The organism is Streptomyces sp. NPDC059002, from assembly GCF_042740435.1.
Classification (GTDB): domain Bacteria; phylum Actinomycetota; class Actinomycetes; order Streptomycetales; family Streptomycetaceae; genus Streptomyces.
The window spans coordinates 1-57,671 of record NZ_JBHYJI010000044.1; the positions used below are offsets into that span (position 1 = coordinate 1).

Annotated in this window: 45 protein-coding genes (1 of these 45 running past the window's edge); 20 read left to right on the top strand and 25 right to left on the bottom strand. The window is 69.4% G+C overall.

Features of this window, described 5'->3' with window-relative positions; genetic code table 11:
- Positions 1 to 216 precede the first annotated feature (216 nt).
- The 3 genes from ACFWZ2_RS30765 to thyX form a co-directional block, all read right to left on the bottom strand.
- Positions 217 to 1,902: a ribonuclease J gene (locus ACFWZ2_RS30765; RefSeq protein WP_384551198.1), complete on the bottom strand. Its 1,686-nt coding sequence runs from the start codon at positions 1,900 to 1,902 to the stop codon at positions 217 to 219.
- A 148-nt stretch (positions 1,903 to 2,050) separates the two neighbouring features.
- On the bottom strand, positions 2,051 to 2,950 hold the full coding sequence (gene dapA, locus ACFWZ2_RS30770; protein WP_384551200.1) for a 4-hydroxy-tetrahydrodipicolinate synthase: 900 nt from the start codon (positions 2,948 to 2,950) through the stop codon (positions 2,051 to 2,053).
- Positions 2,951 to 3,140: 190 nt separating this feature from the next.
- Positions 3,141 to 3,881 (bottom strand): FAD-dependent thymidylate synthase, encoded by a 741-nt coding sequence (thyX, locus tag ACFWZ2_RS30775; protein ID WP_384551201.1) that lies wholly within the window; start codon positions 3,879 to 3,881, stop codon positions 3,141 to 3,143.
- Positions 3,882 to 4,081: 200 nt separating this feature from the next.
- On the opposite strand from thyX, the gene ACFWZ2_RS30780 reads away from it, so the two are divergent.
- Positions 4,082 to 4,321: a hypothetical protein gene (locus ACFWZ2_RS30780; protein WP_384551203.1), complete on the top strand. Its 240-nt coding sequence runs from the start codon at positions 4,082 to 4,084 to the stop codon at positions 4,319 to 4,321.
- Between the two features lie 145 nt (positions 4,322 to 4,466).
- A complete protein-coding gene (locus ACFWZ2_RS30785; protein ID WP_384551205.1) occupies positions 4,467 to 5,027 on the top strand; it encodes a PH domain-containing protein in 561 nt (186 codons plus the stop codon).
- Between the two features lie 39 nt (positions 5,028 to 5,066).
- Here the strand turns inward: ACFWZ2_RS30785 and ACFWZ2_RS30790 are convergent, their stop codons facing one another.
- The 6 genes from ACFWZ2_RS30790 to eccD form a co-directional block, all read right to left on the bottom strand.
- Positions 5,067 to 5,519: a hypothetical protein gene (locus ACFWZ2_RS30790; protein WP_384551206.1), complete on the bottom strand. Its 453-nt coding sequence runs from the start codon at positions 5,517 to 5,519 to the stop codon at positions 5,067 to 5,069.
- A 19-nt stretch (positions 5,520 to 5,538) separates the two neighbouring features.
- A complete protein-coding gene (gene dapB, locus ACFWZ2_RS30795; RefSeq protein WP_384551207.1) occupies positions 5,539 to 6,291 on the bottom strand; it encodes a 4-hydroxy-tetrahydrodipicolinate reductase in 753 nt (250 codons plus the stop codon).
- A 37-nt stretch (positions 6,292 to 6,328) separates the two neighbouring features.
- The gene (locus tag ACFWZ2_RS30800) at positions 6,329 to 7,708 is read right to left on the bottom strand and encodes a M16 family metallopeptidase (protein ID WP_384551208.1); all 1,380 of its coding nucleotides are present in this window, start codon (positions 7,706 to 7,708) and stop codon (positions 6,329 to 6,331) included.
- The gene (locus tag ACFWZ2_RS30805; protein ID WP_384551210.1) at positions 7,705 to 9,921 is read right to left on the bottom strand and encodes a polyribonucleotide nucleotidyltransferase; all 2,217 of its coding nucleotides are present in this window, start codon (positions 9,919 to 9,921) and stop codon (positions 7,705 to 7,707) included. The genes ACFWZ2_RS30800 and ACFWZ2_RS30805 overlap by 4 nt, the downstream gene beginning before the upstream one ends.
- Before the next feature lie 361 nt (positions 9,922 to 10,282).
- Positions 10,283 to 10,570 (bottom strand): 30S ribosomal protein S15, encoded by a 288-nt coding sequence (gene rpsO / locus ACFWZ2_RS30810; protein WP_055568703.1) that lies wholly within the window; start codon positions 10,568 to 10,570, stop codon positions 10,283 to 10,285.
- A 201-nt stretch (positions 10,571 to 10,771) separates the two neighbouring features.
- Positions 10,772 to 12,241: a type VII secretion integral membrane protein EccD gene (gene eccD / locus ACFWZ2_RS30815; protein ID WP_384551211.1), complete on the bottom strand. Its 1,470-nt coding sequence runs from the start codon at positions 12,239 to 12,241 to the stop codon at positions 10,772 to 10,774.
- A 162-nt stretch (positions 12,242 to 12,403) separates the two neighbouring features.
- Here eccD and eccCa point away from each other — a divergent pair, with 162 nt between their 5' ends.
- On the top strand, positions 12,404 to 16,360 hold the full coding sequence (gene eccCa, locus ACFWZ2_RS30820; protein WP_384551294.1) for a type VII secretion protein EccCa: 3,957 nt from the start codon (positions 12,404 to 12,406) through the stop codon (positions 16,358 to 16,360).
- A 38-nt stretch (positions 16,361 to 16,398) separates the two neighbouring features.
- The gene (locus ACFWZ2_RS30825; protein ID WP_384551212.1) at positions 16,399 to 16,926 is read left to right on the top strand and encodes a hypothetical protein; all 528 of its coding nucleotides are present in this window, start codon (positions 16,399 to 16,401) and stop codon (positions 16,924 to 16,926) included.
- Positions 16,927 to 17,000: 74 nt separating this feature from the next.
- Here ACFWZ2_RS30825 and ACFWZ2_RS30830 read toward each other — a convergent pair whose 3' ends face one another.
- Complete coding sequence (locus ACFWZ2_RS30830) at positions 17,001 to 17,303, bottom strand: hypothetical protein (protein WP_384551214.1); 303 nt, start codon at positions 17,301 to 17,303, stop codon at positions 17,001 to 17,003.
- A 1,236-nt stretch (positions 17,304 to 18,539) separates the two neighbouring features.
- On the opposite strand from ACFWZ2_RS30830, the gene mycP (ACFWZ2_RS30835) reads away from it, so the two are divergent.
- The 4 genes from mycP (ACFWZ2_RS30835) (at position 18,540) to ACFWZ2_RS30850 (ending at position 23,645) form a co-directional block, all read left to right on the top strand.
- Positions 18,540 to 19,928, top strand: a complete 1,389-nt coding sequence (gene mycP, locus ACFWZ2_RS30835) for a type VII secretion-associated serine protease mycosin (protein WP_384551216.1) — start codon at positions 18,540 to 18,542, stop codon at positions 19,926 to 19,928.
- A gap of 60 nt (positions 19,929 to 19,988) precedes the next feature.
- Positions 19,989 to 20,444 carry a hypothetical protein gene (locus ACFWZ2_RS30840; protein ID WP_384551218.1) on the top strand — a complete coding sequence of 152 codons (456 nt, stop codon included), beginning with the start codon at positions 19,989 to 19,991 and terminating at the stop codon, positions 20,442 to 20,444.
- A gap of 36 nt (positions 20,445 to 20,480) precedes the next feature.
- Complete coding sequence (locus ACFWZ2_RS30845; protein WP_384551220.1) at positions 20,481 to 22,577, top strand: hypothetical protein; 2,097 nt, start codon at positions 20,481 to 20,483, stop codon at positions 22,575 to 22,577.
- A 753-nt stretch (positions 22,578 to 23,330) separates the two neighbouring features.
- Positions 23,331 to 23,645: a DUF397 domain-containing protein gene (locus ACFWZ2_RS30850; RefSeq protein WP_384551222.1), complete on the top strand. Its 315-nt coding sequence runs from the start codon at positions 23,331 to 23,333 to the stop codon at positions 23,643 to 23,645.
- Positions 23,646 to 23,760: 115 nt separating this feature from the next.
- Here ACFWZ2_RS30850 and ACFWZ2_RS30855 read toward each other — a convergent pair whose 3' ends face one another.
- From ACFWZ2_RS30855 to eccB, 4 genes are all read right to left on the bottom strand, one after another.
- Complete coding sequence (locus tag ACFWZ2_RS30855; protein ID WP_384551224.1) at positions 23,761 to 24,069, bottom strand: WXG100 family type VII secretion target; 309 nt, start codon at positions 24,067 to 24,069, stop codon at positions 23,761 to 23,763.
- Between the two features lie 32 nt (positions 24,070 to 24,101).
- A complete protein-coding gene (locus tag ACFWZ2_RS30860; protein ID WP_384551226.1) occupies positions 24,102 to 24,434 on the bottom strand; it encodes a WXG100 family type VII secretion target in 333 nt (110 codons plus the stop codon).
- Positions 24,435 to 24,715: 281 nt separating this feature from the next.
- Positions 24,716 to 26,065, bottom strand: coding sequence for a type VII secretion-associated serine protease mycosin (gene mycP / locus ACFWZ2_RS30865; protein ID WP_384551228.1), 1,350 nt, complete (start codon positions 26,063 to 26,065; stop codon positions 24,716 to 24,718).
- Positions 26,066 to 26,088: 23 nt separating this feature from the next.
- Entirely contained in the window at positions 26,089 to 27,618 is a 1,530-nt protein-coding gene (gene eccB, locus ACFWZ2_RS30870; protein ID WP_384551230.1) for a type VII secretion protein EccB, read from the bottom strand.
- A 174-nt stretch (positions 27,619 to 27,792) separates the two neighbouring features.
- Between eccB and eccE the strand changes: the two genes are divergently transcribed.
- The 9 genes from eccE to ACFWZ2_RS30915 all read left to right on the top strand — a co-directional run bounded on the left by eccE (position 27,793) and on the right by ACFWZ2_RS30915 (position 41,239).
- Positions 27,793 to 29,133: a type VII secretion protein EccE gene (gene eccE, locus ACFWZ2_RS30875; RefSeq protein WP_384551232.1), complete on the top strand. Its 1,341-nt coding sequence runs from the start codon at positions 27,793 to 27,795 to the stop codon at positions 29,131 to 29,133.
- Complete coding sequence (locus tag ACFWZ2_RS30880; RefSeq protein WP_384551234.1) at positions 29,130 to 29,900, top strand: hypothetical protein; 771 nt, start codon at positions 29,130 to 29,132, stop codon at positions 29,898 to 29,900. The genes eccE and ACFWZ2_RS30880 overlap by 4 nt, the downstream gene beginning before the upstream one ends.
- A gap of 295 nt (positions 29,901 to 30,195) precedes the next feature.
- On the top strand, positions 30,196 to 33,549 hold the full coding sequence (locus ACFWZ2_RS30885) for an SCO5717 family growth-regulating ATPase (protein WP_384551236.1): 3,354 nt from the start codon (positions 30,196 to 30,198) through the stop codon (positions 33,547 to 33,549).
- Between the two features lie 483 nt (positions 33,550 to 34,032).
- Entirely contained in the window at positions 34,033 to 35,958 is a 1,926-nt protein-coding gene (locus ACFWZ2_RS30890) for an ABC transporter substrate-binding protein (RefSeq protein ID WP_384551238.1), read from the top strand.
- A 3-nt stretch (positions 35,959 to 35,961) separates the two neighbouring features.
- On the top strand, positions 35,962 to 37,056 hold the full coding sequence (locus ACFWZ2_RS30895; protein ID WP_384551240.1) for an ABC transporter permease: 1,095 nt from the start codon (positions 35,962 to 35,964) through the stop codon (positions 37,054 to 37,056).
- Positions 37,053 to 37,988 carry an ABC transporter permease gene (locus tag ACFWZ2_RS30900; RefSeq protein ID WP_384551242.1) on the top strand — a complete coding sequence of 312 codons (936 nt, stop codon included), beginning with the start codon at positions 37,053 to 37,055 and terminating at the stop codon, positions 37,986 to 37,988. Before ACFWZ2_RS30895 ends, ACFWZ2_RS30900 begins: the two co-directional genes overlap by 4 nt.
- Complete coding sequence (locus ACFWZ2_RS30905; protein WP_384551244.1) at positions 37,985 to 39,040, top strand: ABC transporter ATP-binding protein; 1,056 nt, start codon at positions 37,985 to 37,987, stop codon at positions 39,038 to 39,040. Before ACFWZ2_RS30900 ends, ACFWZ2_RS30905 begins: the two co-directional genes overlap by 4 nt.
- Before the next feature lie 29 nt (positions 39,041 to 39,069).
- Complete coding sequence (locus ACFWZ2_RS30910) at positions 39,070 to 40,077, top strand: oligopeptide/dipeptide ABC transporter ATP-binding protein (RefSeq protein WP_384551246.1); 1,008 nt, start codon at positions 39,070 to 39,072, stop codon at positions 40,075 to 40,077.
- A gap of 196 nt (positions 40,078 to 40,273) precedes the next feature.
- Positions 40,274 to 41,239, top strand: coding sequence for an ArsR/SmtB family transcription factor (locus ACFWZ2_RS30915; protein WP_384551296.1), 966 nt, complete (start codon positions 40,274 to 40,276; stop codon positions 41,237 to 41,239).
- Between the two features lie 31 nt (positions 41,240 to 41,270).
- Here the strand turns inward: ACFWZ2_RS30915 and ACFWZ2_RS30920 are convergent, their stop codons facing one another.
- The 9 genes from ACFWZ2_RS30920 to rimP all read right to left on the bottom strand — a co-directional run bounded on the left by ACFWZ2_RS30920 (position 41,271) and on the right by rimP (position 53,208).
- Positions 41,271 to 42,224 (bottom strand): bifunctional riboflavin kinase/FAD synthetase, encoded by a 954-nt coding sequence (locus ACFWZ2_RS30920; RefSeq protein WP_384551248.1) that lies wholly within the window; start codon positions 42,222 to 42,224, stop codon positions 41,271 to 41,273.
- A 143-nt stretch (positions 42,225 to 42,367) separates the two neighbouring features.
- Positions 42,368 to 45,928, bottom strand: coding sequence for a trypsin-like peptidase domain-containing protein (locus ACFWZ2_RS30925; RefSeq protein WP_384551249.1), 3,561 nt, complete (start codon positions 45,926 to 45,928; stop codon positions 42,368 to 42,370).
- A 258-nt stretch (positions 45,929 to 46,186) separates the two neighbouring features.
- A complete protein-coding gene (truB, locus tag ACFWZ2_RS30930) occupies positions 46,187 to 47,092 on the bottom strand; it encodes a tRNA pseudouridine(55) synthase TruB (RefSeq protein WP_384551251.1) in 906 nt (301 codons plus the stop codon).
- Positions 47,089 to 47,541: a 30S ribosome-binding factor RbfA gene (gene rbfA / locus ACFWZ2_RS30935; RefSeq protein WP_384551253.1), complete on the bottom strand. Its 453-nt coding sequence runs from the start codon at positions 47,539 to 47,541 to the stop codon at positions 47,089 to 47,091. Before rbfA ends, truB begins: the two co-directional genes overlap by 4 nt.
- A gap of 61 nt (positions 47,542 to 47,602) precedes the next feature.
- Positions 47,603 to 47,896 carry a DUF503 domain-containing protein gene (locus ACFWZ2_RS30940; protein WP_384551255.1) on the bottom strand — a complete coding sequence of 98 codons (294 nt, stop codon included), beginning with the start codon at positions 47,894 to 47,896 and terminating at the stop codon, positions 47,603 to 47,605.
- A gap of 150 nt (positions 47,897 to 48,046) precedes the next feature.
- The gene (gene infB / locus ACFWZ2_RS30945; RefSeq protein ID WP_384551257.1) at positions 48,047 to 51,136 is read right to left on the bottom strand and encodes a translation initiation factor IF-2; all 3,090 of its coding nucleotides are present in this window, start codon (positions 51,134 to 51,136) and stop codon (positions 48,047 to 48,049) included.
- A gap of 158 nt (positions 51,137 to 51,294) precedes the next feature.
- Entirely contained in the window at positions 51,295 to 51,573 is a 279-nt protein-coding gene (locus ACFWZ2_RS30950) for a YlxR family protein (RefSeq protein WP_384551259.1), read from the bottom strand.
- A 133-nt stretch (positions 51,574 to 51,706) separates the two neighbouring features.
- Positions 51,707 to 52,696: a transcription termination factor NusA gene (nusA, locus tag ACFWZ2_RS30955; protein ID WP_384551261.1), complete on the bottom strand. Its 990-nt coding sequence runs from the start codon at positions 52,694 to 52,696 to the stop codon at positions 51,707 to 51,709.
- Positions 52,697 to 52,698: 2 nt separating this feature from the next.
- Positions 52,699 to 53,208 (bottom strand): ribosome maturation factor RimP, encoded by a 510-nt coding sequence (gene rimP, locus ACFWZ2_RS30960; protein WP_384551263.1) that lies wholly within the window; start codon positions 53,206 to 53,208, stop codon positions 52,699 to 52,701.
- Positions 53,209 to 53,467: 259 nt separating this feature from the next.
- On the opposite strand from rimP, the gene ACFWZ2_RS30965 reads away from it, so the two are divergent.
- The 3 genes from ACFWZ2_RS30965 to ACFWZ2_RS30975 are packed head-to-tail and all read left to right on the top strand — an operon-like array spanning position 53,468 to position 55,425.
- On the top strand, positions 53,468 to 54,013 hold the full coding sequence (locus ACFWZ2_RS30965; protein ID WP_384551264.1) for a hypothetical protein: 546 nt from the start codon (positions 53,468 to 53,470) through the stop codon (positions 54,011 to 54,013).
- Positions 54,010 to 54,489 (top strand): ferritin-like domain-containing protein, encoded by a 480-nt coding sequence (locus ACFWZ2_RS30970; RefSeq protein WP_384551265.1) that lies wholly within the window; start codon positions 54,010 to 54,012, stop codon positions 54,487 to 54,489. The genes ACFWZ2_RS30965 and ACFWZ2_RS30970 overlap by 4 nt, the downstream gene beginning before the upstream one ends.
- A gap of 36 nt (positions 54,490 to 54,525) precedes the next feature.
- A complete protein-coding gene (locus tag ACFWZ2_RS30975; RefSeq protein ID WP_384551267.1) occupies positions 54,526 to 55,425 on the top strand; it encodes an aminoglycoside phosphotransferase family protein in 900 nt (299 codons plus the stop codon).
- Between the two features lie 68 nt (positions 55,426 to 55,493).
- Here ACFWZ2_RS30975 and ACFWZ2_RS30980 read toward each other — a convergent pair whose 3' ends face one another.
- Positions 55,494 to 57,188, bottom strand: coding sequence for a proline--tRNA ligase (locus ACFWZ2_RS30980; protein WP_384551269.1), 1,695 nt, complete (start codon positions 57,186 to 57,188; stop codon positions 55,494 to 55,496).
- A 113-nt stretch (positions 57,189 to 57,301) separates the two neighbouring features.
- On the bottom strand, positions 57,302 to 57,671 hold the 3' portion of the coding sequence (locus ACFWZ2_RS30985) for a GNAT family N-acetyltransferase (RefSeq protein ID WP_384551271.1). Its footprint extends 173 nt past the window's final position; only the last 370 of its 543 coding nucleotides appear in the window; the start codon falls outside the window, past its right edge; its stop codon occupies positions 57,302 to 57,304.

The window sequence follows — 57,671 nt, forward strand, 5'->3', positions numbered from 1 at the left end:
CGGTTCCCGCGCCAGCCTCTCGGCTTTCGCGTTTCCCTTTCCGGCGGTTCCGACTTTATCAGAGATTCTGAGTCGGAATTCCCGCCCCGTTCGGGTCGGTCCCTGGCACATGAGTGCTCGGGGCTTCCCTCGCTGGCGGAGCCGTAAACCTAACGGAGCGGGGCGCCCCGATGCAAATCGAGGCGCCCCGCTCCGGAGCTCACGCAGTCGCGAGGGTCAGACCTCGACGACCACGGGCAAGATCATCGGACGTCGGCGGTAGTTGTCCGAGACCCATTTGCCCAGCGTGCGGCGGATGAGCTGCTGCAGCTGGTGCGGTTCCACGACGCCGTCCTGGGCCGACTTCTCCAGGACTTCCTGGATCCGCGGGACCACCGCGTTGAACGTCGAGTCCTCGATGCCGGAGCCGCGGGCCTGGATGTGGGGGCCACCGGTGATCTTGCCGGTGCTGGAGTCCACCACCACGAAGACCGAGATGATGCCCTCGTCACCGAGGATCTTGCGGTCCTTCAGTGCGGGCTCGCCGACGTCGCCCACGGAGAGGCCGTCCACATAGACGTATCCCGCCTGGACCTTGCCCACGATCTTCGCCTTGCCCTCGACGAGGTCGACGACGACGCCGTCCTCGGCGATCACGATGCGGTCGTGCGGGACGCCGGTGAGGGCGCCGAGCTCGGCGTTGGCGCGCAGGTGGCGCCATTCGCCGTGGACCGGCATCAGGTTCTTGGGCTTGCAGATGTTGTAGAAGTACAGGAGCTCGCCCGCGGACGCGTGGCCCGAGACGTGCACCTTCGCGTTGCCCTTGTGGACGACGTTCGCTCCCCAGCGGGTCAGGCCGTTGATCACGCGGTAGACCGCGTTCTCGTTGCCGGGGATGAGGGACGACGCCAGGATCACCGTGTCGCCCTGGACGATGCGGATCTGGTGGTCGCGGTTGGCCATGCGGGAGAGCGCGGCCATGGGCTCGCCCTGGGAGCCCGTGCAGACCAGGACGACCTCGTTGTCGGGGAGGTCGTCGAGCGTCTTGACGTCGACGACCAGGCCCGGGGGTACGCGGAGGTAGCCGAGGTCGCGTGCGATGCCCATGTTGCGGACCATCGAGCGGCCGACGAAGGCGACCCTGCGGCCGTACTCATGTGCGGCGTCCAGGATCTGCTGGATGCGGTGCACATGGCTGGCGAAGCTCGCGACGATGATCCGCTTCTGCGCGCCGGCGAAGACGCCGCGGATCACGTTCGAGATGTCGCGCTCCGGCGGGACGAAGCCCGGGACCTCGGCGTTCGTCGAGTCGGAGAGAAGGAGGTCGATGCCCTCCTCGCTCAGCCGCGCGAACGCGTGCAGGTCGGTGAGGCGGCCGTCCATCGGCAGCTGGTCCATCTTGAAGTCACCGGTGGCGACGACCATGCCCGCGGGGGTGCGGACGGCGACGGCCAGGGCGTCGGGGATGGAGTGGTTGACCGCGACGAACTCGCAGTCGAACGGGCCGAGGTGCTCGCGGTCGCCCTCGGCGACCTCCAGCGTGTACGGCCGGATGCGGTGCTCCTGGAGCTTCGCCTCGATCAGGGCGAGGGTCAGCTTGGAGCCGATCAGCGGGATGTCCGGCTTCTCGCGCAGGAGGTAGGGGACACCGCCGATGTGGTCCTCGTGGCCGTGCGTGAGCACGATGCCCTCGATGTCGTCGAGGCGGTCCCTGATGGACGTGAAGTCCGGCAGGATCAGGTCGATTCCGGGCTGCTCCTCCTCAGGGAAGAGCACTCCGCAGTCGACGATCAGCAGGCGACCGTTGTACTCGAAGACGGTCATGTTGCGGCCGATCTCGCCGAGGCCGCCGAGCGGGGTGACCCGCAGGCCGCCCTTCGGGAGCTTCGGCGGAGCGCCGAGTTCAGGATGCGGATGACTCAAAAGACTCTCCTCACCACGCGCGCCACGTACCTCCGGGGCACGTGGCGCGTATGACGTTCGTGCAGTAGCAGTTGTTGTGTGGGTGCGGGCGGCCGACAGCTCGTGTCGGGCCCGCGGTGTTGCGCTTATTCAGTTGTGAAGTCTGTGGTTACAGCTGTACCCCGCCGGCGGCGAGATCGATCTTGAGCTGGGCCGTCTCCTCGGGGGACAGCTCGACCAGCGGAAGGCGGAGGGGACCGGCGGGGCGGCCCTGGAGGGCGAGCGCCGCCTTGGTCGTGATCACACCCTGCGTACGGAACATCCCGGTGAAGACCGGGAGCAGCTTCTGGTGGATCTCCGTGGCCTTCTGCACGTCGCCCGTGAGGTGCGCTTCGAGCATGGCGCGCAGTTCCGGCGTGACGACGTGGCCGACGACGGAGACGAAGCCGCACGCGCCGACGGAGAGGAGCGGGAGGTTCAGCATGTCGTCGCCGGAGTACCAGGCGAGGCCCGAGCGGGCGATGGCCCAGCTGGCGCGGCCGAGGTCGCCCTTGGCGTCCTTGTTGGCGACGATCCGGGGGTGCTCGGCGAGGCGGACGATCGTCTCGGTGTTGATCGGTACGCCGCTGCGGCCCGGGATGTCGTAGAGCATGACCGGCAGTTCGGTGCTGTCCGCGATCGCGGTGAAGTGCCGGAACAGGCCCTCCTGCGGGGGCTTGTTGTAGTACGGCGTGACGGTGAGCAGGCCGTGCGCGCCGGCCTGTTCGGCGGCGCGGGCGAGTTCGATGCTGTGCCGGGTGTCGTTCGTGCCGACGCCCGCGACGACATGGGCGCGGTCTCCGACGGCGTCCACTACGGCTCGTACGAGATCGTTTTTCTCCGCGTCACTGACGGTCGGGGACTCACCGGTGGTGCCGTTGATGACCAGGCCGTCATTGCCTGCGTCCACCAGGTGGGCGGCGAGCTGCTGCGCGCCGTCGAGGTCGAGTGCGCCATCCGCCTTGAAGGGCGTGACCATGGCGGTGAGGACCCTCCCGAAGGGGGTCTGCGGAGTGGAGGTCGGAGCCATGGGTAACACGCTACTCGCTGCTCAGTGCGTGGTCCCCCCTCGGGGGATGTGAGCGGACCTGACAAGTGTGGAGCCCGGCACTGCCTGCTCGGGGGTTCAAGCAGTGCCGGGTCCGTTTGATCAGGCTAGATGAACTTCTCGAAATGCCGCAATACGGACACTTCACTCGGCCCACCCGTACATCAGTGCCTTACGGCGCCACGCGTCCGTTCTTGTTGAAGGCCGCGTACGTGAGCGGCATCAGTTCGGCCCAGTGCTGCTCCATCTTCTCGCCGACCATCTCGATCTCCCGCTGCGGGAAGGACGGGACCGTGGCGAGCTCGTGCTGCGTGCGCAGGCCGAGGAAGTGCATCAGCGAACGGGCGTTGCACGTCGCGTACATGGAGGAGTACAGACCCACCGGGAGGACCGCGCGGGCGACCTCGCGGGCGACGCCGGCTGCGAGCATCTCCTGGTACGACTCGTACGCCTGGCGGTACGAGTCCTCCATGACGCGGCCCGTCAGCTCCTGCTGGGCCTGGGTGCCCTCGACGAACTCGTACTTGCCGGGGCGGCCCTGCTGGACCAGCTTGCGGGACTCACCGGGGACGTAGAAGACCGGCTGCAGCTCCCTGTAGCGACCCGACTCTTCGTTGTACGACCAGCCGACGCGGTGGCGCATGAACTCGCGGAAGACGAAGATCGGGGCGCTGATGAAGAACGTCATCGAGTTGTGCTCGAAGGGGCTGCCGTGGCGGTCCCGCATCAAGTAGTTGATCAGGCCCTTGGAGCGCTCCGGGTCCTTCTGGAGCTCTTCCAGGGACTGCTCGCCCGCGGTGGAGACTCGGGCGGCCCACAGGACGTCGGAGTCGGTGGCGGCATGCTTCACCAGCTCGACGGTGACCTCGCTGCGGAAGCTGGGCTTGAGGTCTTCGGTGGGGGTCTCGGTCACTGGCGGGGATCCTTCCGTATGCATCACTCGGGCGGCGCCCACTCTATGGCCCGCCACTGACAATCGGCCGTTCGGTGACCCGGTACGACATTCTTCGACTAATTTGCCGAAACAGGGCACCTTTTGGGCGTTTCGAGCGTCTCTCTAGACAACAGAGTCCACAGAGCTCCGTTCGAGACCCGTGAGGAGAAGCGCGCCCCATGTTCCGTCGGCGAGAGCCCGTCCCGTTCGCCTTCATCGCCGAAGCCGACAAGTTCCGCAGCAACGTCACTCCCCCACCCCGCGAGCGCGCCTCGGCCAGTCAGATCCTGGGGCGCACCCTGATGGGACTGACCGTGGTGGCCGGTCTCGTGGGATCCCTGCTCTTCGGGATGCCCGCGATGTCCGCCGACCAGTCCCCCGCGAAGACACAGCAGTCCGAAGCCTCCGACGGGCGCTGACCAGCGCCTGACCGGCTCCGCCCCGCCTCGGTGGCACCAATGGCGGGGGAGGTACCCCCTTGGCCCCCCAAGGGTGGTAGCAGGGGACACGGCTCGATAGCCTCACCGGGCACAGCCCATGCGTGGATTGAGTGAGGATCAGCCCGTGCCCCTGCCCTTCCTGACCGCGGACCGCGCTTTCGACGAGACGGCGGACGACGCCGCCCTGCCCTTCGACGACCGTGATCACTGGCGGCGGCCCTACCGGCCGGGCCCCTGGCGGGTGGGCGCCGCGGCACTCCTGCTGCTGCTCGCCTCGTACGTCCTCGTCGCCGCCGTGATCATCGCGTTCGCCGATTCGCTCGCGGGTGCCGCGATCTGTGCCGGGCTTGCCGCCCTCATCATCGCGGGCGCCCTGCGGCTGCTGCGCATGGGCACCTGGGTGAGCGCGCAGGGCCTGCGCAGGGTCGGCTTCCTGACGACACAGACAGTTCCGTGGGCCCAGGTCGCGACCGTGCGGACGGCGCAGCAGCCGGTGCGCTGGCTGGGGCTGCCGCGGACGGTGCAGGGGCAGGCGCTGGTCCTCGTACGACGTGATCAGCAGGCCGATGGGCAGCAGCCGTTGCTGACCGACCGGAACGCCGACTTCCTGGCCCGGCACGAGGCCTTCGACCGGGCGGCCGATTCCATCGAGGTGTGGGCCGACGAGTACGGGCGCACCGCCTAGGCGCCGCCCGCCGCACCCGTCGGCGTCCGCACGGACGAACTACGCGCTGATCGCCCTGCCTTCGTGCAGGGCGATCGCGCGTTGCATGGCCTTGCGCGCGCGGGGGGTGTCCCGGGCGTCGTGGTAGGCGACGGCCAGCCGGAACCAACAGCGCCAGTCGTCCGGGGAGTCCTCCGTCTCGGCCTTGCGCCGGGCGAAGACCTCGTCGGCCGAGTCGCGGTCGATGCGGCCGCCGGGCGTGCGCTTCAACTCGTCGACGGGGAGGCCGCCTTCGGCCTCCAGCTCCGCGGCCAGGCTGTTGGCGCGCCGGACGAACTGGGTGTTCTTCCAGAGGAACCAGACGCCGATGACCGGCAGGATGAGCACCGCGACGCCGAAGGTGACGGTGAGCGCGGTGCCGTGCTGTATCAGGAGCACGCCGCGGCTGCCGACCAGGACGAAGTAGACGACCAGGACGGCAGCCGTGACGGCGTAGGTGATCTTTGCGCGCATGGAGTCTTCGTTTCCCGGGTCAGCCGAGGTCCAGGAAGTGTTCCAGGCCGAAGGTCAGGCCCGGCGTGCCCACCACGCGGCGCACGCCGAGCAGGATGCCCGGCATGAAGCTGCTGTGGTGCAGCGAGTCGTGGCGCACCGTCAGGGTCTCGCCCTCGCCGCCGAGCAGGACCTCCTGGTGGGCGAGGAGGCCGCGCAGGCGCACCGAGTGCACCGGAACGCCGTCGACGTCCGCGCCGCGGGCGCCGTCCAGGGCCGTCGACGTGGCGTCGGGCTGCGGGGCGCTGCCCGCCTCCCTGCGCGCCTCGGCGATGAGCTGGGCGGTGCGCGTGGCGGTGCCGCTGGGGGCGTCGGCCTTGTTCGGGTGGTGCAGCTCGACGACCTCGACGGACTCGAAGTACGGCGCGGCGATCTGCGCGAACTTCATCGTCAGGACCGCCCCGATGGAGAAGTTCGGGGCGATGAGCACGCCCGTCCCAGGGGACGCGGCCAGCGATGTGCGCAGCTGCGCGAGGCGGTCCTCGGTCCAGCCCGTCGTACCGACGACGGCATGGATGCCGTGCCGTACGCAGAAGTCGAGGTTGCCCATCACCGAGTCGGGGTGGGTCAGTTCGACCACGGCCTGGGCGCCGGACTCCACCAGCGTGTCCAGGCTGTCGCCCCGGCCGAGTGCCGCGACCAGTTCCATGTCGTCGGCGGCCCCGACGGCCTTGACCGCCTCGGAGCCGATGCGGCCCTTGGCACCGATGACCGCCACGCGCAGCTTGCTCATGTCCTTCATTCCTTAGGGGAGTTGGTCCCTCGCGGGACTACGCGACCGCTTCGTGCAGACGGGCCGCCTGCTTGTCCTTGAGCGGGCCGATGGCCGAGAGGGACGGGCGGCGGCCGAGCACGTCGCGGGCCACTTCGCGCACCTCGTCGGGGGTGACCGCCGAGATCTTGGCCAGCATCTCGTCGACCGACATGTGCTCGCCCCAGCAGAGCTCGCTCTTGCCGATGCGGTTCATCAGTGCGCCGGTGTCCTCGAGGCCGAGGACGGTGGAGCCCGCGAGCTGGCCGATGGCGCGGCCGATCTCGTCGTCCGAAAGGCCGTGCTGCGCGACCTGGTCGAGCTCGTCGCGGCAGATCTTCAGGACGTCGTGCACCTGGCTCGGGCGGCAGCCCGCGTACACCCCGAAGAGACCGGTGTCGGCGAAGCCCGAGGTGTACGAGTACACGCTGTAGGCCAGGCCGCGCTTCTCCCGCACCTCCTGGAAGAGGCGGGACGACATGCCGCCGCCCAGGGCGGTGTTCAGGACGCCGAGGGCCCAGCGGCGGTCGTCGGTGCGCGCCAGGCCCGGCATGCCGAGGATGACGTGCGCCTGCTCGGTCTTGCGGTTGATGACCTCGACGCGGCCCGAGGTGCGCAGGGCGCGGGAGCCCTGGCGCGGGATCATCGGGGTCGCGTCGGTGCGCTGGAGGGCGCCGGCCTTCTCGAAGGCGGCGCGGACCTGGCGTACGACCTTGTTGTGATCCACGTTGCCCGCGGCGGCGACGACCAGGTGCGTGGGGTCGTAGTGCTTGCGGTAGAAGCGGCGGATGCGGTCGGCGGTCAGGGCGTTGATCGTGTCGACCGTGCCGAGGACGGGGCGGCCGAGGGGGGTGTCGCCGAGCATCGTGTGCGCGAACAGGTCGTGCACGCAGTCGCCCGGGTCGTCCTCGGTCATGGCGATCTCTTCGAGGATGACGCCGCGCTCGGCGTCGACGTCCTCCTGGAGGATCAGGGAGCCCGTCAGCATGTCGCAGACGACGTCGATGGCGAGCGGCAGGTCGGTGTCGAGCACGCGCGCGTAGTAGCACGTGTACTCCTTCGCCGTGAAGGCGTTCATCTCGCCGCCGACCGCGTCGATCGCGGACGAGATGTCGAGGGCGCTGCGCTTGCTGGTGCCCTTGAAGAGGAGGTGCTCGAGGTAGTGCGTGGCGCCGTTCAGGGACGGGGTCTCGTCCCTGGAGCCGACGTTCGCCCAGATGCCGAAGGTCGCCGAGCGTACGGAGGGCAGGGTCTCCGTGACGACGCGGAGGCCGCCGGGGAGGGTGGTCCTGCGCACCGTGCCGATGCCGTTCTCGCCCTTGATGAGGGTTTGGGTACGGGCGACGGCCCGCGCCTCCGAGGAGGTGCGGGCCGTCGTCGTGGTGCTACGCGACGTCACTTGTCGGTGTCGTCCTTCTTGTCGTCGCCCTCTTCACCCTCGATGACGGGGATGAGGGAGAGCTTGCCGCGGGAGTCGATCTCGGCGATCTCGACCTGGACCTTCTGGCCCACACCGAGCACGTCCTCGACGTTCTCCACGCGCTTGCCGCCGGCGAGCTTGCGGATCTGCGAGATGTGCAGCAGACCGTCCTTGCCCGGGAGCAGGGAGACGAACGCGCCGAAGGTCGTCGTCTTCACGACGGTGCCCAGGTAGCGCTCGCCGACCTCCGGCATGGTCGGGTTGGCGATGCCGTTGATCGTGGCGCGGGCGGCCTCGGCGGCCGGGCCGTCGGCGGCACCGATGTAGATGGTGCCGTCGTCCTCGATCGTGATGTCGGCGCCGGTGTCCTCCTGGATCTGGTTGATCATCTTGCCCTTGGGGCCGATGACCTCACCGATCTTGTCCACCGGGATCTTGACGGTGATGATGCGCGGCGCGTTCGGGGACATCTCGTCCGGAACGTCGATGGCCTCGTTCATCACGTCGAGGATGTGCAGACGCGCGTCGCGGGCCTGCTTCAGCGCGGCGGCCAGGACCGAGGCGGGGATGCCGTCGAGCTTGGTGTCGAGCTGCAGCGCGGTCACGAACTGCTTCGTACCGGCGACCTTGAAGTCCATGTCACCGAACGCGTCCTCCGCACCGAGGATGTCGGTGAGGGTGACGTAGTGCGTCTCGCCGTCGATCTCCTGCGAGATCAGACCCATGGCGATACCGGCGACGGCGGCCTTCAGCGGCACACCGGCGTTCAGCAGCGACATGGTGGAGGCGCAGACCGAGCCCATGGACGTCGAGCCGTTGGAGCCGAGGGCCTCGGACACCTGACGGATCGCGTACGGGAACTCCTCGCGCGTCGGCAGGACCGGCACGAGGGCGCGCTCGGCGAGGGCGCCGTGGCCGATCTCGCGGCGCTTCGGGGAGCCGACGCGGCCGGTCTCGCCGGTGGAGTACGGCGGGAAGTTGTAGTTGTGCATGTAGCGCTTGCGCGTCACCGGGGAAAGGGTGTCGAGCTGCTGCTCCATGCGGAGCATGTTGAGGGTGGTGACGCCCAGGATCTGGGTCTCGCCACGCTCGAACAGCGCCGAGCCGTGCACGCGCGGGATGGCCTCGACCTCGGCGGCCAGGGTGCGGATGTCGGTGACACCGCGGCCGTCGATGCGCTTCTTCTCCTTGATGACGCGCTCACGGACCAGGGTCTTGGTCAGCGAGCGGTACGCGGCGGAGATCTCCTTCTCGCGGCCCTCGAACTCCGGCAGGAGCTTCTCGCCGGCCAGCGCCTTGACGCGGTCCAGCTCGGTCTCGCGCTCCTGCTTGCCGGCGATGGTGAGCGCCTGGGCGAGCTCGGTCTTGACCGCGGCGGTCAGGGCCGCGAGCACGTCGTCCTCGTAGTCGAGGAAGATCGGGAACTCGCCGGTGGGCTTGGCGGCCTTGGCAGCGAGGTCCGCCTGGGCCTTGCAGAGGACCTTGATGAAGGGCTTCGCGGCCTCGAGACCGGCGGCCACGATCTCCTCGGTCGGCGCCTCGGCGCCGCCCTTGACGAGCTCGATGGTCTTCTCGGTGGCCTCGGCCTCGACCATCATGATCGCGACGTCGCCGTCCTCCAGGACGCGACCGGCGACCACCATGTCGAAGACGGCGTCCTCGAGCTCGGTGTGCGTCGGGAAGGCGACCCACTGACCCTTGATGAGCGCCACGCGCGTGCCGCCGATCGGGCCCGAGAAGGGCAGGCCGGCCAGCTGCGTGGAGCAGGAGGCGGCGTTGATCGCGACCACGTCGTACAGGTGGTCGGGGTTGAGGGCCATGATCGTCTCGACGACCTGGATCTCGTTGCGCAGGCCCTTCTTGAAGGAAGGACGCAGCGGGCGGTCGATCAGGCGGCAGGTCAGGATCGCGTCCTCGGAGGGGCGGCCCTCACGGCGGAAGAACGAACCGGGGATCTTGCCGGCGGCGTACTGCCGCTCCTCGACGTCCACCGTGAGCGGGAAGAAGTCGAGCTGGTCCTTGGGCTTCTTGGACGCGGTGGTGGCCGAGAGGACCATCGTGTCGTCGTCCAGGTAGGCCACGGCGGAACCGGCGGCCTGACGGGCCAGGCGGCCCGTCTCGAAGCGGATGGTGCGGGTGCCGAAGGTGCCGTTGTCGATGACGGCCTCGGCGTAGTGGGTCTCGTTCTCCACTAGCGTTTTCTCCGTTACTTGTCGTCTTTCGTCCCCGGGCCCGTGTGGCGGGGGGACGGGGCGGAGAAGCGCGCCTTGGGTGCGGGCCGGTCTTCGATCGAAGCACCCGGGGTCTTACGTCTGCGCATCCCGGGGGCCACTACCGAGGACCGGCGGCGGCTAGGGCGCCTCTCCTCGTCATTCGTTCATTTGTTCGCATGGTCCGGACGGTCCGATTCCGTCCGGTCCGCTACCGCGTGTGCGGTATTGCGCAGTGCGTTGTGCGACCAGACTACAAAGCGTCGGTGACACTGCGCACGTACAGCAAAGGGAGCGGCCCCCTTCGAGTGCTTCGAGTGGGAACCGCTCCCTTCACGCCGTCTTACTTGGCGCCCGCCGCACCGCGGCGGATGCCCAGGCGCTCAACCAGGGCACGGAAGCGCTGGATGTCCTTCTTGGCCAGGTACTGCAGCAGGCGGCGACGCTGACCGACCAGGATCAGCAGACCACGACGGGAGTGGTGGTCGTGCTTGTGCGTCTTGAGGTGCTCGGTCAGGTCGGAGATCCGACGCGAGAGCAGCGCGACCTGCACCTCGGGGGAGCCGGTGTCGCCCTCCTTCTGGCCGAACTCGGTCATGATCTGCTTCTTCGTAGCGGCGTCGAGCGACACGCGTACTCCTCGTGATGTCTTCGAGTGCCTCCGAGTGCCCCTGGTCTACATCTCAGGGGAGCTTCCGTGACTCGGGAGGCCAGATGAAGCCGCCGGGTGCGGGTCCGGATCCCTGGGGATTCGGAGGGTGCACATACAGGCGGTCGTTTCACAGGGTACCAGTCGGCTTGTGGGGGGTTTGCCCGGGGTGAAACCGCCTCCTCAGCTGGTCAGCGAGCGAGCCGCGTCGTAAACGTCCAGTACAGCGAGGCACAGCGGCACCAGACTGAGCAGTACAGCCGATTCCGTGAGGTCCAGGAAGCGGCCCCAGAAGGGGGAGAGCCCCTTCTTCGGAATGATCAATGAGATGGCCGTCAACAGAGCACATCCCGCGGCGATGGCGGCCGTGAGCCACACAGCGCGCAGGTCCAGGGGGCCGCGATCGTCATGGAGGAGCAGCTCCTTCATGGCATCGCCCGGCGGGTTCAGCGCCAGGCCGATGATCAGCAGGGCAATGGCGGCGATGCCTGCCCCGAGCGCGCAGACGACCTGTGAGGTGTAGCGGAAGAGCCTGGCACGCATCAGGGTCGCCAGGCCCGCGGCGAGGGCCAGGAGCTGTCCCCAGGCGTTCCCCGAAAAGCCGAGTACGGCAGCCGACACCACGACGACAGCGGCTGAGCCGCCGACCAGACCGAGCAGCAGCTCATGGCCGCGCCGGGCCTGGGCCGCGATCCGGGCCGCGTCGAGGGGGCCGGGGTCGACGGTCGCGTTCAGGTCGGCGTCGAAGTCTTCCTGCACCGCACTCCGCGGCGAGGCGTAGCCGATGGGCAGCCGGGCGAACCGGGACGACAGGCCCGGGAGGAACGCGACGAGGGCGACGGTCACCGGCGCACTGACCGCGGCCGCCTCGGCCGCCGTGGCCTCGGTGATGACGGCGGCGAAGGCGGCCAGCGTGCCCGCCGCGGCGAAGAACGTGGCAGCCACGAAGGGGGCGTCACTGCCGGGAGAGAGAACCACGAGCAGGACCGACGCCACGAGCACCGTGACGCAGCCGAGCAGCAATTGCAGTCGGCCCGGCCCCTGCCCGGCATCCGGACCGACGATCCCTGATCCCGCGATGAGCAGGAGGGGGAGAGAAGCGAGGCCCATGGCCGCCCCGGCGGCCCGGTCGTCGTAGACACGCGCGCGTGCACCCGCGAAAGCGAGGAGGAGCAGGCCCATACCGCCCGCGACGACTCCGGGGAGGCTGTGCATGTCGTGCTTCACGGGGTCGGCGAACCACAGCACGAGGGCCATCAGGAGGAGGAGCAGCACACCTCCCACCAGGCCGGCACCACGCAGCAGGGCGTCTCGCCACAGCCTGCGGTCCCGGACGACAGCGGTGGCGACCGCGTCCGCCACGTCGTCGAACACCGCAGGAGGCAACGACATGGCGAAGGGCCGCAGGCTGAGCACCTCGCCATCGAGGATCCGCTGCGCCGCGAGCGAGCGGGCGGCATCCAGGACGGTGCCGTCCTGGCGTACGAGGTTGTAGCCGGTCGGAGCGCCGACCTCCTGGGTCTGGCGGGTCAGCCGGAGCACCTCTGGGTAGATGTCCGCCACGGCGATGTCCTCGGGCAGAGCAACGTCGACGCGACTGTCGGGCGCGACGACGGTGACCCTGCAGAAACCGGTCGCTGCGGGCGAACTCACCTTGAATGACCCCCTGATTCACGGTTGCGCACGATGCGCGCGTCACCCTATCGCTACGCCCTGTCAGCACCTGCACGTAGGATCACCCCGTGCGGAGGGAGACCGCCACCGACGCGGCAGCGGCAGGCAACTGCACGCCCATATAGGGGGATTGATGTTCCGGTGAGCCAGATCGTCATCAAGCGCCCGCCGCGCGCACTGCCGCCCGAAGTACCCACGGATGAGCTGCAATTGGCGGCTCCTCCTGAACTGCCGCGCGGGCAGCAGGAGGGCGTGCTGATGCAGGTCCTGCCGACGCTCGGCATGGGCTCGTCGGTGGTCTTCTTCTTCGCGTCGCCCAACGCCCACCCCTTCATGCGGATCATGGGTGTGGTGATGCTGGTGTCGACGGTCGCCATGGTCGTCGCCCAGGTCGTCAGGTACCGCCGGGGTACGCAAGGGCAAATGGCGGACGTACGGCGCGACTACCTCAAGTACCTTGCCCAGACACGTCGTACGGTGCGCCGGACGGCTCTCCAGCAGCGCGACACCCAGTTCTATCTGCACCCCTCCCCCGAGCAGCTCTGGTCCGTGGTTGCGGAGGGCAGCCGGGTGTGGGAACGACGCGTCGGTGACCGGGACTTCGGGCAGGTGCGCGTGGGCCTCGGCCCCCAACAGCTGTCCACTCCCCTCGTGGCACCCGAGACGGCCCCCGTGGACGAGCTGGAGCCATTGGCCGCGGGTGCCATGCAGCGGTTCCTCGCCGTGCACAGCTCGATCGAGGGACTCCCCGTCGCCGTCTCTCTGCGCGCCTTCTACCACCTCACCGTGTCCGGAGAGACGGAGTCCGCGCAGGCCACCGCTCGCGCACTGGTGGCTCAACTGGCCACGCTGCACGGCCCCGAGGACCTCATGGTCGCCGTGGTCGCGGCCCCGGGGGCGGTGGCGCGGTGGGACTGGACGAAGTGGCTGCCCCACTGCCAGGTGCCGGGGAAGCTCGACGGAGCGGGCTCACGACGGCTGTTCGGGGATGACCTGGGCGAGCTGGAGCAGCTCCTCGCCGACCGGATCGACGGCCGACCGCGCTTCAGCCGCGAGGGGCAGCCCGTACTGGACCAGCCCCATCTCGTGGTGATCCTCGACGGCGGCATGGTGCCGCCGACCTCCGCCTTCGCCGCAGCGGAGGGCCTGCAGGGCGTAACGATCATCGAGGTGGTTGCCGGTGAACTCGACGAGCCGCGTGGCGGTCTCTCCGTAGTGGCGCACCCCGGAAAGCTGCGCTTGGAGGCGAACGGCGGTGTCTCGTACGAGGGCGTTCCCGACGCGTTGCCCTTGCCGGCCGCCGAAGCGCTCGCACGCCAGCTCGCGCCGCTGCGGATGGGCGGTGGCGACGACGACGAACCACTGCTCGCCAACCTTGACTTCACCGACCTGCTGAGCCTGGGTGACGCGGGTTCCGTCGACGTCACGCGCACATGGCGGCCTCGTTCGACTGCGGAACGGCTGCGTGTTCCGATCGGTGTGGGTGAGGACGGCCAGCCGGTCATGCTGGACCTCAAGGAGGCGGCTCAGGAGGGCATGGGGCCGCACGGCCTGTGCGTGGGCGCCACAGGCTCAGGCAAGTCCGAGCTTCTGCGCACCCTGGTCCTGGGCCTGGCCGTGACCCACTCGTCGGAAACCTTGAACTTCGTCCTCGCCGACTTCAAGGGTGGGGCGACCTTCGCGGGCATGGCGGACATGCCGCACGTCGCGGCGGTGATCACCAACCTCTCCGACGACCTCACGCTCGTGGACCGCATGGGCGACGCGATCCGCGGCGAACTGCAGCGCCGCCAGGAGCTGCTGCGGTCGGCGGGCAACTACGCGAACATGCACGACTACGAGAAGGCGAGGGCCGCGGGCGCGCCGCTGGCCCCCTTGGCTTCGCTCATCCTGGTGATCGATGAGTTCAGTGAACTACTCACCGCCAAGCCCGACTTCATCGACATGTTCATTCAGATCGGCCGCATCGGCCGCTCACTCGGTGTGCATCTGTTGCTCGCCTCGCAGCGCCTCGAGGAAGGCAAGCTGCGCGGTCTCGACACCTATCTGTCGTACCGGATCGGGCTCCGCACGTTCTCGGCGTCGGAATCCCGGACGGCACTGGGCGTGCCGGACGCGTATCACCTTCCGTCCGTCCCGGGCTCCGGCTACTTGAAGTTCGGCACGGACGAGATGACGCGCTTCAAGGCCGCGTACGTCTCCGGGGTGTACCGCACCGGTGTCCCTGACCCCAGTGCCAGCCAGTTGCCCATCGAGCACCGCCCCACCCTGTTCACGGCTTCACCTGTGGCGGCCACATTCGCGGTACCGGATGCCGGTCGACCGCGGCCTTCCCGCTCCGGGGAGGACGCTCTGGCCGACACAGTCCTGGACGTCATCGTCCGCCGCCTCGAGGGACAGGGAGTGCCCGCACACCAGGTGTGGCTGCCGCCACTGGACGAAGCCCCCACGCTGGACCAACTCCTTCCGCAGCTCGTGGTGTCGGCCGAGCGAGGTCTGCACGCGGGCGACTACACGCGCTCCGGGGGCCTGGTCGTCCCCTTGGGGCTGGTCGACAAACCCTTCGAGCAGAAGCGGGAAGTGCTGTACGGCGACTTCTCGGGTGCCGCTGGCAACATGGTGGTCGTCGGTGGTCCGCAATCGGGAAAGTCGACCCTCCTGCGCACACTGATCACGTCGTTCGCCCTGACCCACACCGCCCACGAAGTGCAGTTCTACTGCCTGGACTTCGGCGGTGGGGGCCTGGCCTCCGTGGCCGATCTGCCTCACGTGGGCGGGGTGGCCTCCCGCCTCGATCCGGAACGGGTACGACGTGCGGTGGCGGAGGTGGCCGGCGTACTGAACCGCCGCGAGGCCTACTTCCGCGCCAACGGCATCGACTCGATCACCACGTACCGGCGCCAGCGTGCCGAGGGCCGTCTTCCAGGTGAGGCCTGGGGTGACGTCTTCCTGGTCATCGACGGCTGGGGAAGCTTCAAGAACGACTACGACATGCTCGAGGGCGTCGTCAACGACATCGCCGGCCGCGGCCTCGGATACGGCATCCACGTCGTCGTATCCGCTTCTCGCTACATGGAGGTACGGGCAGCGCTCAAGGATCAGATGCTCGGCCGCCTGGAGCTCCGGCTCGGCGACGTCATGGACTCCGAGTTCGACCGCAAGGTCGCGATGAACGTCCCCGCGGGGGTTCCGGGTCGCGGCCAAGTGCCGGAGAAGCTGCACTTCATGACGGCACTGCCGCGGGTCGACTCGTCGCCCGACCCGGCGAGCCTCTCCGACGGCACCGGCCAGTTGGTCGACACGGTGAAGAGCAGCTGGCAGGGGCCTGCGGCCCCGACAGTCCGCCTGCTGCCCCGCAATCTGCCGGCCGACCAGCTCCCGAAGGGGTTCGAGTTCCCGCAGCAGGGCGTCGCGATCGGCATCGACGAGACGAACCTGGAACCGGTCTTCGTCGATTTCGAGACAGATCCGTTCTTCCTGGTCTTCGGTGAGAGTGAATCCGGCAAGACGAATGTGCTGCGCCTCATCGCGAAACAGATCGCTGAGCGATACACACCCGCCCAGGCACGCATCGTGGTCGGCGACTACCGACGCACCATGCTGGAAGCGGTGTCGGAGGAACACCTGCTGGAGTACGCCCCGATGGCGTCGGCGATGAACGTACACATGAATGCCATCGGTACGTTCATGGAGAAGCGAGCCCCAAAGCCCGACATCACACCGCAGCAGTTGCGTGATCGAAGCTGGTGGAACGGCCCGCAGCTGTTCGTCATCATCGACGACTACGAACTGGTGGCCACCAGCTCAGGAAATCCGCTGGACGTGCTGGTCGAACACCTGCCCTTCGCGCGCGACGTGGGGGTCAAGTTCATCATCGCGCGGAGTTCCGCGGGCGCCTCCCGCTCGATGTACGAGTCCTTCATGCAGCGGGTGCGGGAACTCGGGGCCCAGGGTGTGCTGTTGTCGGGCGATCCGAGTGAGGGCGACATCCTTGGAAATGTCCGCGCACGCCCCATGCCTCCGGGGCGCGGCATGTTCGTGTCGCGAAAGCGCGGGACGGCTCTCATTCAAGTGGGGCGGCTGACGGACCACTACTAGAGTGCGCGATGGTGACTTGACTGAACGGGGAGGCTGGCGTGGCGAGTTCGGGCGGGGGCAAGGACAACACAGGGGCGCCGGGTACGGGGACGCCGGACACGGACAAGTCGTTCGACAACCTTTACGGCGTAAACCCGCAAATGGCACTGGATATCCAGGCCAGCGCGATGAAGGGCTTCAAGAAGCGCGTCGACAACCTGCTCATCGAGCTCGACGGTTCAGCAGCTGCGCCGAGCAAGGTCGGTGCCGATCGCCTGTCGCGTGAACAACTGGGCTCGGCGGACTTCAAAGAGGCCCAGTACCTGTACGACTCCTACGCGATCGTGCACGACGAGCTGGAGAAGCTCTCGAAGGCACTCGGTACCCAGATCGAAGGCCTCGGGCTAGCCGTCCATGCGTCGCAAGTGGGCTACGACAACCTCGAGGACGACATTCGGGCACGGATGAAGGCGATCAACGCGGAGGCCGAGAAGTACTACGACGTGGATCGGGATCCGTACGCCCAGGGACCTGGCGGCTCCGGCGAGACCGGCCCGAAGGCGCCGAAGAAGGACACGGGCCTCTGATGACCAGACGGGGGCAGGGAACGGGGGCACAAGGACATGGCTGAGGGATCCAAGGGCAGAGAGCCGAAGCTCGCTCACACCGACTTCGAATCCATGACCCACGAGCAACTGCTCGCCCTGCTGGAGTCCGCGAGTTCGGAGGGTGCCTCCCAGCTCGCCGGGAAGCTGTCCAAGGCCGCTTCGACGATCACCAAGATCGGCGACGACCTCATGAAGTACACGAAGGGCCTGCACTGGAAGGGCGAGGGAGGCGACGCCTTCCGGGAGTGGGGCACCCAGGCGGCGAGCGCCACGTTGTACCTCGGCGAGTACAGCGAGGTCGCGTCGCGCTGGATGGGCGAGGTCGCCCAGGCGATCGCCGAGGCCAAGGCCTCCATGCCTCCCGCTTCGGAGACCACGCAGGCAAAGGCTGACCTGCATACCGCGAACAAGAACATGTCCACCGCCCAAGAGGCCCGCAACGACCCCGATGCCCGCAAGGTCGCCCAGGAATCCCAGGCCGACGCGACCGCGGCACAGGGCCGGATCGACGCGGCACAGGCCGAAGCGGTGCAGCGGATGCGGAAGCTGGCGCAGACGTATCAGCAGTCGGCGCAGCAGGTGAATGGGGTGGAGCCGCCTACGTTTGCGCCGCCGGCCAAGCATGCGGATGACCCTGACAGGTGGCGTGACGGCAGCGGCTACCAGGCACTGCCGGGTCAGGCAGGCGCCCCGGCAGGAGGCGGCCCGACAACGTCCGCCCCTACTTCCGCGACGCCGGTCGCATCCGCCGCAGCCCCCTCTGCGAGCTATGGCAATCCAGAGACATCACCCGAGAGTGGGCCAGCGTCGGCACCACCTGATGCTTCCCAGCCGCACCGCCCTGAGCCCGTATCCATGGGGATCGACCGCGTCACGGCACTCCCGCCGTCGCAGCCAGCTCCAGAAGGCCCTCCTGGCCCCGTCTCTCCGGGCCGACCTGAAGTTTCGACTCCTCCTGGCCTCGGTACTGCGCCTCCGCCCTTCGGTCCGAACCCTGGCCAACCGGGCCCCGCCACCCCGCCGCTGGGCCGCCCCTCTCCAGCAGTACGTCCACCGCTCCCGCCGTCCCATGAGGGCACCAACTACGGCCCCGTCCGACCGCCGAAGGAGACAGGCATCATGGGCGGCCGCCCCGTACCGCCGAACTCAGGGCGTCCGACGACTGGTATCCCTCGGAGCAATGTCTTCGGCGGAGACCACATGCAGGGCCGTCCGTCGAGCAGCCCGGGAATCGGTCCTGGAACTGGCGGGCCGGGGCCCGGTCGTACAGGCGTTGTCGGCGGCCGCCGTCTCACCGGGGAACCCAGCGAAACGATCGGTCGGCAACCCCACCAACCGGGCCGTGTAGGCGGACGCCCCTTCACTCCGGGCGGTGCAGGGCTGGTACGTGGTACCGCCGCAGGCGACTCGACACGCTCAGCACCGGTAGGACGCCCCGCTACCGCCCCGCAAGGCGGCCAGAGCAACACCTCTCGCCGCGACGACAGCCGGTCCGGCCGGTCGAACAACCTCTCCGAAGAAGAAGAGACATGGCAGCCTGACCACAGCCGTATCGTCCCGCCAGTCGTCGACTGACCTGACAAGGAACGCAGATGCCCACCCCCAGGAAGAGCATCGCCCGCTCCAAGGTCGCGCTGTCAGCGACCCTGGGCCTTCTCATGACGAGCGTCGCGGCGACTCCGGCTCATGCCGATACCGTTCGCTCCAGGCAGTGGCACCTCGACGCCATGCATGCCGAAGAGATGTGGAAGACCAGCACCGGCCGCGGCGTGACAGTCGCTGTTATCGACTCCGGAGTCGATAACACGGTCGCTGATCTACGGGGCCAAGTTCTGAGTGGGAAGGACTACTCGGACCTTCCGGGTGATGAGAACAGCGACCGAGCGAACCACGGTACGGGCACCGCAGCACTCATCGCGGGAACAGGGGCTCGGGGAGAGAACGCAGGTTCCTTCGGTCTGGCCCGAGACGCCAAGATCCTGCCCATCCGAGTGCGCTACGGCACCGAGAGTTTCGGCCAAGCCGATCACTTGTCCGCGTACTCACGCGGCATGGCACGTGCCATCCGCTACGCCGCTGAATCGGATGCCCAGATCCTCAATATCTCTATGGGCAGTTCAAACCACCGTGGAACCTCGAATGTGAACACACCTGAACTCAGCGCTGCGGTCAAGTACGCGCTCCGCAAGGGAAAGCTCGTGTTTGCTGCCGTCGGGAACAGCGCCACCAAGGGCAACGACGTGGAATACCCGGCAGCAACCCCCGGGGTCGTAGGAGTCGGTGCGATCAACGATAAGGCTGAGCGGACCAGTGAGTCCCAATGGGGTCCTCAAGTCGATGTCGTTGCGCCAGGGGACAACATGTGGCATGCATGCGCTGGCGGAACCGAACTCTGTAAAAGTCACGGCACGAGCAACAGCACAGCCATCGCCTCCGCCTCGGCCGCCCTCATCTGGTCCAAGCACCCGAACTGGACGAACAACCAAGTTCTACGGGTCATGATCAACACGATGCAGGGGAACGCAGACGGCTGGAGCCGCGACGACTCTGTCGGCTACGGCGCTGTCCGCCCCCGCGTCGCCTTGAAGAACCCGGGCGACCCCGGCCCTGCCGACGAGTATCCCCTCCCGGATCTGGCAGCAACTGCCAAGTCCCCTTCCCCCGCGGCATCTGATCCCAGCGGCTCCACGGGGAGCGACAAGAGGGACGACGAGCCGGCCACTACAGCACCGGCCGCGAAGGACGACGACAACACCACTCTCTGGGTCGCCTTGGGACTAGGCGCAGCCGCCATTCTTGGCACAGCGGTCGCAATCCCACTTGCCCGATCGCGTCGCCGGGGGGTTGCGCCCCAGCCTCCGGTGACCGTCCATCCGCACCCGCAGCAACAGGCGCAGCACTACCCGCCAATTGAGCCGACTCGGGGGTCAACCTACGGCTCCGCACACGGTGGTCCGCGAGATTCGGAGCCACCCGCATGAGCGGGATCCATTAAGAGACCCCTCCTCCCACCCAGTGGCACCACGGTCAATAGAGGGACTATGTCGTTCGAAGATGAGTGGGGTCAGGCACGGAGCAAAGCCGCAGCTCGTCCTGACACCAGCATGCAGTTGAACAGCGGAGCGTCTCAAAATGGCGGCGGGACTGCAGGCACTGCAGGCGGAGCAGACTTCGCTTCGAGTCCGGCAGAGAAGAAAAAGGCCGCCAACGCCATTGATGAGCATCTCCTCAGAGACACGCAGAAGGCCGGCGACGTTGCCGACGAGGAGACAGCGGCCGCTGTGAAGGCTTTCAAACCCAAAGACGGCGACGGATGGTTGACCTCGGCAGCTCTCCACAAGGCCCACAAAGCGTGGGGCACACAGGTCAGATCACTGAAAAAACGGCTCGCCGCCGAAAGCTCTGCCTTGCGAGATACGTCTACCAGCTTCCAGCACAATGAACTGGGTATCCGCTCTCAGATCCTGCGAGAGTCCGAAATCAAGAAGATCACCTGAGGCTCTGAGAGTCACTGAGGAGAAGGAACCAGAGCCATGCCCAGCTACCACGAGATCATGACCACCGACCTGTCGGCACTCACGGCGGCAGCCAAGAAGTGGGACGACATGGCGGACTCGTTCAAGACGCTGGAGGGCCAGTACAAGAAGGATGTCCACGGGATCTCCCTGGGTGGCCCCGGGTGGCAGGGGCTGAGTGCCCGGGCAGCGAACGAGCGTTTCGACATCACCCTCAAGGAGATTCAAGCAGCGCAGACGGAAGCGAAAGCGGTCGCCTCGCTGCTGCGTGACGCGCACACCCAGTTCGTCGAGTTGAAGGGCGCGCTCAAGAAGGCACGCACAGAGGCCATCGAAGCAGGCATGGCGGTATCCGATCAGGGGGTTTGCCGCTTCGACTACAAAAAGGCCAGTGACAGCGAGGCCAGCGCCGCCCGCAACGATCCCGGACTCCCCCAACTCGAAGCCTCATGGACCACGCACATCCACAAGACAATTGAGGCGGTCGACGAAGCCGACGCCGGGGTCAAACTCTCCCTCGAGGCAGTCGTCATTGATTCCGACCTGGGCGACGGCACGCTCAACGGGTTCAACGCCCAAGCCAGGAAGAAGATCAAGGACTACGAAGCAGAGCACGAGGCGGAGAAGGCGGGAGAGATCATCACTCGAATCAACAACGGTGACCAGCCTTCTGCCCGCGAAATGGCAGCACTGAAGCAAATCTTTCGCCAGAACAGCGGGAATGAGGTCTTCAGCCGGACGCTACTCGACAGCCTTGGGGCCAGCGGGACGATCACCCTGACGAACAGACTCAACGACCTTGCTCATGTAAAGGATCCCAAGCACGGTCTTGACTACGCCTCAATCGAGTCCGGACTGGCCGATACCCTTGCAAGGGCGACTCAGGACACCAAGTCCAGTTGGTACAAGGAATGGCGCGCCGACATGCAGAAATCTGGCGTGAGTCGATACGAGACAGATTTCCATGGCGCACGCCTCGACAAGGTCCATGGCTATCAATCGCTTGTCACTCTCATGGAGAAAGGGGATGGATACTCGCCACAGTTCCTCAAAGATGTCGGCGACGACATCATCAAGGCCGAGAAGGGAGATCCCGACATCTGGGACCTCAAGGGCGAGTACAGCGGCAAGCACGCTGGCTGGTTTGCGAACGATCCACTTGATGGCCTTCTCGGCGTCATGAGCCATGATCCAAAGACCGCCGCAGCCTACCTCAACTCGGACAGTCGTATGCAGTATCTGATGGGGGTCAGTGACGGCGACCACCGGGATTGGCAGGTCATCGACAGGGTGCACGAGGGTGCAAAGGCTTCGACCTACACACCAGCCTTGGACGCCGATGATCGAGCCGGGTTCGGGGCCGCACTACAGGCAGCCGCCACTGGAATTTCCCCGTCTGACGAGAATGGAGAGTTCGTCAAACACTCAAAGGACAACAACGCAGTTTTCAAGTCATCGATTGGGCACCTGGCCGAAAAGGGGGACGACTTCCCATCCTCATTGCGGGAGCCGATGTCGAAGATCCTCGCCAACCACGGGGCAACTGTTCACGAAGCCGCAAGCAGCGTAGACCATAAAGAGTCACCGATTCCTCAGGATCAACTGTTCGAGGTAGTGAAGCAAGTATCCAAAGACGAGGACTCATATGTAGAACTGAACCGAGGAATCAATCAAGCTATTGTCTCGAACATCCACCAAAAGGATTCGCCGGATCCAAATGAGTCACTCATCAGGGCCGGACGCACCGTCGGATTCCTGGAGGAAGCGCAGTCCCAGGGTGATGACGGCCCTAAAACCGCAGAGTTTAAGGGGAAGTGGATCGTCGACCAGGGAATTAGCTATCTACCCATCGGAAGCGGGGAAGTACAGCAGGGGTTTGATTATGTGACAGAGAAATGGCTTCAAGACGAACAGGCCAGAATCGAAAAGCAGGAGGCCAATGAATCCATCCAGGCCCACGAGAAACGGACCAATCAACTCATGGCTCTCGCCGAAGAGTGGACCAAGGTACACCCAGATGAGAAAGATTTCGCTTTCACCGCTAAAGACATGATTGATAAATCGGCGGATGCAGGGGCCTCGACTGCTGCGGGAAACTCGGGAGGGAGGAAGTGAATCTGATCAGCCGGACAAAGTCCACCATGATTTTCACTCTCCTGGCTGCCTCGCTCGGAGCTGTGACTTCCTGCAGCGGACCCTCAAAATCCGACAACGTAATCCCTCAAGAGATCTGCGGAACCCGCATTAATCCAGATCTCACACGTCCACTATTGAAACCTTTGGGGAAGGTGACGGAATATAACCGCCTAAACCCCCAAAGGTCCGAGACTGCGCCTTGCGTTCTCTTGGTTGACGACGACGCTGCCGTGCGCTTCAGGTTCTCTTGGTCGCCAGATCGGATCGACCCAATGGAGTATGCAACCTCACCGCAGTCCGTCAGTAATATTTCAGAGGCGCGCCGCGTGAAGTCGGAACACGAGACGGTGGTGGGCAACAATGGGGCCATCTCGACGGTGCCTTGCAAAATCTCTACGGCATCTCACTTCACCCTCAGCGTGCAGCTGCCTCGCGCTTCGACCACCGATACCAGCCTGCGACCCAGTATTGAGAAATTCATGGACTCGTACATGAAGTCAACGGTGAAAACGCTCAACTGCAAAGCCCCACGAGCCCCGGGCAACCAGAAGAGCCCTCAGGATTGAGTTGGATCGCTCCCCCGGCGGCAGCGAATCAATCCAACCAGGGCATGGCTGTCGTGGGCACAACAACATGACGCTTCACCGAAGCCGTTGCGCCCCCGCGCACCCCGACCCTCCAAGTAGGCTGAGCCAACGGCAGGTTCGCACGTCTGGAAGGGGCCGTTTCGTCATGGCCGATGCACGGGACGAGGACGTCAAGGCGCGCAAGGAGCGGGAGAAGGACGAGCTCTACGCCCTTGATATCTCGGGGGTTGAGTGGCACAGCGCGCCTGGTACCGAAGAGGCCGAGGAGCGGGTCGAGATCGCCTATCTGCCGGAGGGTGCCGTCGCGATGCGGTCGTCCCTCGATCCGGAGACCGTGCTGCGGTACACCGAGGCGGAGTGGAGTGCCTTTGTGCTCGGGGCGCGGGACGGGGAGTTCGATCTGGAGCCGACTCCGCGGAACGGCGGGATGCCGGCAGACGACGCTGACACTGCCGGGTGAACTTCGCGCAGTTGCTGGGCCAGTTGTGAAACGAGGGGGACCCGGGACTCGTTCAGCACGCCCCGCTCCCCCTCGCTCACATGCATCGAGCGCATCGCACGCCCTCGCCCAGCCGTCAGCTCAGCATGCGGAAGCGCCAGGCGTTGCCCTTGTCCGTGTCCTTGTAGCCGACGACCGACTCGTCGAGGAGCTGCGCGATGCGTTCGAGCTTCCGCACCAGGCCATCCATTTCGGCGCTGCTCTGCCGCTGGATGTCGCCGTACGCCGTCTTGGCTTCGCCCTCCCAGGTCTCGGCGACTCGGGCGACCTCACGCATGAGGGTCTCGAGCCCCTCCCCCATCGACCTGGCGTTGTTGCGAACGTCGGTCGCCGCCATGGTGACGGTGTCGTAGTTGACCGCTGTGCGGTCGAAGTTGACAGACATTTCTGTACTCCCTGACTTCTGGCCGTGCGGACTCAGGCGTGGTCGACGATCTTGCTCGGTACGTCGTACGAGTTGTCCACCTTGCGGATCTGGGCGATGCGCTCCTGCTCGTGACTGTCAAAGCCCTTGACGCTCATCCGCATGACGTCTTCCAGGTCGACGAGATTGTCCTGAAGCTTCTTCAGATGCTGGTTCACACCTCGCTGCAGGGTGTCGAACTCCTTGCCCGCCGCACCCTGCCAACCCGCCTGAATCAGGTCCACGACCGAGTTCAGCGAAGTGACCCGCTTACTCACGTCCATATGGAAGTTGCGGATCTTGTCGGCCAGTTTGGTCAGGTCGTCATTGCTGTAATCGACGCTCATCGCTCTTGCCCTCCTCATGTGCTGGCAGCAGCGGTACCCGCTGCTCTCTCCGGCCCCGGGCCGAGGCCCGGACAGCTCCGGCGGGCAAGGGTCGCGTCAGACCTCGCGTGGACCACCATGCGAGTCGCAACACCGCGCCGCCCCCGTGCAGCATCAACCTGGGATGCTGTACGCCACTCTAGTCACTTCAGATGCTCAACTGACGCCTGAATACGGGACAGTTGTGACCTCGTACCGTCCTCACGACACCGATATCCGGCCATGCCCTACTCGCGGAGAGATCATTCGATTCCAGAGAAACGAGAAGGCTCCCTGGACCGGACTTCACGACGCTCTTCGGTTTCGCCGGTACGAATGACGTGATGCGATTCCTGCCTTCTTCTGCGACGGGCGTCACGGAGGGCGGTTGCTGTCCCTGCGATCACCGCGACGACGACCACGGTGATGCCGATGGCGTACATCGCGTACCGCTCGGTCCGCTCCTGGGGCGTCTCGGCGAGAGAGAAGGGCTTCGTGTCAGGAGCCGGAGCCTTCGACAAACCCGGGTCCGGTGTCGGCGACGACGGGGGATGGGCGAGATCGGAACCGGTGACGGCTCGGACGGGGTCGATCACTCCCCAGCCGACGAAATCGTCGTGGCCGTTGATGGAGCGTTCCGCTGTCTGCTCGATCCGGGTGGCGATCTGGGCCGGGGTCCAGTCGGGGTGGCGGGCCTTCAGCAGGGCCGCCACGCCCGATACGAAGGGAGCCGAGAAGCTGGTGCCGTTGTCCGCGCACTGGCCGCGTCCAGGGACCGTGGAGACGACGTCCACACCAGGGGCGGCTACGTCGACGAAGGGACCGGACTGCGAGAAGGCGGCGCGCTCGTTGTTCCGGTCGGAGGAAGCCACGGCCAGGACGCCGTCGAAGGCCGCCGGGTAGGTGTCCTTCACCTTGCCGTCCAAGCCGTCGTTGCCCGCGGATGCGACCACCACGACCTCGGCCTCGAGGGCATCACGTACCGCTTTGGCCAAGGCCGAAGTACGAGACAGGGGTTTCGTCGTGTCCTGCGAGATGTTGATGACGTCGGCGCCCTTGGCGACCGCGTGGTCGATGGCCCGCGCCATCGTCTCCGAGTTTCCGGTGTTCTGGGCGTCGTTCTGGCGGATGGGAATGATGGTGGAGTCGGGCGCGATGCCGACAAAACCTGTTCCCTTGTGGGGGCGGGCCGCGATGATTCCCGCGACCTTGGTGCCATGGCCCACCTCGTCGTTCGTCGGGTCCGCCCCCTTGCCCTTGGTCAGGTAGTCGCGCCCCGCGCCGGCGTCCACCGCGTCCGCGAGCTGCGGGTTCTTGTCGTCCACACCGGTGTCGATCACCGCTACCTTGACGCCTCGGCCCTTCTCCCCGTCCTGCCACAGTTCGTCGAGCAGGACACGCTGGAGCGGCCAGGGGCGGCCCTTGATCTGGTCGGCGGGCGTCTTGCACGCTCCGCTGCCGTCGAGCCGCACGCGTTCCTCGGTACGGAAAGGGGTGTCGTGGGCGGCCGCCGAGGGAGTGGCCGCGCCCATGCCTGCGAGCACGCCCACCCCGATCAGTACGGCTGTCTTTGTCAGCGCCACCTCTACCTCGGTCCTCTCCGTCGGGGGCATCGGGCCTCGTCGACCGGTGGGAATCAGGAACCCTGGGGCTGGCGGGCGCTGTTGGTGTCGAGGCGCGGTCCCTTGGCCAGGAAATCGGACCAGGGCAAGGGGACCTTGGCCGGCCTGACGTTCTTGTAGCCGAGTTTGACCTGGGCCTCGCTGGGTTCAGGGCTGCCGTCCGATGTCCGCGGCTTGCCGTCCGATCCGATGTCGGACTTCTCGCTGTCGCTGTCGCCGTTGGCCTGCACGGCATAGCGCAGGCCGGTGTCCGTGACGAGGAAGAGCGAGCCCGACTTGGCCTGCTCGCCGCGAACCTGCGTGTAGAGCAGTCCTGTTCCAGGCGTCACATACGTACTCGTGCCGCCGGTGCCGATGTCGGCCGGGTATCGCGTGCCCGCCCACGTGCTCAGTGTCGTGCCGCCCTTGTCGTCCACGTCGCGCAGTACGTTGCACACGGTGTCCCGCCCTGCACCGTTGTCGCCTGCGTTGACCTGAACGGCACGCCGGCTCGGCCAGTCCTCGGCCTCTCCGTCAAGGCGGCCCTTGGCGGCCACGAAGTCCTGGAGGCCGACGGTGCGGGCTTCGCCGTTCATGTTCAGCTCGGCCGTTTGGGGTGAGGTGATCAGGAGCCATGCGGTGAACTCGGTGATCGGCTGGACCTTGCCGGGCAGCACCACGAAGTGCTCGGTGCCGCGGCCGGTCTCCGCCTTGAGGACCATGCCGACCCGGTTCTCCTCGGCCGACAACTGGCCCTGGACTCCGGCCGGTTCCCCCACGCCGGCAGGCATGCGGGGGAACCGGATCGAACTGCCCGGGTGGAGTGTGGCCAGCCACTCCTTGGTCACGAGTTGAGGCTTCGTCGTACGGCCCACGAGCGCGCCCGTCAGGTGATCGCCCTCGGTGCCGCTGACGGAGTAGGCCATGCCTGAGGCGCTCACCAGATATCGTGCCCCGGCGCGCGTCTTGACGTACAGCACCTCCCCCCTCACGAGCCGCTGGCCGTTGTCGACCCTGTCCCTCTCACGGTCGGCCAGGACGAATGTGGCTTCCTGAGCGGTGCGGCCGCCGGAGCCCGGCTGCTCACAGACCGCCCAGCGCTTGGCCTTGCCCGCCTCGTCGGGTGTCGGGAGACGGTCCGGGGCGTAGGGAATGCCGACGATGGGACCCCTCGGAGGCTTACCGGCATCGAGGATGCCGTCACTCACCTGGATGACCTTGTATTCGGCTCCGTTCATCAGCAGACGGGCCGAGGCCAGGTTGAGGACGGGGTGCAACCGTGACTTCTTGCCGGTCTTGAGGACGACGTAGCGCGTCGTCGAGTCCTTGCCGACGATCACCCGGGTGCCGGGCACATCCCACTCGGGGGGAGCCTTGGGCTGGAACATCCCCCATGCCCCAAAGCCCGCGAGGACGAGGACCGCGACGATCACGCTCGGCAGGAATGCGCGCAGTGGTCGTGGCGCGCCCTCTTCGGAACCTGTGGGGGAAGGCTGCAGGAATGCCGCCAGCGTCCGCTTCTTCGCAAAGGTGTACGCGTTGAGTTCGTCCCGCCGTGATGCCATGAACGCCTGCTTCTCCCCCACCGCCCGACAGGGCGCGAACCCCCGTCCTCGATTGTCAGACCCGACCCCTACTATGCAGGGTGAGTGATCGAGCGTGTGCACTGGGTAGGGTTCCCGGATCCGCAAGTGCCGTGCTCATCAAGGGGATTCGGACGGTACGGGGGGTTTGGAGTGATGTCTTCCGCCACGCGGGACAGGACGCGGACAAGTGCGCGCGCCCGCACCCGTCCCTCCGGGCCCGCGCAACCTCATCCTGGATCTGGGGGTGCCCCGGCCGCAGTCAGCGGCCACACCGCGGTTCATCTCCGTTTGCGTGCCCATCAGTTCAGTTCGTTCCGCTTGCAACAGCTTGTCCTGATCGAGGTCGCAGCCGCACTCATGCTGTGTGCGTGGGCCATCGATCAACTCCTGCTCATTCCCGCATCGTTGGTCGCCGGCGTGCTGGTCCTGCTGACGGTCGTACGTCGACGCGGCCGTTCCCTGCCGGACTGGCTCGGCACCACCCGCGCGCTTCGCGCGAGACAGAGACGGGCCGCGAGCACTCCGGTGCGACCAGGCACAGAGCCGGGGCTCGCTCCCGCCGTGGAATGCGACCCTTCCCTTCGGACGTACACGTACGGCGACAAGGATCGCCGCTCCGTCGGCATCGTCGGGGACGGCACCTTTGTGACGGCGGTTCTGCAAGTCGAGTCGGAGTCGACTTCCTTGCGTGCCGAGCGGGGTCAACGCCCGCTCCCCGTCGGGCTCGTGGGAGACGTGCTCGAGGTCGACGGCATCCGACTCGAATCCGCGCAGATCGTGCTGCACACCCAACCCGCACCCGCACTGCATCTGCCCCAACAGTCCGTCGCCGTCAGCAATTACGCTCCGTTGCAGGCTCAGACCGGGGCCCCGGCGGTGCGGATCACATGGATCGCGCTGAAGCTGGATCCAGAGCTGTGCCCGGAAGCTGTCACGGCCCGCGGGGGTGGACTCGTCGGGGCTCAGAAGTGCGTCGTACGCGCAGTCGATCAGCTGGCAAGTCGCCTCATCGGAGACGGATTTCGAGTCACTGTGCTCGACGAGGAGGAGCTGGTCTCGGCCATCGCCACCTCTGCGTGCGCCAACCCCCTGGTGACAGCGCAGGCCGGACGCGCGGATGTCCCGGAGCGTCGGACCGAGGAGTCGGCGCAGTCGTGGCGCTGCGACAATCGCAGGCACACGACGTATTGGATACGGCGCTGGCCTCATCTGGGCGGCTCAGGCGGACAGCACCTTCCCCAACTCGTGGCCTCGCTCACCGCAGTTCCCGCGTTGGCGACCACTTTCAGTCTGACGCTGCGGCTCGACGCCCGTGGGGAGGCATCGCTCTGCGGACACATGCGCGTGACGGGGCGCGGGGACACAGAACTCGTGGCGGCCCGCCGGGCGTTGGAGCATGTGGCGCGCCAGGCCCGGACGAGCCTGGTACGGCTCGACCGCGAGCAACTGCCGGCGACACTCGCCACATTGCCGCTCGGGGGTACGGGCCGATGACCGCACCCACGACGTCCACGCGCCCCGGAGAGCCTGAGCCTTCCGTGGCGGCCCGGGTCCGTCAGCAGGTCCGTTCAGGGTTCGGCCTGATCGGCCCGCGGCATCCGCGGCATGCCCTCCCGTTGCAGGCACTCTCCGAGCTGGCCCTGCCCATCGGGGACGACGGTGTCGTCATAGGTGTCGACGCCGACGGGCGGCCCGCCGTGCTGGGGGTCAATCGCCCGACTCCGTACGACATGGTGTTCATCGGCGGGCTGTGGACGGTGCAGGTGATCGCGTTGCGGGCGGCTGCGACCGGGGCTCGGGTGGCGGTGGAGACCGGGCGGGCCGGGGCGTGGGGGCAGTTGGTTCAGGCGTTGGGGGTCGGGCAGAGTGCGATGTCCGTGCATGACGTGGGGCGGGTGCCGCCACAGGGGGCATCGGCCGGGAGTCCGGTGCTGGTCGTGCGGGACTGCGGGATGCGGCCGCCTCGGGGGCGGGTCGTGTCCGGGCCCTGGCAGTCCGTGCTGACGGTGCTGCCCTATCTGAGTCCGGTGGCGCCCCGGCTGATGCGGCAGGCACGGCTTGTGGGGGTGCAGCGGGTGTCGCCGGACGAGGCGGTGCAGATCGGGCGGTCGCTGGGGTTGCCTCGCGGGGATGTGGATTCGCTGCCGACGCTCGCCGACGGGGTGACGTTGTGGTGCGGTGATCGTGACCGGCAGTACGTGATGACGCAGGCCACCGACGCCGAGACCGGATTGTTGGGTGCTGCCCGGCGGATGGACTGAGCCCCGGGCATCGGGCGAATTCGGGGTGGAGTGTCGGATGTTGGGGTATTTGTCCGTCGCGGATTGATGTACGCGGATCGCTCCGGGGCGGGGCGTGACGTAATGGACAGCATTGGTGGGGTGGACTGCCCTGCCGTGCTCGTGGTTTTGGTGATTAGGCTGGGACAGGACGCGACGCCAGAACCCACGAGCGGGTAGTGCGCGTCCCTCAACGGGGAGAGCCAGGCGGATCGGACGACACGAACGGTCGCCCCCCACCACGGCACGAGGGTGCTCGACCACACCAGGAGGCATTGTGAACAGCGATCGGGACGAGATCCGCGGGGGCTGGGACTCACCCGTCGATGATCAGTCCGACGCGGAGTCCGCTGCCGAGACGACGGGCGAGTTCACCATCGACTACGCGCCGCCCGCCTGGTACACGCAGAACGCGTCGGGCAGTGCGGGGGAGACTCCGTCGGCGCCGCCCGTCTCTACCCCGTCGGCGCCGCCCGTTTCCGCTCCGCCGGTGCCGCCCGTCTCGGCTCCGGCCGTTTCGACTCCGCCTGCCGCGATGCCGCCTGCTGCGGTGCCGCCCGTCTCGGATTCGGCTCCGGCTCCTTCTGCTTCAGGGCCGGTTCCTCCGGTTCCGGCTCCGCCTGTCTTTACGCCGCCTCCCGTGGCCCCCGCGCCGCTGGCTCCGCCCTCGGGGCCCGTGCCGCCCGTCGGGGGCGACGCGCCGTCCAGCGGCGTGCCCAGCGCGTTGCCCAAGCTTCCCGTCGGGAACGGGTTCGTGCCCGCGTCCACCAAGGACGAGTCGCCCAGTGGTGGGGCCTCCGACTGGAGTGGGGCCCTTGCCGGGCCCGCGGCCTCCGTTCACGTGACCGGTGTCGTACCGAAGAGCGAGGTCGACTCCCTCGCCGAGGCCAAGGACGCGGAGGCTGCCGTCGAGCCCGCGCCCGAGGCAGAGCCCGCGCCCGAGCCCGTCGCCGAGAGTCTGGCCGGTGGCGATGTGGAGAGTGGCGCCACCATGCGGTTCTCCGCTCGTGCGCTGAAGCGGGAGATCGAGGAGCGGTCCGCGGGGGCGTCTGCGGACGTGGCTCCTGAGCCCGTCGACGTTGACGGGGACGGGGGCGGGGACGACCAGGTTGTCTCGGGGCAGGATCGTGGCGTCGAGCCTGCTGTTGCTTCTGAGGACGAGGCAGCTGAGGCTGGCTCTGAGGTCGGTTCAGGCGAGGTTGAGGCAGGGGCCGGTGACGGTGCTGGGGCTGGGACTGGGGCTGCTGCGTTTGGCGTCGGCTCCGAGTCTGATCACGACCAGGATCAGGGGGAGGGCATCGACCCTCTCCTCGGCGCGCGTGGTCATGACTCCGCGGATGATCAGCCTGCCGAATCCGTGGCCGTCGATACGGTCGACGCCGTCGACGCCGACAGTGGCTCCGATGACGTACGTGATGTCGTAGACGTCGTTGTTACCGAAGCCGAGCCCGAGGATGCCGCTCCGGTCGACATCGCACCGGCTGACGTCGTTCCCCAGGAGCCCGCGCCCGCCGACGACGTGCAGGACTCCGTGCCGCCCGCGTGGACTCCGCCGCCCGCGCCGCAGGGTGGGCTTCCGCCCCTGCCGCCCGCCTACCAGCCGGCCGCGCCGACCTCCGCGCCCCAGTGGCCCGCGCCCACTCCCACGCCTGCTCCGGCTCCGGCTCCGGCTCCGCAGCCGGTGCAGCCCGAGCCCGTGCAGGCGCAGACGCCGCCCGCGCCTGCCCCGATTCCTGCTCCCGCCCCGACGCAGGCGCTGCCGCCGGTTCAGGCTCAGCCGCCCGTCGGGCCGCAGGCACCTGTCCAGCCGCAGCCCCAGCCCCAGCAGGGCAGTTACGGGTTCCCGCAGCCGACGCCCGTCGCTCCGCCGCAGGCCGGTTATGGATTCCCGCAGCCGCCCGTCCAGGCGCAGGCTCCGCAGGTTCCCCAGCCGCAGGCCCCCGCCCCGCACCTCGCTCCCCCGGTGGCAGGCACCCACCTCCCCGTACCGCATGAGGCCCCGCAGCCTCCCGTACCCGCGCAGCAGCAGCCCCCGGTCCCGGCTCAGCAGCAACCGCCGCAGCAGGCGCAGCCGCCGCAGCCGCAGCCGCAGCCGCAGGTCCAGCAGCCGGGCCCGCAGGTACAGCCCGGTCAGCCGGGGCAGCCGGGGCAACCCCCCATCGACCCCCGCACCGGCGCCGCCTGGCCGCAGGCCGTGCAGCACGATCAGCGGGAGCGGACCAACCCCGGTGCCCCGCTCGGCTACACCGCCGCCGTCGAGCTCTCCTCCGACCGGCTGCTTCGCAACACCAAGCCGAAGGCGAAGAGCAGCCGACCCGTGGGCGGCGGTTCGCGGTTCAAGATCGGTGGCAAGAAGGAAGAGGCCGAGCGGCAGCGGAAGTTGGAGCTGATCCGGACCCCGGTGCTCTCCTGCTACCGGATCGCCGTCATCAGCCTCAAGGGCGGCGTCGGCAAGACGACCACCACCACGGCGCTCGGCTCGACGCTCGCCACCGAGCGGCAGGACAAGATCCTCGCGATCGACGCCAACCCGGACGCCGGTACGCTCGGGCGCCGCGTGCGCCGCGAGACCGGGGCCACCATCCGTGACCTCGTGCAGGCCATCCCGTACCTCAACTCGTACATGGACATCCGGCGCTTCACCTCGCAGGCGGCGTCCGGGCTCGAGATCATCGCCAACGACGTGGACCCGGCCGTCTCGACGACGTTCAACGACGAGGACTACCGGCGCGCGATCGACGTACTCGGGAAGCAGTACCCGATCATCCTGACCGACTCGGGTACGGGGCTGCTCTACAGCGCCATGCGCGGCGTGCTCGACCTCGCCGACCAGCTCATCATCATCTCGACGCCGTCCGTGGACGGTGCGAGCAGTGCGTCCACGACGCTGGACTGGCTGTCCGCGCACGGGTACGCGGACCTTGTCTCGCGGTCGCTCACCGTCATCTCCGGCGTACGCGAGACCGGGAAGATGATCAAGGTCGATGACATCGTGTCGCACTTCGAGACGCGGTGCCGCGGCGTCGTCGTCATCCCCTTCGACGAGCACCTCGCGGCCGGTGCCGAGGTCGACCTCGACATGATGCGGCCCAAGGTGCGGGAGGCGTACTTCAACCTCTCCGCGCTGGTGGCGGAGGACTTCGTGCGGGCCCAGCAGCAGCAGGGGCTGTGGACGTCGGACGGGAATCCGCCGCCGCATATGGCTCCGCCGTTGCCGGGGCAGCAAGTGCCTTCGGCGTATGGGGGGCAGCAGCCTCAGCCGTACGCGCCTGTGCAGCCTCAGCCGCAGGTGCCTCAGCCGTACCCGGGGCAGCCCGGGCAGCCCGGGCAGGGTGGGTATCCGGGGCAGCCCGGAGGGGCTCAGGGGTGGCAGCCGACTGGGCCGTCGCAGGCTCAGTCCGGGGCAGGGGGTGTGCCTTTGCCCGGGCAGATGCCGCAGGCCCCGCAGGCCCCGCAGGCCCCGCAGGCCCCGGGGCAGCCTCAGGCCCCCGGGCAGCCTCAGGCCGTGCAGCCCGGGGCGCCGTTCCAGCCGGGGGCGCCCTTCCAGCCGGGGCAGCCCGTGCCGCCGGGTGGGCTTCCGCCTCAGGAGGCTCAGCAGGCGCCGCAGCCGCCGCAGGCGCCGCAGCAGTAGGCGCCGTCAACTCCCCTGTGGGCCCGCACCGTTCTCGGTGCGGGCCCACCCGTGCTTCTGCCACCGTTCAGCGCGACCTGCACCGTGGGCTGTGCCCACCCGTTCCGCCCTGCGGAACGCCTGCCCACAGCAGAGCCCACCCGGCACCCGGCACCCCGCACCCCGCACCCCGCACCCCGCACCCCGGAACGCCTCCCCACCCCCGACGCACCGCAGAACGCCAGCCCACAGCCACGCCGCCCCCACCGTCACCCCCTCACCAGCCACGCGTCATAGGTCTTGACCAATGCGGATGAAATCCCGGTCAACTCGTTATTTCCGCAGGCCACATGGGGTTCACGTGCCGTTGACTCGTGCTGACCGGCGCTGGTAGACACTCACATCAGCCAGCTGACGTTCCTTGATCACCCGACGTGCAACCAACGTGCAACCAGCGTTCAACCAGCCATCCCTGTGCGAGCGATGACGCGAGGTCACCGACCCATGGACACACAAGATCAGTACGGCAGAACAGCAGCGAAGAAGTCACCACCGCGCCGCCCCCTCCTTCGGATCCTCCGTCGGCCCCTCCCCCGGCCCGTGCCCCGGCCCCGCCTCCGGTTCGTGCTCGCCGGGGGCGCCGCCGCGTTCACCCTGACGGCCGGTCTCGCCACGCCGCTCAACCCCGCCCCGCAGCAGGCGGAGGCGAAGGACGGCGGCAAGAAGGTGCTCACCGTCGCCGTGGCGCAGAGCGTCGACTCGCTCAGTCCGTTCCTCGCCCAGCGGCTGCTCAGCACCAGCATCCACCGCCTCACGTACGAGTACCTGACGAACTACGACGCGAAGGACAACAAGGCGATCCCGGGCTTCGCCACCAAGTGGGAGCCCTCCGCCGACAAGCTGACCTGGACGTACACCATCCGGGACGACTCCAAGTGGTCGGACGGGAAGCAGGCGACCGCCGAGGACGCGGCGTGGACGTTCAACAAGGTGATGTCCAAGGAGGGCACCGCCACCTCGAACTCCAACTTCGTCACCAACTTCAAGAAGGTGACCGCGCCGAGCCCCACGAAGCTGGTCATCGAGCTGAAGAAGCCGCAGGCCACGATGGCCGCGCTGGATGTGCCGATCGTTCCCAAGCACGTCTGGGAGAAGGTCGACGACATCTCGAAGTTCAACAACGACAAGGACCTTCCCGTCGTCGGCAACGGCCCGTTCGTCCTGACGGACTACAAGGTCGACCAGTACGTGAAGCTGCGGGCCAACAAGGACTTCTGGCGTGGGTCGCCCAAGTTCGACGAGCTGGTCTTCAAGACGTACAAGGACCAGGACGCGGCGGTCTCCGCGCTGAGGAAGGGTGAGGTCTCCTTCGTCGCGGGGCAGCCCGCCCTCACTCCCGCACAGGCCGCGTCCCTGAAGAACGAAGACAACATCAAGGTCAACGAGGGACCGGGGCGGCGCTTCTTCGCGCTCGCCACCAACCCGGGCGCCAAGACGCTGGACGGCAAGAAGTTCGGCGACGGCCACCCGGCGCTGCTCGACAAGAAGGTCCGTCAGGCGCTCTTCCTCTCCGTCGACCGCCAGGCGATCGTCGACAAGGTCTTCCAGGGGCACGCCGTCGAGGGTGCGGGCTACATTCCGCCGCGCTTCTCCGAGTACAGCTGGAAGCCGTCCGCCGAGCAGGAGCTGACGTACGACCCGAAGCGGGCGGCCGCGCTCCTCGACGAGGCGGGCTACAAGAAGAACAGCGACGGCAAGCGCGTCGGCAAGGACGGCAAGCCGCTGAACTTCCGCATCCTGTGCCACGCCACCGACCCCAACGACAAGGCCGTGGGGAAGTACCTCAAGGAGTGGTGGGGCGACCTCGGCATCGGGCTCGACGTCAACTGTCTCGACGACGTCTCCGTGCCCTGGTACGCGGGCGAGTACGACCTCGCCTTCGACGGCTGGTCCGTCAACCCCGACCCGGACTTCGTGCTGGGCATCCACACCTGTGCCGCGCTGCCGAAGAAGGCCAAGGAGAGCGCGGCCACCGACAACTTCATCTGCGACAAGAAGTACGACGAGCTCTACGAGAAGCAGCTCGCCGAGTACGACCCGGCCAAGCGCGCCGACATCGTCAAGCAGATGGAATCGTGGCTGTACGACTCCGGGTACATGAACGTCCTCGCGTACCCGAACGCCGTCGAGGCCTACCGCACCGACCAGATCAAGTCCATCACCACCATGCCGACCGCCGCGGGCAACATCTACGGCCAGGACGGATATTGGAGCTGGTGGTCGGCCGTTCCCGCGGATGGGAAGAGTTCCTCCAAGGACGGCAGCTCGACCGGTGTCATCATCGGTATCGCCGCTGCCGCGGTGGTGCTCGTGGGCGGCGGAGTCCTGTTCGCCCTGCGCCGCCGTTCGACCGCAGAGGACCGCGAGTAACGCATGACCGCTGACAGCAATCCCGCACTGCTCGACACCGAGGGCCCCCTGGGTCCAGGGGCCGACGGCGACCCGGCCGCTGCCGGGCTGTCGTCGGCCCGCGGGCCGCGCGCCCGCAACACCCGCGCCTATCTCCTCTATGTGACGGGCAAGCTCGGCGGCGCGGTCGTGTCGCTGTTCGCCGTGCTCGTCACCAGCTTCTTCCTGTTCCGGCTCATCCCCGGTGACCCGGTCAAGCAGATGACCGGCGGCAAGCGCGTCTCGGCGGAGCAACTGGCCGCGATGCGCAAGGAGTTCGGCCTCGACAAGCCGGTGATGGCCCAGTTCTGGGACTACACGGGGAACGTCCTGACCGGCGACTTCGGCACGTCGTACCAGTTCCACGCCCCTGTGATGGACAAGATCACCGAGGCTCTGCCCGCGACGCTCCTGCTCACCGGAACGGCGTACGTCCTCTACACGCTCATCGGCATCTGGCTCGGCACGCGCTCCGCCTGGCGCAACGGCAGGCTCGGCGACCGGTTCAACACCGGGCTCGCGCTGACGCTGTACTCGGTGCCGTCGTTCTGGCTCGGGCTGCTGCTGATCATCACCTTCGCGGTGGGGATCGGGCCGATTCCCGGGATGTTCCCGACCGGCGGTCTGGAGTCGGGCGGCGAGACGGGGATCGCGTACGTCATCGATGTCGCGCACCACATGGTGCTTCCCGTCATCACGCTGGTCGCCGTCGGATACGCGCAGACCCTGCTCGTCATGCGGTCGTCGCTGCTCGACGAGATGGGCAGCGACTATCTGACGACCGCGCGCGCCAAGGGGCTCAGGGACGATCTCGTACGCCGACGGCACGCCGTCCCGAACGCGATGCTGCCGACCGTCACGCTGATGTTCGTCAATCTCGGCACGGTGGTGGCGGGCGCGATCCTCGTCGAGACCGTCTTCTCCTGGCCGGGCCTCGGCGGACTGTTCTACCAGGCGCTGAGCGTGCCCGATCTGCCGCTGGTGCAGGGGCTGTTCTTCGTCTTCTCCGTCGCGGTGATCCTGATGAACACCCTGGCCGACGTGATCTATCCGCTGCTCGATCCCCGGGTGGGCCGATGACGACCGAATCCGCACCGACCACCCCGGCGGCGCCCGCCGCCAAGAGCGCCCGGTCGCTCGCCTGGACCCGCCGCAGGCATTCGGCGGCGCGCTTCTGGCGGGAGTACCGCACGCACAAGGCCGGGCTCTTCGGCCTCGCCGTGCTCGTCCTGATCGCCCTCGCCGCCGTCTTCGCGCCGCTGCTCGTCGGCTCGGACGCGCAGAGCGTGACGGACGCGCCGGGCCAGCCGATGGAGTCGCCGAGCGGTGAATTCCCGCTGGGCACCGACCAGTTCGGGCGCGATCTGCTCGGCCTGCTCGTATGGGGCGCGCGCATGTCGCTGTCCGTGGGGCTGCTCGCCGCGTTCCTCTCGGTGGCCATCGGCACACTGGTGGGGATCACGGCGGGACACTTCAAGGGCTGGTACGCGACCGTCATCATGCGCGTCACCGACTGGTTCCTGGTGATGCCGACGCTCGTCCTCGCCATCGCGCTCGCCGCGGTGATGTCCGGCACGATCTGGACGATCATCCTGGCGATCGGCGTGACCACCTGGCCGACGACGGCCCGTCTGGTCCGCGCGCAAACCCTCGCGGTGGAGTCGCGGCCGTACATCGAGCGCGCCCGGGCTCTCGGCGGCGGCCACGGCCACATCATGGCCCGGCACGTCCTGCCGAACGTCATGCCGCTCGTCCTCGCGCAGACCACCCTCGTCATCTCCGGCGCCATCCTCACCGAGGCGACGCTCGCCTTCCTCGGCCTCGGCGACCCGACGAACGTCTCGTGGGGCGGCCTCCTGCAGGACGCGCGCGAGGCGGGCGCGGTCAGCGCGGGCCACTGGTGGTACCTCGCCCCGCCCGGCCTCGCCATCGCGATCGTCGCGCTGGCGTTCACGCTGTGCGGCCGCGCCGTGGAATCCGTGCTCAACCCCAGGCTGGGGGCCTCCCGTTGAACGATGTGAGCAAGGCCGACGTGACAGCGGGCGGCGCGCGCCCGACCGAGCAGCGCCTCCTCGACGTCAAGAACCTCGAAGTGACGTACGCGAACGGCGCCGCCGCCGTCCGTGGCGTGAACCTCTCCGTCGGCGCGGGCCAGAAGCTCGGCGTCGCGGGCGAGTCCGGCTGCGGCAAGTCGACGCTGGCGCTCGCCCTGCTGCGGCTGCTCCCGGCGGGCACCAAGGTGTCCGGCGAGATCCTGCTCGACGGCGAGGACGTCCTCACCATGAAGTGGGGGCGGGTCCGCGCGGTGCGCTGGGCGGGCGCCTCCATCGTCTTCCAGGGCGCCATGCACTCGCTGAACGCGGTGCACCGCATCGGCGACCAGATCGCCGAGCCGATCCTGCTGCACAAGAAGGCGACGCAGACGGGCGCGAAGAAGAAGGTCGGCGAGCTTCTGGAGCACGTGGGGCTGCCCGCCGCCCGCGCGGACGCCTATCCGCACGAGCTGTCCGGCGGCCAGCGCCAGCGCGTGATGATCGCGATGGCCCTCGCCTGCGACCCGCGCCTGATCATCGCGGACGAGCCGACCACCGCGCTCGACGTGATGATCCAGGCTCAGATCCTGCGCCTGATCGAGCAGTTGGTGGCCGAGCAGGACCTCGGCCTGATGATGATCAGCCATGACCTCGCGGTGCTCTCCGACACCTGCGACCGGCTCGCGGTGATGTACGCGGGCCGCGTCGTCGAGGAGGGCCCCGCCTCCGAGGTCTACGAGAACGCCCGGCATCCGTACGGAAAGGCCCTCTCGGCCGCCTTCCCGCGGATCGGCGACACGGCGTCGCGGTTCGCCCCGCGCGGCCTGCCCGGCGACCCGCCCGACCCGTCCGCGCTGCCCACCGGCTGTACGTTCCATCCGCGCTGCCCGGTCGCCCTCGACTCCTGCACCACCGAGGACCAGGCCCTGCGGGACGCGGGCCCGCAGCACCGCGCGGCATGCGTCCACGCGGGCTCGCAGCTCCCGGCCCAGCCCACCTCCGCACCGGCGACCGCGGAGCGCACGCCGTGACCGAGAGCCCCCACGACGAGGAGCCACGCATGACCACGTCCGCACCCGGTGGCCCTCTTCTGTCGGCCGCCGACCTGCACATCGCCTTCCCCGGCCGCCGCGGCGCACCGACCGCGCGCGCCGTGGACGGCGTCGACCTCGACATCAAGGCCGGCGAGATCGTCGCCCTGGTCGGCGAGTCGGGCTGCGGCAAGACGACACTGGCCCGCTCCCTGCTCGGCCTGGTGCCGCCGACGTCCGGCAAGGTGACGTTCGCGGGGAAGCCGCTGAACTACTCGGGCCGCGCCCTCAAGGCATACCGCAAGCGGGTCCAGCTGGTCCTCCAGGACCCCAGCGGATCGCTCAATCCCCGGCACACGGTGTACGACGCGGTGGCCGAGGGGCTGCGCATCCACGGCGCCACGGGCGACGAGCGGGCCGCGGTCGCCGACGCCCTCTCCCGGGCGGGACTGCGCCCGCCCGAGCGGTTCTTCCTGCGCTACCCGCACGAACTGTCCGGCGGCCAGCGCCAGCGCGTGGTCATCGCGGGCGCCCTTGTCCTCGAACCCGAACTCATCGTCGCCGACGAGCCGGTGGCCTCCCTCGACGCCTCCGTACGCGGCGAGATCCTCGCCCTGCTCCTGCGGCTGCGCGACGAACTCGGCCTTTCCGCGCTCGTGGTGACGCACGACCTGGGCCTCGCCTGGAACATCGCGGACCGCGTGGCGGTGATGTACCTGGGCCGGATCGTGGAGACGGGCACGGTCGAGGAAGTCCTGACGTCGCCTCAGCATCCGTACACCCAGGCCCTGTTGTCGGTCCTTCCGGAGGCGCCCGGCGATCCGGTGGTCCTCACCGGCGAGCCCCCCGACCCCTCCCGCATCCCCGGCGGCTGCCGCTTCCACGCCCGCTGCCAGGTGCTCGCCTCGGGCGAGGCGGAGCGGGTGGGGGTCGCGGGGCGGTGCCGGGGCGAGGACCTGCCGGTCCTCTCGGGCGCGAGCGCGACACAGGTGGCGTGCCACTGGGCGCAGGCGCGGGTCGCGGAGGGGGCGCCCTAGCCCGACTCCCCTGCGCTGGTCCAACTCCCCTGCACCAAAAGCGACATCGGTATCCGCCACGCCCCTCGCACCGCCTTGAGAATTGGCATTCTCGTCACTACGGTCTTTACAGGGGGCAGTGCCGCTCCGGCCCGCCGGACGGTCCGGAGCGCGCGTGAGCCACCGCGACGCCGTAGCGGACTATCGGGGGAAAGCCGTGCTGCGCATCCACTTCAGTGCCGGAGATCTGGCCCGTACCAGGATCGCCGAAGACCCGGATCCCTTATGGGAGACCGTCCTCAGCCTGCACCAGATCCACGAGCGGCGCCGGGACCCGGTCCTCGACGCCTGGCGGCGGCGCACCTGCCCGCGCGGGGCGCGCGCGCTGCGCATGCTGTCGCCGCTGATGCCGCCGCGCGGCTACTTCCCGGACTTCCTCACCCCGGCCGCCGCATCGGGCGGACTGGAGTGCGGCATCGACGCGGTGCTGACCACACCGCGCCGCCAACTCCGCACCGAACTGCGGCTGTTGTCGGCCCGCACCACACTGCCCGGCTGGGTGGGACAGCTGGCCGACGGCGAGGTGAGCACCGTGCGCCGCCTGGGCCGGGCCCTGCGCCAGTACCACGCGTCCGTCCTCGAACCCGCCTGGCGGGACATCACCGCCCGCGTCGAGGACGACCGGCGCCACCGGACCGGCACCCAGGGCCGCCTCGGCACCGAGGAGATGCTGCGCACCTTCGCACCCACGCTGTGCTGGCAGTCGCCGGTCCTGTGCGCCGACTACCCCGTCGAACGGGACGTCCATCTGCACGGCCGCGGACTGCTGCTCGTGCCCTCCTACTTCTGCCGCCGCACCCCGGTCGCCCTCCTGGACGAGACCCTGTGGCCGGTCCTGGTCTATCCGGCGAAACCACCGTGCCCCCAGGCGCCCACCGCCCCGGGCGCCCGGCTCGCCCCGCTGCTCGGCCACACCCGCGCCGCGGTCCTCCAGGCGCTCCAAAGGCCCTGCACCACCAGCGAGTTGGCACGCTGGGCCGGAGTCTCCCTGTCCTCCGCCAGCGAGCACGCGTCCGTACTGCGCCGCGCCGGACTCGTCTCCAGCACCAGACAACGCCACCACGTGCACCACACACTCACCCCACTCGGCAGCCGCCTGCTCGCCGGGGAGCCGACGAACTGAGCCAGCGGCTGTGCCTGTGGGCGGGCGACCGCTAGGAGGCGTCGTGCGCCTCGATCAGCTCCCTGGCGGTCTTCACGTCGTCCGCCATGGCGACGAGGAGTGACTCGATGGTGTCGAACTTCGCCATCCCCCGCACGAACGCGAGGAAGTCCACGGCCACGTGCAGCCCGTACAGATCGAGTCCGACGCGGTCGATCGCGTACGCCTCGACGGTCCGCTCGGTCCCGTCGAACGTCGGGTTCGTGCCGACCGAGATCGCCGCGGGCATCGCCTCGCCCTCGACATGCAGCCAACCGGCGTACACGCCGTCGGCGGGGATCGCCGTGTGCGGCAGCGTCTCCACGTTGGCGGTGGGGAAGCCGAGCTCGCGACCGCGCTGGGCGCCGCGCACGACGATGCCCTCGACGCGGTGCGGGCGGCCGAGGATCTCCGCGGCGCCCGTGACATCGCCCTCGGCGACCAGGCGCCGCGTCAGGGTGGAGGAGAACGGCTCGCCGCCGCCCGCCGCGCCGCTGACGTACAGGTCGACGACATCGACTTCGTAGTCGTACGTCGTGCCGAGCTCGGTCAGGAAGGCGACATTGCCCGCGGCCTTGTGCCCGAAGCGGAAGTTGGGGCCCTCGACGACCACGCGCGCGTGCAGCTTGTCGACGAGGACCTTCACGACGAAGTCGGCGGGCGACAGCTTCGAGAACTCCGCGGTGAAGGGAAGGATCAGCAGCGCGTCCACGCCGAGCTCCGCCATCAGCTCGGCGCGCCGGTGGTGCGGGGCGAGCAGCGGCGGGTGGCTGCCGGGGCGCACGACCTCGCTGGGGTGCGGGTCGAAGGTGACGACCACGGCGGGCACGCCCAGCTCACGGGCGCGCTGCACGGCACGGCCGATGATCAGCTGGTGCCCGCGGTGCACGCCGTCGTAGGAACCGATGGTGACGACGCTGCGCCCCCAGTCCTGGGGGATGTCCTCCAAGCCACGCCAGCGCTGCACTTCTTTGCTCCTCGCCGAACCCGTGTATGTCACGTACGTCTGTACGTTCCCATTGCCGATTGCGCAGGTCTAAGACTGCCATGCCGACGGGTCCCGGCTCGCATCGGTATCTCCTCGAAGAGGGTGGCGGGGGTCACTGCGGCCTATGCCGGGACCCGTACGCCGCCCGCGAGGCCGCCGAGTGTGCGGCGTGCGCTCGGGCCGACCAGTGCGGCCCACTCCTGCGGGGCCTCGGCGATCCAGCGGGCGACGAGCGCGGCGAAGCCCGGCTCGGAGCGGGCCAGTTCCACCAGACGGCGGTCGAAGCAGGCGGCGCCCTCCGGGGTGCGCACCAGGAGCAGCGCGGTGCGGTGCACACGCTCGCGGGTGCGGGCCTCCCCGCACCCGGGCAGGCCGTGGACCACGGACCGCAGGACGCTCTCCAGGACGGCGGAGTCCCGCTCCTGGCTCAGGAGTACGTCGAGCAGCTCGCCCCGCAGCTCCCGCGACGCGTCGGTGCCGGGGGCGGCGAGCACGGGCGCGAGGGCGGCCCGCACCTGGGCGGGGCGGCTGTGCAGCAGCCCCGCCACCAGCGGGAAGAGCACGGCGCGGACGCCAGGGCCCTGTTCCAGACGCCGGTCGATGTACGCGGCGGCGGGCCCCGCCGCCTCGGGGCGGGCCTCGAGGAGGTCGTGCACGAGCGTGGCGACGCGGCGCGCGAGGGTCGGCGTCGTGACGTCGGCGAGGCTGCACAGGACGTCGTCCGCGGCCCGCCCCGGCGCGTGCAGCCGGGCCCGGAACGCGGCGAGCACCGGCTCGGGATGGGTGGAGAGGGCGGCGGCCAGCGCGCTCGCGGGCAGCTGCGGGTCACCGGCCGCGAAGTGCCGCAGGGCCCGGGGCAGATGCCGCGACCGGGTGTGCGGGTCGCGGACGAGGAGGGCGAGGGCGGCGCCGTGCAGGGTGTCGTCGGCGGGCCGGGCGAGCAGCGCGAACGCGGCGTACCTGAGCAGTTCCCTGTCGGCCTCGGTGACGGTGTGCGGCGCGGCCCGCAGGCCGTACGCGACGGCGGCCACGCGGCGTGCGGGCCGGTCGTCGTGGGCCCAGCGGTCGACGGCGCGGCAGACGGCGGACGGCTCCTCCTCGGCGAGGGCACCGAGCAGCTCGTCGGCGCGGGCGTTGGCGCAGCTGACCAGGGCCTCGATCAGGTCGTCGATGGCGCGGTGCCGGTGGGTGTGCAGCAGCGCCTGCGCGGCGGAGGCGACGGTGGCGTCGGGCGCGGCGTCCAGCGGCCGCTCGTCGGCGAACCACCGTGCGAGATGCGGCTGTACGCCCGCGGGGTCGGCGGCGAGCAGCTCGGCGACGGCGTCGAGGCAGCGGTCCGGCGCGCCCGGCGGACCGTCCCGCACGACGAGCCGCCGCAGCAGGTCGAACCGCTCGGTCTCCCCCAGCGGCAGGCCCAGCCAGAAGCCCATGCCGAACTCGCCCCGCTCGGCGAGCACCCCAAGCACCCCGAGATACGGCGTCGCGTCCGCCACCCGCGACAGCACCTCCCCCAGCAGCCGCCCGGCCCACCACTCCCCGTCGTGCCCACCGCCCCCCTCCGCACCCGGCGCCTGCCCCCCGAACTCCGCCATCGCGTCCACCAACTCCCCCAGCCGCGAGGCCAGTTCCGCGACCCCCCGCTGCCGCCCCAGCGACAGCAGCGCCTGGATCACCGGCCCCACCCGGTGCCGGGGCACCGGCAGCGGGCGCGCCGCGTCCGGGGCCGGGGCGTGGGGGCGCCGGCGGGGGATGGTGCGGTGGCGGTGCACCAGGGAGGACAGGGCGCCGTCCACGTCGAGGTGGAGGCCCTGGATCCAGTCGGCGAGTTCCTCGTGCGCGAAGCGGTAGCCGGATCCCGCCGGCACCAGCACCCCCTCGGTGAGGACCGCGGAGGCCCATCCGGTGCAGGTGTCGAACCCCTTGCCGGGCAGCGTCCCCCACGGGAAGACCTCCTCGAACGCGGCCCGGTCCAGCTCGCCCTGGCCGGGGCCGAGACAGCGCCGCGCCGCCTCGTGGAGCTGCCCCGACACCCTCGCCGCCAGGCGCCGCACGGCGGTCCCCCGCAGTCCGTTCGCCGCCGCGAGCCGCACCGCGACCCGCAGGCACTGCAGGTCCAGATAGGCCGCGAAGATCTCCTCCCGGTCCGGCCTGCCCTGCGGCGGCGCGTCCGGCAGCGCGGCCCGCACCTCGGAGAGCAGCCGCAGCGCGAGCGGATGCCGCGCGTCGGCGGCGGCGAGCGCGCCGTCCGGGATGCCGTACCGCACCCGGGCCCGCCGCGCCTGCGGCTCCGGCAGATCACCCAGGCGTACGCAGCCGGGCAGGCCGCCGCCGGGTCCCGCACCGTGCAGCGACATCGCGTCGAAGTGCGCCCCCGCCTGCTCCCAGTACTCCGCGCGGCAGGCCACGACGAGGCGCGCCCCGGTGTCCCGCAGCCATGCCGCCGTGCCGTCGCTCCATCCGGCGAGGCGGTGCGCGAGCACGGGCGGCATCTCCTCGGGCCCGTCGAGGAGCAGCAGGAGGGGCCGCCCCGCGTCCCGCGCGACGCGGGCCACCCGCCCCGCCGAGATGTCCCCGGGCCCGCCGCCGGACAGCGCCTCCTCCGAGGCCGCCAGGATCCGGCCCGCGCGGTCCAGGGCACGCTCCACCGCGTCGGCGACGGACTCGTCCGTGGCCCGCAGGTCGGCGCCGCGCAGCCAGAGCGTGGGGGCGGGCTCGGCGCCCCTGGCCCGGCGCGCGGCGAGGGCGGCCAGCTCGGTCGTACGTCCGGTGCCGGGGTCTCCGACCAGTGCGAGCACGCGCGCGTGGCCCGTGGTGAACACGGTGAACTCCCGTGTCGTATCGGGCCGTTCGACCGGTTCGAGCACGGCGGCGCACGGCCCGTCGGAGCCGAGGGACGTGGCCGTCAGATGCAGCGCGCCTGCCGGGTTGAGGTCGCGGCCGTACGCGGGGACGGTCGCCGCGTTGCGCGCGAGGAGCTCGGCGAGGGGCCCGCCGGGGTCGGCCGCGGCGGCGTCGACGAGCGGCACCGCGAAGCCCGCGGGGCGGTGCGCAAAGAGGGGCTCCCCTTCCGGGGTGCGGTCGGGGGCCTGGGGCAGCAGCGCGGTCCCGAGGACGGCGAGCACCGCGCCCGACGAGGCGTCGACGACCGGGCCTCCGGCCGCCCCGCCGCCGAGCCGCAGCGCGTCCGCACCCTGCGTGCCGATCGCCAACTCCAGGGCGGCGCCCACCAGATGGAAGCGGTCCGTCGCCGTGTACGTCACCGCGGAGGTGCCGAGGACCCGTGCCTCGCGCCATCCGCAGGCGGCGATCCGCACGTAGGTCCCGGTCGCCACGGACTCCCGCACGGTGACCGGCAGCGGCCGCAGACCGAGCCCCTCCGTGCGGATCAGCGCCAGATCGACGTGGGGCAGCGGCACCACGGCGTCGGCGGGCACGACGCAGGTGCGCTCGCCGGGTCCGTGCAGGACGACCCGCGCCAGGCCGTCGACCGCTTCGTGGCTGGTGATGACCGTGCCGTGCTCGTCGGCGGCGAATCCGGTGCCCCGCGGGCGTCCCGCGAGGTCGCATATCCGCACCAGGGCCCGGTCGAGCACCGCGGTGCCGTGCTCCGCGCCACCGCCCCCGGTGTCCCCCGCACCCCGGGCGTTCCCCGCCCCCCTGGCCCGCGGGCCCCGTCCCCCCATGACCGAACCTCCCCGCCGCTCCCCGTCCTTCCGACCGTAGGTCGGCGGTGATCAGCGGGACAGAACGCGGCGTGAACGCGCCCCCTTCCGCTCCCCTGGTTCACTCCGAGCGCCTGCCCGATGGGGTGAATCGGCGCGGGCCGGTGGAAACACCCTTGGTGGGGGGTGGGGGGACCGTGGAGCGGCGTGCTGGAGAGTCCGCCGCTCCACGGCGAAGAAGAGCCCTCGGACCGGGAAAACCCCGGGCGGAGAGGAGCCCTAGGCGAAGACCGCCAGGCTCTTGGCCTTGCCCCGCGACTCCTCCGCGAGCACCAGGAAGCGGCCCTCGGGGTCGAAGACGGCGACGGCGCCCACACCCGCGTACTCACCGGGCATGTCGATCCGGACGCCGTTGAGCAGCAGCTTGCCGCGCTTCTCGTCCACGTCCCAGCGCGGGAACGCCCGGCCCGCGGCCTCGGCCACCGGCATCACCGTCAGCTCCTCCTGGAGCTGGTCGAGGGTCTTGGCGGCGTCCAGCTTGTACGGGCCGACGCGGGTGCGGCGCAGCGCGGTCAGATGCCCGCCGACGCCGAGGTCCGCACCGAGGTCGCGGGCGAGCGCCCGGATGTACGTCCCCGACGAGCAGACGACCGAGACGACCAGGTCGAGTACGGGGGTGCCGTCCTCGGCCACGGCCTCGCGGACGTCGTACACCGTGAAGGCGGAGACCGTCACCGGCCGGGCGGGGATCTCGAAGTCCTCGCCCTTGCGCGCCCGCGCGTACGACCGCTTTCCGTCGATCTTGATGGCGCTGACCTTCGACGGCACCTGCATGATGTCGCCGGAGAGCTTGGCGATGCCCGCGTCGATGGCCTCGCGGGCGATCCCCGACGCGTCCGCGGACGAGGTGATCTCGCCCTCGGCGTCGTCGGTGATCGTGTTCTGCCCGAGGCGGATGGTGCCCAGGTACTCCTTCTCGGTCAGCGCCAGATGACCGAGGAGCTTGGTGGCGCGCTCCACGCCGAGCACCAGGACACCGGTCGCCATGGGGTCGAGGGTGCCCGCGTGCCCGACGCGGCGGGTCTTGGCGATCCCGCGCATCTTGGCCACCACGTCGTGCGAAGTGAAGCCGGACGGCTTGTCGACGATGACAAGTCCGTCCGGCGTGGTGCTGCTCTTGCTCATGCGGGGGCGTCGCCGTCCGTCTCTTCGTCCTCGGGCTTCTTGTACGGGTCCGCGTCGCCCGCGAACTCGGCGCCCGCGGAGACCTCCCGCACCTTGGCGTCGGACATCCGCGCCTTGTCGAGCAGGTCCTCGATGGCCCTGGCGTTGTCCGGCAGGGCGTCCGCGACGAAGGCAAGCGTCGGCGTGAACTTCACGCCCGCGGCCTGGCCGACCGCCGACCGGAGCACGCCCTTGGCGCTCTCCAGGCCCGCGGCCGCGGCCGCGCGGTCCTCGTCGTCGCCGTAGACCGTGTAGAAGACGGTCGCCTCCCGCAGGTCACCCGTGACCCGGGTGTCCGTGATGGTCACATGCGTACCGAGCCGCGGGTCCTTGATCCCGCGCTGCAGCTTCTGGGCAACCACCTCTCGGATGAGGTCCGCCAGCCTTTTCGCCCGCGCGTTGTCGGCCACTGCTCCGTCTCCCTTTTTGCCACATTCCCGGGGATTGGGCCCCGGGCCAGTCTTGCTTCATTCAATCGTCGTCGCCGTGCAGCCGCCGCCTGACGGACAGCAGCTCCACTTCGGGCCGGCCCGCGACGAGGCGCTCGCACCGGTCCAGTACGTCCGTGAGATGGCCCGCGTCACCGGACACCGCGGCGAGGCCGATCTCGGCCCTTCGGTGCAGGTTCTGACCGCCCACTTCCGCCGCGCTCACCGCGTATTTGCGCTGGAGTTCGGCGACGATCGGGCGGACGACGGAGCGTTTCTCCTTCAGCGAATGTACGTCGCCGAGGAGCAGATCGAAGGACAGAGTCCCCACATACATGTGTATCCGGATGTCCCGCCGGTACGGGTTCGAGGCCCCGCCAACCGCTTGGCAGGGACACAAGAACCGTACACGGAACGGCCGGGGCCGATCGACGGGATTTCTCCCGCCGACCGGCCCCGACACTGACCGCGCAGATCAGCGAGCTGATCAGGCGCGCGGCTTCTCGCGCATCTCGTACGTCGCGATGACGTCGTCGACCTTGATGTCGTTGAAGTTGCCGAGGTTGATACCGCCCTCGAAGCCTTCACGGATCTCGGTGACGTCGTCCTTGAAGCGGCGCAGACCCTGGATGTTGAGGTCCTCCGCGACGACCTTGCCGTCGCGGATGAGGCGGGCCTTGGTGTTGCGCTTGACCTCGCCGGAGCGGATGAGCACACCCGCGATGTTGCCGAGCTTGGACGAGCGGAAGACCTCGCGGATCTCCGCGGTGCCGAGCTCGACCTCCTCGTACTCCGGCTTGAGCATGCCCTTGAGGGCCGCCTCGATCTCCTCGATGGCCTGGTAGATCACCGAGTAGTAGCGGACGTCGACGCCCTCGCGCTCCGCCATCTGCGCGGCACGACCGGCCGCACGGACGTTGAAGCCGATGACGATGGCGTCGGAGCCCATCGCCAGGTCGATGTCCGACTCGGTGACCGCACCCACACCGCGGTGCAGGACGCGGATGTCGACCTCTTCGCCGACGTCCAGCTGGAGCAGGGAGGACTCGAGGGCCTCGACGGAACCAGAAGCGTCACCCTTGATGATGAGGTTGAGCTGCTGGATCTCGCCGGCCTTGAGCACCTTGTCCAGGTCCTCGAGCGAGACACGGCGCACGCGCTTGGCGAACGCGGCGTTGCGCTCACGGGCGGCACGCTTCTCGGCGATCTGACGGGCCGTACGGTCCTCGTCGACGACCAGGAAGTTGTCGCCGGCGCCCGGGACGTTGGTGAGACCGAGCACGAGGACGGGGGTCGAGGGACCCGCCTCCTCGACGTTCTCGCCCTTGTCGTCGAGCATCGCGCGGACTCGGCCGTAGGCGTCACCGGCGACCATCGTGTCGCCGACGCGGAGGGTACCGCGCTGGACGAGGACGGTCGCGACGGCGCCGCGGCCCTTGTCGAGGTGGGCCTCGATCGCAATACCCTGCGCGTCCTGCTCCGGGTTGGCCCGCAGGTCGAGCGAGGCGTCCGCGGTCAGGACCACGGCCTCGAGCAGCTGGTCGATGTTGAGACCCTGGCGCGCGGAGATGTCGACGAACATCGTGTCGCCGCCGTACTCCTCGGCCACCAGACCGAACTCGGTGAGCTGACCGCGCACCTTGGTCGGGTCGGCACCCTCGACGTCGATCTTGTTGACCGCGACCACGATCGGCACGTCGGCCGCCTTGGCGTGGTTCAGCGCCTCGATCGTCTGCGGCATCACACCGTCGTTGGCCGCGACCACGAGGATCGCGATGTCGGTGGACTTCGCACCACGGGCACGCATGGCGGTGAACGCCTCGTGACCGGGGGTGTCGATGAAGGTGATGGCGCGCTCTTCGCCGTTCACCTCGGTCGCGACCTGGTAGGCACCGATGTGCTGGGTGATGCCACCGGCCTCGCCCGCGACGACGTTCGTCTTGCGGATGGCGTCGAGCAGGCGGGTCTTACCGTGGTCGACGTGACCCATGACGGTCACGACCGGCGGACGCGGCGCGAGGTACTCCTCGCCGCCCTCGTCCTCGCCGAACTCGATGTCGAAGGACTCGAGAAGCTCGCGGTCCTCCTCCTCCGGGCTGACGATCTGGACCGTGTAGTTCATCTCCGACGCCAGCATTTCCAGCGTGTCGTCCGAGACGGACTGGGTCGCGGTGACCATTTCGCCGAGGTTCATCATGACCGCGACGAGCGACGCCGGGTTGGCGTTGATCTTCTCCGCGAAGTCGGTGAGCGACGCACCGCGCGACAGGCGAACGGTCTCGCCGTTGCCGCGAGGCAGCATCACGCCGCCGACCGACGGGGCCTGCATGGCCTCGTACTCCTGGCGCCTCTGCCGCTTCGACTTGCGACCGCGACGCGCGGGACCGCCGGGACGGCCGAAGGCGCCCTGCGTGCCACCACGGCCACCCGGACCACCGGGACGGCCACCGAAGCCGGGACGACCGCCGAAGCCGCCGCCACCACCGGGACGACCGGCACCGCCGCCGCCACCCGGACCACCGGGACGACCGGCGAAGCCGCCGCCACCGCCACCGGGACGACCGGCGAAGCCGCCGCCACCGGGACGACCGCCGCCGCCACCCGGACGACCGCCGCCGCCGGGACCACGGCCACCGCCGGGGCCACCACCGGGACGCGGGCCCGCGGCGGGACGCTGCGGCATCATGCCCGGGTTCGGACGGTTGCCGGCGGGACCGCCGCCGGGACGCGGGGCCTGCGGACGAGGCATGCCGCCCGGAGTCGGACGGGCGCCGCCCTGACCCTGCGGACGGGGCGCACCCTGGCCGCCCTGGCCCTGCGGACGCGGGGCGCCGCCGGGACCACCGGGGCCGCCGCCGGGACGCGGGGCGCCGCCCGGACGGGGCGCCTGCGGGCGCGCCATGCCGGTGGAGCCACCAGAGGTGAAGGGGTTGTTGCCCGGACGCGGACCCGCGGGACGGGCACCGCCGGGACGGGGAGCACCCTGGCCACCGGGGCGCGGGGCACCACCCTGACGGTCACCACGACCGCCCTGGCCCTGACCACCCTGACCCTGACCGGGGGCCGGACGGCCACCGGGCTTCGGGGCACCCGGGCGAGCGCCCGGACGGGGGGCCTGCGGCGCCGCGGGAGCGGCGGGCGCGGCCGGCGGAGCGGTGAACTCCGGGGCAGCCGGAGCCGGCGAGGCCGGCGCGGGCTTGGGGGCCGGCGGCTTGGGGCCGGGCGTCGGGCGCGGGCCCGGCGTCGCCGGAGCGGCCGCGGGCTTCTCGGCCGCGGCGGGCTTGGGCGCCGGCGGCTTGGGCGCGGCCGGACCCGGACGGGCGGCCTGCGCGGGAGAGGGGGCCGACGGCGTCGCCGGCTTGGGGGCGGCCTGCTTGCGCGGCGCCCCGGGCTTGGCGGCGGACTTGCCGTTGCCACCGCCCTGGTTCAATGCGTCAGTCAGTTTGCGTACCACCGGCGCCTCGATCGTCGAGGACGCCGAACGTACGAATTCACCGAGTTCTTGGAGCTTGGCCATGACGACCTTGCTCTCTACGCCGAACTCCTTGGCGAGCTCGTATACCCGGACCTTAGCCACTTCGCTCCTTTTAGGTCCGGGTTACGCCGGACCGTCGCTACTTCATGGGCGTACTCATCGCGTGCTCATCGAGTGCTCATCGCAATCTCGACCTACTTCCAACTCGCGGGGTACCAGGGCCGCACGGGGTTCCGTGTGACCACGTCTTACGGTGTTGCCTACTGGGCAACTGTCTCGACAGCCCGGCGCAACGCCTCCGTGTCGAGCGGCCCCTGGGCGCGAAAGGCCCGTGGGAACGCCCGGCGGCGGACCGCCAGGTCTAGACAGACCAGGGCGGGGTGTACATACGCACCCCGGCCGGGCAGCGTACCGCTTGGATCGGGGACGCAGGCGCCCTCTTTCGCCACGATGCGCAGCAGATCGCTCTTGGCCGCTCGCTCCCGGCACCCCACACAGGTGCGCTCAGGGCATGCGCGGGCATGCGTCCGGCCAGACACGCTTAAGTCTACCTCCCCGCACCGACCTCACCCCTTTGGGGCAACAATCGAACGGCTACTCGCCACATACTGTCGTGATCCCAGCGGTGACCGCCCGGAATTTATTCCCGGCGATCTTGCCGCGGCCGGTCCGCTACTGGTCGGCGGGCTGCTCGGTGTCCGGCCTGATGTCGATGCGCCAGCCCGTGAGCCGCGCGGCGAGGCGGGCGTTCTGCCCCTCCTTGCCGATGGCGAGCGACAGCTGGTAGTCCGGCACCGTCACCCGGGCCGAGCGGGCGGCGAGGTCGACGATCTCGACCTTGCTGACGCGGGCCGGGGAGAGCGCGTGGGCGACCATCTCGGCCGGGTCGTCGGACCAGTCGACGATGTCGATCTTCTCGCCGTTCAGCTCGCCCATGACATTGCGCACGCGGCTGCCCATCGGGCCGATGCAGGCGCCCTTGGCGTTGAGCCCCGAGCGGGTCGAGCGGACCGCGATCTTGGTGCGGTGGCCGGCCTCGCGGGCGATGGCCGAGATCTCGACGGAACCGTCGGCGATCTCGGGCACCTCGAGCGCGAAGAGCTTCTTCACCAGGTTCGGGTGGGTGCGCGACAGCGTCACGGACGGGCCGCGGACACCCTTCGCCACGCGTACGACGTACGAGCGAAGGCGCATCCCGTGCGGGTACTCCTCGCCGGGCACCTGCTCCTGCACCGGCAGGATGGCCTCCAGCTTGCCGATGTCGACCAGCACGTTCTTCGGGTCGCGGCCCTGCTGGACCACGCCGGTGACGATGTCGCCCTCGCGCCCGGCGTACTCACCGAGCGTCGCGTCGTCCTCGGCGTCGCGCAGGCGCTGCAGGATGACCTGCTTGGCCGTCGTCGCGGCGATGCGGCCGAAGTCGGACGGGGTGTCGTCGAACTCGCGGGCCTCCTGGCCCTCTTCGAGGTCCTCCGGCTCCTCCTTCGCCCAGACCGTCACATGCCCGCTGTCACGGTCGAGCTTCACGCGCGCGTGGCGGCGGCTTCCCTCGGTGCGGTGATAGGCGATGAGGAGGGCCGACTCGATCGCCTCGACGAGCAGGTCGAAGGAGATCTCCTTCTCCCGTACCAGACCCCGCAGGGCACTCATGTCGATGTCCACGGCTACGCCTCCTCCTCTTCCTTCATGTCCTTCTTGTCCTTGCGGTTGAACTCGACCTGCACGCGCGCCTTGTCGATGTCGGCGAAGGCGACGCGGCGGGACGTGGGCTTGCGGCCCTTCACTCCCGGCACCTCGAGGTCGAGTCCCTCGTCGTCCACCGTGAGGATCCGGGCGACGAGCTCGCCGCCCTCCGTCAGCTGGAACTTCACCAGGCGGTCCACGGCGCGCACGTAGTGGCGGTGCTCGGTCAGGGCGCGCTCGGCACCGGGGGAACCGACCTCCAGGTCGTACTCCCCCTCGCCCATGGCGTCGCTCTCGTCGAGCTTCGCGGAGAGCAGGCGGCTCACTTCCGCGATCGTGTCGAGGTCCACGCCGTCCTCGGAGTCGATGACGACTCGCAGCACTCGCTTGCGTCCGACCGAGGCCACTTCGATCTCTTCGAGATCCAGGTCCTGGGAGCTGACGAGCGGTTCCAGTAGTTGCCGCAGCCTCTCGCTCTGGGTGGTGCTCATCCGGGTGACTCCTCGGCCGCGTGTGCTGTTGTGGGATCGTCGCGTGTCAGGTCAAAGGGTATCCGGTCCCGAGGGGTGTTGCCGCCCACGGGCGGGGCGATGCGCCCCTCTGTGCCGAGCCGCTCGCGAGTACGGGAGCGGCCCGCAGGTACGGTGATCACGGACCCGCGCCACCCCCTCTCGTTTCCCCGCCTGCCCGCCTCCTGCTCACTCCCTGCTCGCTCACGCCTTTCTGGCCTTCCTTCCGAGGACGTCTGTCGTGCCGTCGTATCTCACCGCCCCACGGTCCCCTTCGGGACCGCGCCGAAGGAGCCTGCTCACCGGGGCCGCCGGTGTCGCAGGAGCCGCGCTGCTCACGGGCTGCACGGACTCGTCGGGTACCGACGCCGACGAGCGCCCGTCCGCCGCCCGGCGGCTGCGCGCGCGTGCGGCCGCGGACAGCACGGAGCTGCTCGGGCGGTACGACGCCGTGCTCGCCGCGCACCCCTCGCTCGACGCACGGCTGCGGCCGCTGCGGACCGAGGTGCGGCGGCATGTGGAGGCGTTCGCGGACGACCGCGCTCCGGCTTCCGCCGCACCCTCCGGCTCCCCCACCGCTTCTGCCGCTCCCTCCGCCTCCGCCGCGCCCTCCGTGGCCGAGGACCCGAAGGAGGCCGTGCGTGAACTCGCCAAGGCCGAGCGGACGTTGGCGGACCGGCGGGCCAAGGCCCTGCTCGACGCCCCGGCGGAGCAGGCCAGGCTGCTCGCCTCGGTGGCCGCCGCAGGGGCGGCACACGCGTATCTGCTGACGGAGGGCGACAAGTGAGCGTGCAGGACACCTCGAAGGACGAGGAGCTGAAGGCCGTGCAGGCGGCCCTCGCCGCCGAGCACGCGGCGGTGTACGGCTACGGGGTCGTCGGCGGCCGCGTCGGCGAGGAGCGCAGGGACGAGGCGCGCACCGCCTACGACGCCCACCGCGCCCGGCGCGACGAGCTGCAGCGGGCGGTCCGCGACCTCGGCGGCGAGCCGCAGCCCGCGGACCCCGCCTACGCGCTGCCGTTCCCGGTGCCGGACTCCGCGTCGGCCGTGCGGCTCGCCACGGAGATCGAGGAGCGGGTCGCGGGCGTCTACTCCGACCTCGTCCGCGCATCGTCGGGCACCCGGCGCGGCACCGCGGCCCTCGCGCTGCGCGAGGCGGCGGTGCGGGCGGCACGGTGGCGGGGCGGGAGCGTAGCCTTCCCTGGGCTCGCCGAGCGGTCCGCCGGATCCGACGCGTCGGCACCGGCGACGCCCCAGGCGTAACCCGTACAGGAAGTTCAGGAAGGGAACGACTCGCGCATGGCTTTCGAACCGCCGCAGCGCCTCGTCACCGCACTCGGCGAGACGGCGCAGGACGGCGACGACTGGCTGGAGAAGCTGCCGATGGCGGCCGAACAGGCCGTCGCTCTACGCGAGTTGACCGTCGAGCGGGTGCAGGTGCCCGGCGGGCGCAGCAGCCTCGTCCTGCTCGTACGGCAGGCCGACGACACCCCCGCCGTCCTGAAGCTGGTGCCGCCGCGGTCGCGGCCCGAGAGCGAGCGGGCCGCGCTCGCGCACTGGAACGGGCTCGGCGCCGCACGGCTCCTCGACCCCGCCGCCTCCGACGGGGCGCTGCTCGTCGAGCGGCTGCACCGTGACGTGTCCGTGCGGTCGCTGCCCGAGGCCAAGGCCCTCCTGGAGGCGGCGGGAACGCTGCGCAAGCTGTGGGTGGAGCCGCCGTCCGGCCACCGCTTCGAGACGGTCGCCGAGCGGACCGGGCGGCAGGCCGAGGCGATGCGGGGTTCCGCCGACGCGGACGCCGAACTCGGTCCGCTGGTCGACGCGGCACTCACCGCGCGGAACGAACTCCTTGCCGCCGGGCCGGAGCCGCGGCTGCTGCACGGCACGTTCCGGCAGAGCAAGGTGCTCGCCGGGGACCGGATGCCGTGGCTTGCGGTGGGGCCCGACCCGGTGGTCGGTGAGCCCGCCTTCGATCTGGCCCGCCTGGTCCGTGACCGGGTGGAGGACCTGATCGCCTCGCCGTCCGGTGCGTCGATCACGCGGCGGCGCGTGAAGAAGCTGGCCGAGTCCCTCGAAGTGGATCAGGAACGGCTGCGGGGGTGGACCCTGTTCCGTGCGGTGGAGTCCGGTGTCCGGGCCCTGCGGGTGGGCCGCGTGCAGGACGCGGAGCTGCTTTTGGAGTTTGCGGGCTGGCTCTGACCGGCGGGGCGGGAAACTGCGGACCATAGGTGGCTGGTCGCGCAGTTCCCCCGCGCCCCTGCGGGGCACTAGGCCGTCAGGCGGGCGATCGCCTCGTCGACCGGGAGCTCCTCGCGCTCGCCGGTGCGGCGGTCCTTGAGCTCGACGATGCCGTCGGCCGAGCGGCGGCCCGCGACCAGGATCTTCGGGACGCCCATCAGCTCGGAGTCGGTGAACTTCACGCCCGGGGAGACGCCGGGACGGTCGTCGACCAGGACGCGGACACCGGCGGCGGCCAGCTTGTCCGAGACCTCGAGGGCCAGCTCGGTCTGCAGTGCCTTGCCCGCCGCCACCACGTGGACGTCGGCCGGGGCGATCTCCTCGGGCCAGATCAGGCCCTTGTCGTCGGCGTGCTGCTCGGCGAGCGCGGCGACGGCGCGCGAGACGCCGATGCCGTACGAGCCCATGGTCACGCGGACCGGCTTGCCCTCCTTGCCGAGGACGTCGAGCTGGAAGGCGTCGGCGTACTTGCGGCCCAGCTGGAAGATGTGGCCGATCTCGATGGCGCGGTCCAGCTTGAGGCCGGTGCCGCAGTTCGGGCAGGGGTCGCCCTCCTGGACGACCACGACGTCGACGTACGCGTCGACCTCGAAGTCACGGCCCGCGACGACGTTCTTGGCGTGCACGCCGTCCTTGTTGGCGCCGGTGATCCAGGCGGTGCCGGGGGCGACGCGCGGGTCGGCGAGGTACTGGACCTTCTCCAGGCCCTGCGGGCCGACATAACCGCGTACGAGATCGTCGCGGCCCTCGAAGTCCTCGGCCGTGACCAGCTCGACGGCGGCCGGGGCGAAGTGGGCCTCGACCTTGTCCATGTCGACCTCGCGGTCGCCGGGGACGCCGACGGCGACGATCTCGCCGTCGACCTTCACGAGGAGGTTCTTGAGGGTCGCCGACGCCGGGACGCCGAGGTGCGCGGCGAGCGTCTCGATGGTGGGGGTGTCCGGGGTCGGGATCTCCTCGAGCGCGGGGACGTCGGCGGCGTCCACCGGCTTCAGGGCGAAGGAGACCGCCTCCGTGTTCGCCGCGTAGTCGCAGCTCGGGCAGTCGGCGAAGGTGTCCTCGCCGGCCGCGGCCGGGGCCAGGAACTCCTCGGACTTCGAACCGCCCATGGCGCCCGCGGTGGCGGCGCAGATGCGGTAGTCGAGGCCGAGGCGCTGGAAGATCTTCTGGTACGCGGCGCGGTGCAGGGCGTACGACTGGGCGAGGCCCTCGTCCTCCAGGTCGAAGGAGTACGAGTCCTTCATCAGGAACTCGCGGCCGCGCAGGATGCCGGCGCGGGGGCGGGCCTCGTCGCGGTACTTGGTCTGGATCTGGTAGAGGATCACCGGCAGGTCCTTGTAGGACGTGCACTGGTCCTTGACCAGGAGGGTGAAGATCTCCTCGTGGGTGGGGCCGAGGAGGTAGTCGCCGCCCTTGCGGTCGTTGAGGCGGAACAGCTCGGCGCCGTACTCGGTCCAGCGTCCCGTCGCCTCGTAGGGCTCCTTGGGCAGCAGGGCCGGGAGGGAGACCTCCTGGCCGCCCATGGCGTCCATCTCCTCGCGGACCACGCGCTCGACGTTGGCGAGGACCTTCTTGCCCAGCGGCAGCCAGGACCAGACACCGGCGGCGGTGCGGCGCACGTAACCGGCGCGGACGAGGAGTTTGTGGCTCAGCACCTCGGCGTCCGCCGGGTCGTCGCGCAAGGTCTTCGCCATCAATCGGGACATGCGCTGGACCTGGGCCATGGTGAACTCCTGCTGCAAGGGGGTCCCCCTGCTCGAGCGAAGCCGAGAGCTTGGGGGAGGGTGGTGTCAGGAGGTTAGCCGGGGGCCCTGGGTGGGCGGAAATCGGTTAAGGGTCAGGGCCTTCGCGGCAGGGGCAGTGGGGCGCCCATCACGGCGTACGGCTTGGGGGCGCTGGGGAAGAGGACGCGGCGGGCCAGATCCGCGTATCCCAGGGAGCGGTACAGGCCGCGGGCCGGGCTCTCGACGTCGATCGCGGAGAGGATCGAGCGGGGCTCGGGGACGCCGTCGGTGATGGTGGTGATGAGCGCGCGTCCGATGCCGCGGTTCTGGTAGCCGGGATGCACATGCAGCTCGGTGATCACGAAGGAGTGGTCGAGCCAGCCGTCGAGGTCCTTGCTGCGCAGATACGGCTCGACGACCGTGGACCACCAGTGGGCGCGGTCGTTGGGCATGCCGTAGACGAAGCCGACGAGCCGGTCGTCC

Excerpts from the sequence above, each read along its gene's own strand:
- dapA (WP_384551200.1), bottom strand. The coding sequence starts at position 2,950 with ATGGCTCCGACCTCCACTCCGCAGACCCCCTTCGGGAGGGTCCTCACC.
- ACFWZ2_RS30780 (WP_384551203.1), top strand. The coding sequence starts at position 4,082 with ATGTTCCGTCGGCGAGAGCCCGTCCCGTTCGCCTTCATCGCCGAAGCC.
- ACFWZ2_RS30790 (WP_384551206.1), bottom strand. The coding sequence starts at position 5,519 with ATGCGCGCAAAGATCACCTACGCCGTCACGGCTGCCGTCCTGGTCGTC.
- dapB (WP_384551207.1), bottom strand. The coding sequence starts at position 6,291 with ATGAGCAAGCTGCGCGTGGCGGTCATCGGTGCCAAGGGCCGCATCGGC.
- ACFWZ2_RS30830 (WP_384551214.1), bottom strand. The coding sequence starts at position 17,303 with ATGGAGGCCTTGGCCTCGGCGATCGCCTGGGCGACCTCGCCCATCCAG.
- mycP (WP_384551216.1), top strand. The coding sequence starts at position 18,540 with ATGCCCACCCCCAGGAAGAGCATCGCCCGCTCCAAGGTCGCGCTGTCA.
- ACFWZ2_RS30840 (WP_384551218.1), top strand. The coding sequence starts at position 19,989 with ATGTCGTTCGAAGATGAGTGGGGTCAGGCACGGAGCAAAGCCGCAGCT.
- ACFWZ2_RS30845 (WP_384551220.1), top strand. The coding sequence starts at position 20,481 with ATGCCCAGCTACCACGAGATCATGACCACCGACCTGTCGGCACTCACG.
- ACFWZ2_RS30850 (WP_384551222.1), top strand. The coding sequence starts at position 23,331 with ATGGCCGATGCACGGGACGAGGACGTCAAGGCGCGCAAGGAGCGGGAG.
- ACFWZ2_RS30855 (WP_384551224.1), bottom strand. The coding sequence starts at position 24,069 with ATGTCTGTCAACTTCGACCGCACAGCGGTCAACTACGACACCGTCACC.
- ACFWZ2_RS30860 (WP_384551226.1), bottom strand. The coding sequence starts at position 24,434 with ATGAGCGTCGATTACAGCAATGACGACCTGACCAAACTGGCCGACAAG.
- mycP (WP_384551228.1), bottom strand. The coding sequence starts at position 26,065 with ATGCCCCCGACGGAGAGGACCGAGGTAGAGGTGGCGCTGACAAAGACA.
- eccB (WP_384551230.1), bottom strand. The coding sequence starts at position 27,618 with ATGGCATCACGGCGGGACGAACTCAACGCGTACACCTTTGCGAAGAAG.
- eccE (WP_384551232.1), top strand. The coding sequence starts at position 27,793 with ATGTCTTCCGCCACGCGGGACAGGACGCGGACAAGTGCGCGCGCCCGC.
- ACFWZ2_RS30880 (WP_384551234.1), top strand. The coding sequence starts at position 29,130 with ATGACCGCACCCACGACGTCCACGCGCCCCGGAGAGCCTGAGCCTTCC.
- ACFWZ2_RS30890 (WP_384551238.1), top strand. The coding sequence starts at position 34,033 with ATGGACACACAAGATCAGTACGGCAGAACAGCAGCGAAGAAGTCACCA.
- ACFWZ2_RS30895 (WP_384551240.1), top strand. The coding sequence starts at position 35,962 with ATGACCGCTGACAGCAATCCCGCACTGCTCGACACCGAGGGCCCCCTG.
- ACFWZ2_RS30900 (WP_384551242.1), top strand. The coding sequence starts at position 37,053 with ATGACGACCGAATCCGCACCGACCACCCCGGCGGCGCCCGCCGCCAAG.
- ACFWZ2_RS30910 (WP_384551246.1), top strand. The coding sequence starts at position 39,070 with ATGACCACGTCCGCACCCGGTGGCCCTCTTCTGTCGGCCGCCGACCTG.
- ACFWZ2_RS30925 (WP_384551249.1), bottom strand. The coding sequence starts at position 45,928 with ATGGGGGGACGGGGCCCGCGGGCCAGGGGGGCGGGGAACGCCCGGGGT.
- truB (WP_384551251.1), bottom strand. The coding sequence starts at position 47,092 with ATGAGCAAGAGCAGCACCACGCCGGACGGACTTGTCATCGTCGACAAG.
- ACFWZ2_RS30940 (WP_384551255.1), bottom strand. The coding sequence starts at position 47,896 with ATGTATGTGGGGACTCTGTCCTTCGATCTGCTCCTCGGCGACGTACAT.
- rimP (WP_384551263.1), bottom strand. The coding sequence starts at position 53,208 with ATGAGCACCACCCAGAGCGAGAGGCTGCGGCAACTACTGGAACCGCTC.
- ACFWZ2_RS30975 (WP_384551267.1), top strand. The coding sequence starts at position 54,526 with ATGGCTTTCGAACCGCCGCAGCGCCTCGTCACCGCACTCGGCGAGACG.
- ACFWZ2_RS30980 (WP_384551269.1), bottom strand. The coding sequence starts at position 57,188 with ATGGCCCAGGTCCAGCGCATGTCCCGATTGATGGCGAAGACCTTGCGC.